Origin of the sequence: Actinokineospora pegani, from assembly GCF_009745975.1 — a bacterium.
In the GTDB taxonomy this organism is placed as follows: Bacteria; Actinomycetota; Actinomycetes; order Mycobacteriales; family Pseudonocardiaceae; genus Actinokineospora; species Actinokineospora pegani.
The window spans coordinates 1-44351 of sequence record NZ_WHOL01000063.1 but is presented as its reverse complement, the minus strand read 5'-3'; the positions used below and the strand labels follow the sequence as shown (position 1 = coordinate 44351).

Sequence of the window (44351 nt, the reverse complement as noted above, 5' to 3'; positions counted from 1 at the left end):
GTCCGCTCAGTGCGTCTTAGCCGTTGACAGTGACTGTGGACAGGTCGAGCTCGCGGTCGGAGCCCATTCGCACGTTACCCAGGCGCTCGGACCAGACGTACTGCGCGGTCTGGTTCCACAGCGGGATGACGGGCATGTCCACGGCCAGCATGCGCTCGGCCTCCTGGTACAGCTTGTCGGCCTCGTCGACCGACGGCGCCGCGTCGGCCCTGGCCAGCAGCGCGTCGAACGCGGGGTTCGAGTAGGTGCTGTCGTTGGACGAGGCGTTGGAGCGGTAGAGCGGGTTCAGGAAGTTCTCGATCGACGGGTAGTCAGCGATCCAACCCGCGCGGGAGATGGCGTTCATCTGCTGGTTGCTGATCTTCTGGCGGGTCTCGCCGAAGGTCGGGATCGGCTCGTAGGTGCACTCGATGCCGAGGGCGTTCTTGACGCTGTTGCAGACCGCGGTCATCCACTCCTTGTGGCCGCCGTCGGCGTTGGTCGACAGCGTGATCGCCCCGGTGAAGCCGGACTTGGCCAGGAACTCCTTGGCCCGCTCCGGGTTGTACTCGCACAGGTCGCCGCACTGGCCCTTGACGTAGCCGGGGACCGCCGGGTTGACCCAGCCGTCGGCGGGCAGGCGGGTGCCCTCGAAGATCTTCTCCGAGATCTCCTGGCGGTTGATGGCCAGCGAGATGGCCTTGCGCAGGTCGACGTTCTGGTACTGCGGCTGGTACAGCGGGAAGGCCAGCGTCTGGTTGCCCATGTACGGGGTGGACCCGTTGCGGTCGGGGAAGTCCGACTGGTAGGCCGCGCCCGCCAGCGACGACGGCGGCACGGTGTCCAGGAAGTCCAGCTCGTTGGAGTTCACCGCGGCGTAGCCCGCCTCGGCGCCCTCGAACATGCGGATCGTGAGGTCCTTGAACTTCGGCTTGTCCGGGCCCGTGTAGTCGTCGTTGCGGACCAGCACGATGTTGGTGTTGGGCTGGCGCGAGACGAACTTGAACGGGCCGTTGCCGATGGGGTTCTTCTCGAACGCCGCCTGGTCGGTGAAGAACGAGTCCGGCAGCGGGAAGAACGGGTTGTAGCCGAACTTCTCCTGGAAGACCGAGAACGGCTCGGCGAGGGTGACCTCGAAGTTGTAGTCGTCGATCACCTTCAGGCCGGACATGGTCTTCGCCGCCGGCTCCGGGGCCTGCTGCGGCCCGTCGGGGCCGTCCGGGTCGGCGGTGTTGACGTCCTGGTAGCCCTCCACCTGCTCGAAGAAGCTGGCGGCCTGCTGCCCGTTGGGGCTGTAGGCGGTGAAGTTCCAGGCGTCGACGTAGTTCTTCGCCTTGACCTCGGTGCCGTCGTGGAACTTCCAGCCCTGCTTGATCTTGATCTTGTAGACCTTGGAGTCGTCGGTGTCGATGGACTCGGCCATCGCGTTCTTCGACTCGCTGGTGACCGGGTCGTAGCTGGTCAGGCCGGTCCACATGGCCTTGATGACCTTGCTGCCGCCCGCCTCGGTGGTGGTGCCGGGGATCAGCGGGTTCTCCGGTTCGGTACCGAAGATCGACAGCGCGCCGTCCGCGTTGGCGGCCGCGCCACTGTCGTCGCTGCTACCCCCGCCACACCCCGCGATCGTGAGCGCGAGTGCGAGCGACATCGACGATGCCGCGATCCAGCGTGGTTTGCGCATGGAACCCCTTCCAAACTGGGCGCGCCAAGAACCCGCGCCAAAGTGACTGGAAGTTAACCGCTGCTGTGAATCAGGCGAGCACAACACACGTCACGAACGCGTCACAATCACCGATTACTCACCCGTTCGGAGGAAATATGCCTGCGCCAGAGCGGTCATAGAACCGGCATTATGCCGAGAACAATCTGGACTTGATGGCCCAATTGGGTGAACCCGTTCGGGGGGTCAACACCGACGCTCACGAGGCCAGTGACAGCGCGACACCGTCGAGGATGTCGTGCTCGCTGACGATCAGTGCGGGTACCGCCGAACCGGTGAAGACCTGCTGGGCCAGGGCGTCGACGACGACCGACCCACCGCCGATCACGTCGACCCGGCCGGGGTGCATCACCGGGATCGCGGCCCGGGTCGCGCGGTCGGCGGCGATGAGCCGCGCGGTGGTCTCCGCCAGCTCCGCCGGACGCAGTTCGGTGAGGTGGATCGCCGCCGGATCGTATTCGCCCAGGTCGAGCGCCACCGCGGCGATCGTGGTGACGGTGCCCGCCACCCCGACCCAGGTGCGCGCGCTCGCCACGGGCACGGCCTGGAAGGCCTCGGCGAGCACCTCGTCGGCGATCCGGCGGGCCTCGGCGACCTGCTCGGGGGTGGGCGGGTCGGCGGGCAGGGCGCGCTCGGTCAGCCGGACGCAGCCGATGTCGGTGGAGCGGGCGGCGAGCACGACGGCCGCGGTGCCGTCCCAGGTGCCCAGGACGACCTCGGTCGAGCCGCCGCCGATGTCGGTCACCAGGAAGGGCCCGTCGTCGGGGTCGAGGTCGCCGACGGCCCCGGTGAACGACAACCGCGCTTCCTCGTCGCCGGAGATCACTTCCGCGGGAAATCCGAGCAGCCGCTCGGTCATCGCGAAGAAGTCCTCTTTGTTCCGCGCGTCGCGCATCGCGGAAGTGGCCACCATTCGCGCCTTTTCCACGCCTTTGCGGCGCAGGACGGCCACGTAGTCGACCAGGGCGGCCTCGGTGCGCGCCAGGGCGGCCTCGCTGATCCGGCCGGTGGCGTCCACGCCCTCGCCGAGCCGGACGACGCGCATCTCCCGGTGGACGTCGCGGGCGATCCGGCCGTCGACGACGTCGGCGACCAGCAAGCGGATCGAGTTAGTCCCGCAGTCGATGGCGGCCACCCTGCTCATGGGGCCACCATAGGCCCAACGATCTTCGGCGCCGGCCACGGCACGGCGACGAACGGGGAAATTCTCCATCGTGCGCCTGTGACAGTCCCGATGAGACCGACAGCCCCCGCGGTCGTCGACCGCGGGGGCTGCCCAGTGGCTCACTCAAGCCGGTTCGCTCGTGGCTGGGGGCCCTGGCGCCCCCGGCCGGTCACTTGCCGGACAGGGTGATGTCCACGCTGTTGTTCTGGCTGAAGACGAACGGGCCGATGAAGTCGTTCAGCGGGCCGCAGCCGTCAGCCCGGGTGAGGCTGTACTTGCCGGTCACCTGGCCGCCTGCGACCGGGTCGAAGGCACCCGAGGAGGCGAGGTTGATGTCGGCGGGCTCCTGGGTCTTGCAGGTGTCGCCGAAGTAGATCGGCAGCCCGAAGACGCTGACGTTGGTGAGCTTGACGTACAGCTTGGTGTTGAAGGCCACCGCGCCGTCGGTGATCTTGCCGGTGATGTCGCCGACCGGCTCGAAGTCGATCTCGGCCGTGGCGGGCAGGGCGCCCACGATCAGGAAGTCGCCCTTGGTCTTCTCCAGGGTCATCGAGCCGGTGTAGGTCCCGTTGTCCAGGTTGGCCGTGGCGCTCACGCCGCCGACGAGCTGGACCGTGCCGCCGAGGCGGGGCAGGGTCGACGAGCCGGTGATGCCGAAGTCCACGTCCACCGTGCCACCGCCGGGGGGCAGGGTCGGGGCGGGCGGCTGCGTCGTGGTCGGCGGGGTGGTCGGGGCAGGCGGCTGCGTCGAGGTCGGCGGGGTGGTGGGCTCCGGGTGCGGGTGCCCGTCGTGCTGGCCGCTGACGCCCCCGGTGACCTCGAGGGTGTGCAGGGTGGTGTCCTGGCCCGGGTCGAGGACGCAGGCCGAGTCGAAGGTGCCCAGGCCGGTCTCGCCGCCCGACGCGTTGGTCGGGGTGAGGGTCAGGCCGAGGTCGCCCACGTCGATCGTGGCGGTGCCCGGCTGGGGGAAGGTGATCGACGGCGCCTGACCCGAGGCGTTGACGGTGAACGAGCCCGAGGCGGGGATGGCCGTCTTCTCGACGGTCACCGGCACGCTGACGTCCACGGCGGCACCGGGGGCGGCAACGGCCGCCTGGGCCTCGCCGGTGCCCTCGATGTTCTTCGCGCCCACCAGGTTCAGGCCCTGGGTGGCGGTCTCGGGGACGGTGGCGACGGCCTGGATGGCGATCGGGCCGGTCTCCTCGCCCACCGCCACGGACTCGGGCAGGTCGGCGTTGATGGTGGCGGCCACCTGCTGGTTGCCGATGAGCGGGAACGGGCAGGTGTAGGTGAGGCTCAGCGACACGGGCACGGCGCCACTGGTGCCCGAGCCGAGCACCAACCCAGCAGCCACCAAGCCCGCCGCGCCAGTCGCCGCGATGGCGGCCGACAGCTTCCGGGAAACCTTGCGAGGACTCACGGTCTTCCTTTCTCGGCATCGACACTGATACGAGACCGAATCGCGCGATGCGCTGGACTCGTGAATGCGGCTGCGGAAATGCTCCGGTTAACCGACCTGGCCAGAGTAAGCGCAAACAAGAAGCAGGCACAAGCGCACGGAACAACTTGTCAACCATTCACGAAGCTGACGGACGAAACTGTTTCGCTAGCGAAGATGCGCAGGTCAAGAGGCATATGACCCGCCCAGGCTTCACTAGAAACTGTTCGATACCCAGCGTGATGACACCAGGTACAGCCTCTTACCCCATCCGTGTCAGGTACGCGCGGGAACCCAACTCCTCGCGGTCGATCAGTCAATCAGGTGGAAGTTGAACCGGCCGGTCTATCAGCCGCGCGGTGTCACCGAGTCGACGAGGCCGCGCACGTCCAGCCCGCGCGGCAGCACCCCGAGCACGTGCGAGACCGCCCCGAGCCTGCTGGCCAGGAACACCTCGGCCACCTCGGGCAGGTGGCGCAGCAGCAGGCTGCCCTGCAGGCACAGCGCGATCAGCTCGGCCACCCGCCTGGCCCGCGCGGGCTCGGCATCGGCGACCTCCGCCCGGAGCTGGGCCACCGCGGCGTCCAGCCGGGGGTCGGCGCCCGCGGTCGTGGCCAGTTCGTCGACGAGGGCCTGGACGCTGTCGGGCTCCTTGGCCACCGCGCGCAGCACGTCCAGCGCGGTGACGTTGCCCGATCCCTCCCAGATCGACAGCAGCGGCGCCTCCCGGTAGAGCCGGGGCAGGCCCGACTCCTCGACGTAGCCGTTGCCGCCCAGGCACTCCAGGGCCTCGCCGACCAGGACCGGGGCCCGCTTGCAGACGAAGAACTTCGCCGCGGGCAGCGCGATCCGCAGCAGCGGCCCGGCGCCCGCGTCGACCTCGGCGGCCAGCCGCATCGCCAGCACCGACGCCGCGGCCGACTCCACCGCCAGGTCGGCCAGGACCGCGGTCATCGCGGGCTGGTCGACCAGCCGGGCGCCGAAGGCGTGGCGGTGCGCGGCGTGGTGCGCGGCCTCCGACAGCGCCGCGCGGATGCTCGCGGTCGACCCGAGCACGCAGTCGAGCCGGGTCATGGTGACCATCTCGATGATGGTGCGCACGCCGCGGCCCTCCTCGCCCAGGCGCCAGCCGATCGCGTCGTGGTACTCGATCTCCGCGGAGGCGTTGGACTTGTTGCCCAGCTTGTCCTTGAGCCGCTGCAGGCGGATCGGGTTGCGGGTCCCGTCCGGCAGGACCCTGGGCAGCGCGAAGCAGGTCAGGCCGCCGGGGGCCTGGGCGAGGGTGAGGAACAGGTCGTTCATCGGCGCGCTGGTGAACCACTTGTGGCCGACGAGGGCGTAGCTGCCGTCGGCCAGCGGGGTGGCGGTGGTGGTGTTGGCGCGCACGTCGGAGCCGCCCTGCTTCTCCGTCATCGACATGCCCGCGAGCAGCCCGGCCTTGGCCCGCGGGTCGCGCAGGCCGAAGTCGTAGACGCCGCTGAGCAGCCCCGGCTCGTACCAGGACGCGACCTCGGGGTTGTGCCGCAGCGCGGGGATCGCCGCGTAGGTCATCGAGATCGGGCAGCCGTGGCCCGCCTCGACCTGCGACCACAGGGTGAACGCCGCGGCCCGGCGCAGGTGCGCGTGCGAGTCGGCGCCGGGGGCCCAGGGGGCGGCGTGCAGGCCGTGGTCGACCGCGCGGCCCAGCAGCCAGTGCCAGGAGGGGTGGAAGTCGACCTCGTCGACCCGGTTGCCGTACCGGTCGTGCGTGCGCAGCACCGGCGGGTTCTCGTTGGCCAGCCGCCCGTGCTCGCGCGCGGTCTCCGAACCGGCCTCCACCGCCAGCGCCGACAGCGACCCCAGCACGCCATCGGAGCCGAACGCGCGGACCGCCGTCGCCAGTGCCGGGTCGCACGCCAGGGGGTCGAAGCCGGGCAGCGGCGGCACCTGGTTCGCCACCTCGTGGGTCCGACGGGAATCGGTCCGGCGCGCGGGTTCGGTCGCGGTCATCACGCGATGGTAACGCCCCGTGGCGTAGACAGGTCTTGGCAGAAATTGTCGGCTGGAGCCAAGTGTTCGGTGAGCGATTACCGGGCCGGTGATGAGTTCTGGAACTTTCTCCGCCAAGTGTGTTGCGGGTCTGTGACTATGTGCGATGAATGAGGCAGTGTGGTCGATCGAACAGGTCAACCAGACCGGGGCCGGACCGCGGTCGCGCCAAGAGAGAACGAGGGACGGAGTCTCGCTGTGAAGTCGGGCAAGGCACGGGTCGGCAAGCACAGGGTCAAGCGTCCGAAGGGCCGGGGTGTGATGGCCGCGGCGGGCGCGCTGCTGCTGATCCCCGCCGTCACCAACGGCGAACCCGTCGAACTCGGCGGCGAGCGCGTCCCCGACATCGCCGAGGCCGCGCTGGCCAGCGGCTCGACGCTGCCCAGCGACCCGAAGACGATCGGCGCGAACGGCACGGCCGCCGAGGACATCGAGCTCAGCGCCCAGGTGCTGGCCCTGGCCGCGAACCCGGACCTGCTCGCCTACGGCGCGGGTCCGGAGGTGGCGGTGCCGACCGGCGCGCTGGGCATCCCGGGCAACATGCTCCAGGCCTACCAGCAGGCGGCCGCCGCCTCGGCCGAGTCGTGCCACATGGAGTGGTCGCTGCTGGCCTCCATCGGCCGCATCGAGTCCAACCACGCGCGCGGTGGCCGCACCGACGCCGCGGGCAGGACGGCCAGCCCGATCCTGGGCCCGGTGCTCAACGGCGACGGCTTCGCCGCCATCCCGGACACCGACGGCGGCAAGTGGGACGGCGACGCGCGGTGGGACCGCGCGGTCGGTCCCATGCAGTTCATCCCCGGCACCTGGCGCGGCTACGCCGCCGACGGCAACGGCGACGGCCAGACCGACCCGAACAACATCTACGACGCCGCGCTCGGCTCGGCCAAGTACCTGTGCTCGGGCGGCATGGACATGGCCAAGCCCCAGGACCGCGCGGCGGCCGTGTTCCGCTACAACCACTCGGACAGCTACGTGCGCACCGTCCTGGTGTGGGCCGAGGCCTACGCCAAGGGCGTGACGCCGGTGGCGACGAGCCCGGTGGCCGCGGTGGACACCGTGCAGAGGCCGGGCCCCGTCGTGAACCCGGCGGTGCCGGGGCCGCCCGCCCCGCCGCCCACCACGACCCCGCCGCCCGGCACCACGCCGCCGCCGGGGACGACGCCGCCCACGACCACCCCGCCGCCGAGCACGACTCCCCCGCCGACGACCACCCCGCCGCCCACGACGACTCCGCCGCCGACCACGACCCCGCCGCCCACGTCGGAGCCGTGCACGCCGCCCACCAGCACGCCGACCACCACGCCGTCGGCGCCGCCGTCGACCCCGCCCGCTGAGGACCCGTGCGCACCGCCCGACTCCACGGCGCCCGAGTCGTCGGCGCCTGGCTCGTCCGCGCCCACCTCGTCGGCTCCGGCCTCGCTGCCGGCGAGCACGACCGCCCAGTAGGGCTCCACGCGGAAGAGGCCTCCACCCCGAGGGGTGGAGGCCTCTTCCGCGTCTGCTTCAGGCGGCGCAGGGGCCCGTCGGCCAGTGGCCATCCAGGAGGCGGATGGCCTCGTCGCCGAAGGGGTTCACGCCGGGGCCCTTGGCCAGGGAGTGGGCCACGTGGACGTGCAGGCACTTGACCCGGCCGGGCATCCCGCCCGCGGTCACCTGGGTGCCCAGGGGTTCGATGGCGTCGCGCTCGGCCAGGTAGGACTCGTGGGCGCGCAGGTAGGCCGCGGCCAGGTCCTCGTCCTCGGCCAGGCGGTCGGTCATCTCCCGCATCAGGCCGGAGGTCTCCAGGGTGGAGATGGCCGAGTTCAGCCTGGGGCAGGTCGAGTAGTACAGGGTGGGGAACGGGGTGCCGTCCTCCAGCCGGGGGCTGGTCTGGATGACCGAGGGGTGGCCGCTGGGGCAGCGGTGGGCGACCTCGCGGATGGCGCGCGGGGTCCGGCCGAGCTGCTCGGCGACGGTGTCGAAGTCGGTCTGGGCGATCACTGGCCGTTCACCGATCCCCACAGGTCCTGGTACCAGGGGCCGCTGGGGGCGGCGGGGGCCGCGGGCGCGCTCGGGGGCTGGCCGGGGCCCTGGTTGGGCAGCTCGACCATGTACGGGGTCTCTCCTGGCTTCACGTACCGCAGTCTCTTACGCGCCTCGACCTCGGTCCGCGCCGGGTCGGCCAGCGCGGCCTTGCGGCGTTCGAGGTCCTCGACCTGGCTGCGCAGCTCGGCCTGGCGCTGCTCCTGGGCGGCGACCTCGGAGCGCTGGGTCAGGTAGGTGCGCAGCGGAACCGCGACGCTCAGCGCCAGGGCGCACACGACCGTGGCCAGCACGGCGGCGCGGCGGGTGGTGGACAGGCCGAACAGCGCGCCGCGCGTCTTCTTCTGCGCCGCGGGCTGCGCGCTCTCCTGGGCGGCCGGGCGCGGGGCGCGCAGGCCGAGTTGGAAGCGCCGGACGCGGGTCGAGCCGCGGGCGGGGGCGCTGCGCCCGCGCCCGCGGTCGGCGCCGCGTCCGGCCACCGGTCAGGCCTCCGGGGTGTAGCGGGGGAAGGCGAGGTCGCCCGCGTAGCGCGCGGCGTCGCCGAGGGTCTCCTCGATGCGCAGGAGCTGGTTGTACTTGGCGGTGCGCTCGCCGCGGGCGGGGGCTCCGGTCTTGATCTGGCCGACGCCGGTGGCCACGGCCAGGTCGGCGATGGTGGTGTCCTCGGTCTCGCCGGAGCGGTGGCTCATCATGCTGCGGTAGCCGTACTGGGTGGCCAGGGTGACCGCGTCCAGCGTCTCCGACAGGGTGCCGATCTGGTTGACCTTGACCAGCAGCGCGTTCCCGGCGCGGCGGGCGATGCCCTCCTCGAGCCGGTCCGGGTTGGTGACGAACAGGTCGTCGCCGACGAGCTGCACGCGCTCACCCAGCTCGGCGGTCAGCCGCACCCAGCCGTCCCAGTCGTCCTCGGACAGCGGGTCCTCGATGGAGACCATCGGGTAGTTGTCGAGCAGCTCGCCGTAGTAGGCCGAGAGCTGCTCGGCCGACTTCTTCGCGCCCTCGAAGGTGTAGGCGCCGTCGGAGTAGAACTCGGTGGCGGCCACGTCCAGGGCCAGCGCGACGTCGCGGCCCGCGGTGTACCCGGCCTTGCCGATGGCCTCGACGATCAGGTCCAGCGCCTCGCGGTTGCTGCCCAGGGCGGGGGCGAAGCCGCCCTCGTCGCCCAGGCCGGTGCCCAGGCCCTTGGCCTTGAGCACGGACTTGAGCGCGTGGTAGACCTCGGTGCCCCAGCGCAGGCCCTCGCGGAAGCTCTCCGCGCCGATCGGCGCGATCATGAACTCCTGGATGTCGACCTCGGTGTCGGCGTGCGCGCCGCCGTTGAGGATGTTGAGCATCGGCACCGGCAGCACGTGCGCGTTGGGCCCGCCCAGGTACCGGAACAGCTCCAGCCCGGAGGACTCCGCCGCCGCCTTGGCCACCGCCAGCGACACGCCCAGGATGGCGTTGGCCCCGAACCGCGACTTGTCCGGCGTGCCGTCGAGGTCGACCAGCTTCTGGTCGACGATGCGCTGGTCGACCGCGTCGATCCCGATCAGCTCCGGCCCGATCTCGTCCAGCACGGCGTTGACGGCCTTCTCCACGCCCTTGCCGCCGTAGCGCTTGGGGTCGCCGTCGCGCAGCTCCACCGCCTCGTGCTCGCCGGTCGAGGCCCCGGAGGGAACCGCCGCCCTGGCCAAGGTGCCGTCGTCGAGGGCCACCTCCACCTCCACGGTGGGGTTGCCCCGCGAGTCCAAGATCTCGCGCGCGCCGACCTGCTCGATGACCGCCACGTGGTGCTCCTCACAACGTCGTCGTTCCGCCTGATCGAGCCTAGCGGGACGGGCCGCCCGGGTGTGCGAGGCGTGCCTCTCACCGTGGGTGACCACTCCCGCGGACGTCGAGGAAGCCCCCCTCCGCGCGTAGGATCGACCGGACGATGACTGAGCAACCGGCCAACCCCGTGGAGGCGTTCCGCCACGCCGAATCCCTCGTGGCGCAGCGCAGACCCCTCGACGCGCTGAGCGCCCTGGGGCCGCTGCTCGACGCCGACCCCGACGCACCCTCGGTGCAACTCCTGGCCGGACGGGCCTACCTGGGCTCCGCCCAGTTCCGACGCGCTGAGGCCGCGTTCCGGCGGGTGTTGGAGCTGGACCCGACTGACCACTACGCGCTCTTCGCGTTGGGCAAGGCCCTGCAACGGCAGAGCAGGCTGGTGGAGGCGCAGACGCAGTTGCGGATGGCGGTGGCGATGAGCCCGCTGCCGGAGTACCAGGAGGCGCTGGGCGAAGTGAACGCCCGGATCGCCGTGCACGGCCCCTGAACTCCACCGGTGGGCGGTGCGGCGTCAGCCGAGTCAGTTGCCCGTGCGGGTCAGTTCCACGGCCTTCTTGACGTAGGCGTCCGCCCCGGAGAACACGTCGCGGCCGTACTTCGTGCTGGCGTTGTAGGTCAGGACCGCCTTCCACCAGCCGGGCCCCGTGGAGAGGTCCCCGCCGCTGGCGCACAGGTAGCGGGCGGCGGTGAGGGCGGCGTCGTCGACGTTCTGCGGGTTGGCGGGTTGGCCGTCGCCGTTGGCGCGTTGGGCCCAGCGGGCCCAGGTGGTGGGGAGGAACTGCATGGAGCCGACCGCGCGGTCCCAGACCAGGTCGCCGTCTAGGCGGCCCTGGTCGGAGTCGGGGATGGCCTTGACGCCGGGGGAGCCGTCGAGGGGGACGCCGACGATGGGTTTGGACAGGTCGCCGGTGGGGGTGACCTTGGTGCCGTTGTAGAGGCCGTGGTGCGACTCGACCCGGCCGACGCCCGCGAGGGTGACCCAGGTGAGCTTGCAGGTGGGCGCGTCGACCTTGGCCCGGTCCTCCGCGCGCAGGTACGCCTCGACGGTGCGGGCGGGCATGTCGGTCTTGTCGGCCATGACGGCCACCCACGCGGCGCGGTCGGGGCCCGCGGCGGGTGGGGCGTCGGGCGCCGTGGCGCCGGGGTGCACGGCGACGTCGGGGACGACGAAGCGGTACGGGCGGGGCTTGGGCGGCTCGGGGTCGGCGGTCACCCGCACGAACACCGCCGCACCCGCGCCCATCGCGAGCACCGCGAGGGCGGCGGCTGCCCGGCGCATGGGTCGACCCCGCGTGGGCGGCAGCGGCTGCTCGCTCATCGCCGGGTCCGGGTACGTGGTCGGCGGGGGTGTTGGGGATGCGGCCACGAAACCCAGGCTACGTCCCTTTCCGAGTGACGTTGACCGCTACCGGCTCCCGGTTTGCGCAGATACCGCGAGTACGGTGCCCACACCCCCGCCGACCAGCGGAAACGGCGCAGGCGGGCGAGCGGACTTTCTTGGATTCCGTCAGTCCCTGGTCGCCCGGAGGGCGTAGATGAACGGGAGGCGGGGGGCGGCGTCGGGCAGCGCGAACCAGCCGCCGGGGGTCGGGGCCATGGTCGACCAGCGCGGCCAGGGCAGCCGCTCGGTCTCGCGCAGCAGGGTGATCCGCAGACCCGCCCCGACCAGCGCGGTGACGACCTCGCCGATGCCGTGCGCCCACTCGTAGTGCTCCACGGCCTCGGGCAGTGCGGGGCCGTCGGTGTAGGTGTGGGTGCCCTCGCGGGCGATCGCGCCGCGACCGCCGAGGTAGTCGTGGCGCAGCAGCAGCGACTCGTCGCCGTCCGGGGGCGGGACGGGGCTCAGCGCGTTGAGCAGCGGGTGGAACTCGACGAGGTAGAAGGTGCCGCCGGGGCGCAGCAGCCCGGCGACCTCGGTCGCCCAGGCGTCGAGGTCGGGCAGGTAGCAGACCGCGCCCTTGCCGGTGTAGACGACGTCGTAGGCCGACCCGCCCAGCGCCGACACCGACTCGTGCACGTCGGCCTTGACGTAGCGCACGTCCAGGCCCGCCTCGGCGGCGATGGCGCGCGCGGCCTCGACCGACGCCCCGGAGATGTCCAGGCCGGCGACCCTGGCCCCGCGGGCGGCGAAGGCCAGGGTCTCCGAGCCGATGTGGCACTGCAGGTGGGCGACGTCCTTGCCCGCCAGGTCGCCGAGGTCGTCCCACTCGAAGGGGGCGAACCAGTCGGCGGGGTCGCGGTGGGCGACGTCGTAGAACTGCGAGGCCACGTGCACCGGGGTGCGCACGTCCCAGTTGGCCTCGATCGCCGCGATCTGGGCGGAGGTGGTGGGGTCCATGCCGGTCATCCTGTCGGGTCGGGTCCGAATTTGGGAGCGGGTCGGGCGGGCGGGGTCGCGGCCGGGGTGACCGCCAGTCCGGCCAGCGCCAGCTCGATGGCCTTGGCCAGTTGCGGGTCGCGGCCCGCGGCCTTGTCGTCGGGGGTCGCGACGACCTCGACGTCGGGGTCGATGCCGTGGTTCTCCACGCCCCAGCCCACGCCCTCGATCCAGCTCGCGTAGCGGGGCTGGGTGACCGCGGTGCCGTCGACGAGGCTGTAGCGGCGGTCCATGCCGATCACCCCGCCCCAGGTGCGCACGCCGACGACCGGGGCGGCCTTCAGCCGCTGGATCGCCGCGCTGCCGATCTCGCCGTCGGAGCCGGTGAACTCGTCGACCAGGGCCACCACCGGGCCGCGGGCGGCGTCGAGCGGGTAGGCCTCGAGCACGTAGTCGTCGCGGGCCACGGTCCAGCCGATGACCCTGCGCGCGATCTTCTCCACCACAAGCTGCGACAGGTGCCCGCCGCGGTTCTCGCGCAGGTCGACCAGCACCGCCTCGCGCAGCATCTCCCCGCGCAGGTCCCGGTGGAGCTGCGACCACCCGGCGGCCATCATGTCCGGCACGTGCAGGTAGCCCACCCGCCCGCCGGTCGCCTCGTGCACGTGCGCGCGCCTGCCCGCCACCAGCGCCTGGTAGCGCAGCGGCATGTCGTCGAGCAGGGGGACGACGACCACGCGCCGGGCCGCCCCGCCCCCGCCGGGCAGCACGGTCAGCTCGACCGGGTGCCCGGCGGCGCCCACCAGCAGCGGGGCCGGGCCGGTGGCCGGGTCGACCGGGCGCCCGTCGACGCCCACGATCGCGTCGCCGACGCGGACCGCGACGCCGGGGGCGCGCAGCGGGGAGCGGGCGGCCGGGTCGGAGCTGTCGCCGGGGATGATCGCGGCGACCCGCCAGGCGCCGTCGCCGTCGCGGGCCAGGTCGGCGCCGAGCAGGCCGACGCGCCTGCGGTGGTCGCGCCCGGCGCCGGGCGCGGTGACGTAGCTGTGCGAGGTGCCCAGCTCGCCCTGCACCTCCCAGAGCAGGTCGACCAGGTCGTCGTGGGTGGCGACCGCGTCGACCAGCGGGCGGTAGCGGGCCAGCGCGCCCGCCCAGTCGACGCCGTCCATGTCCGCGCGCCAGAAGTGGTCGCGCATGATCCGGCCGTTCTCGTCGAAGGCCTGCCGCCACTGCGCGGCCGGGTCCGGCACCACCCGCACCCGGTCCAGGTCGACGACGACGTTGTCCTCGCCGCCCTCCTCGGGGTCGGCCTTGCGGTCGGCGGGCACCACGCGCAGCCGCGCGCCGTCGCGCACCACGAGGCGGGCGCCGTCGCCGCTGGGCCAGGCCCGGGTCAGGCCGTCGACGAGCACGTCGGTCTTGAGCTTGGCCAGGTCGAAGCGCTCGAGCACGGGCCGCGGCGCGGACTGGCCGATCTCGCGCAGGTCGTCGCCGAGGCGCCCGGTGACCGGCAGCCGCAGCCAGAGCACGCCGCCCTTGGCCGCGAACAGCCCGGTGTAGCGGGCGGCGGGGACGGGGAAGGCGATGACGCGCTCGCCGATGCCCTCCACGTCGACCGCGGTGCGCGGCGGGGCGTCCTTCTCGGCGGGGGTGTCGTCGGTGTCGTCCGCACCGCCGAACGGGCGGCCCTCGCGGACCGGGGCGAACGGCGACGGGGTGGTCGCCGCCAGCGGCACCAGGTACGGCCGCGCCCCGGAGTGGAAGGAGACGTCGAAGACGTGCGTGTCGTAGACCGGGTCGAAGCTGCGCTGGGACAGGAAGACCAGGTGCTTGCCGTCGAGGGTGAACGCCGGGTCGGTGTCGGTGAAGCGCAGGTCGGTGACGTCGACGGCGGTGCGGTCGGCGACGTTGAGCAGCCGGATGCGGCGCAGCGGGTCGGGGCCGGGGTGCGACCAGGCCAGCCAGCCCGAGTCCGGGGAGAACACCAGGTCCTCGGCGTCGCCGGAGTCGGTGGTGGCGACCTCGTCGAGGTCGCCGGAGTCCACGTCGACCAGCAGCAGCCGCCGGTCGTGGGTGACCACGGCGAGCTTGCGCCCGTCCGGGGACGCCGCCAGCTCCAGCACCCGCCCCAGCCCGCCGAACCCGATCCGGCGCGGCTGGACCCCGGGCTCGCGGCCCTCCACCGGCCCGACCTCCAGCGACTCCTCGCCGCCCGCGTCGGTCACCCACACCACCTGGCCGGTCGTGCCGAGCACCAGGGGCAGGCGGGCGCGCACGGCCGGGTCGTCGGACAGCGCCCGCGCCGGGCCGTCGCGGTGGGTCACCCAGTGCACGGTGCCGCGCACCTCGACGGCGCTGGCCCGCCCGGTCCGGTCGACCCCGACCGAGCCGAGGTTGCGCCCGGGGTCGACCGGGTGCGCGCCGCGGTCGGGCCGCGGGCCGCCGAGCCGCACGTCGACCCGGCGCGGCTCGGCGTCGAGGCCGTCGAGCAGCCACAGCCCGCCCGCCCGGTGGTAGACCACGCGCGCGCCGTCGCTGGCGGCGTTGCGGGCGTAGAAGTCCTCGTGGTGGCTGTGCTTGCGCACGTCGGAGCCGTCCGGCGCGCAGGAGTACAGGTTGCCGACGCCCTCGTGGTCGGACAGGAACGCCACCCGCCCGCCGACCCACATCGGCGACACGACGTGTCCGTCCACATCGGACAGAATGCGGGTGAACGGCTCGTCCTCGGCGGTCCGGACCCAGATCTTTCCCGCCGTGCCGCCGCGGTAGCGCTTCCAGTGCGCGGGCTCGCGGGAGACGACCGTGCCCAGCAGCACCGCGCCGTCGGCGGCGACGTCCACCGCCCCGACCGGCCCGAAGGGCAGCAGCTCCGGGGCGCCGGGCTCGACCGGCACGGCGTGGGAGAACGTGCCGCGGGTGGAGGGCCTGCCGGTGGAGGACCGGGCGAGCACCCGCCCGTCCGGCGTCCAGCCGAGCACCTGGGTCGTCACGTCCCCCCAGTGCGTCAACCGCCTGCTCGGCCCACCGTCGACGGGGGCGACGTGCACCTCGGGCTCGACGTCGCGCGAACTGGTCCAGGCGATCAGCGCGCCGTCCGGGGAGAACCGCGGGTTGTCCGGGGGGACCTGGTCCACACTGATCCGCCAGGCCCGGCCGCCCTCGAGCGGGGCCGACCAGACGTCGTCCTCGGCCACGAAGGTGATCAGGTCCGCGTGCAGGTGGGGAAAGCGGAGGTACGCGTCGGTCACCCGCCCACGGTAGCGATCAACAGCCCCCCAGCGGCAGGGTTTCCACAGCGCCGATTCCCGGGAAACGTGGCCTTCGGCCCCCCGGTTTCCACGCTATCAACGGGGTCTGACAGTTCCGGCGCCCCGAGGCCGAGTTGTCCACAGCCCCCAAGCCCCCCACCCACCCAAGTCCCCCGGCGCCCGGCCTACGGAAAGGCTGGATCGGGTGGTTCTGTGTGGTTGGGGGAGGCGATCATGTGCAAGCCTCGGAAGGCGGGGAGGGTGGCCTTCCCCTCACTTTTGACCCTCACGCACATGATCGTCGTAGGGGCCCCAACCACACGGAATCGCCCGATCCGGCACCCCCACCGGCTCTTGGAGTCCGCTCAGGCGGAGCCGGGCGACGGCCAGAACCGGCGCCAGTTCTCCGCGTCCAGGGCGACCCCAGCGGCCTTGGCCGCGACCTCGGCGGCGCGCACATCAGCGGTGAAGCGGCGGGCGACGGCGCGGGTGGCGTCCTCGGGGTCCTCGCCCGCGAGCTTGGCCGCGGCGGCGAGGGCGAACAGGCGCTCGCCGGTCGAGGCGCCCGCGGGCAGCAGGTCGGCGGGCAGGCCCGCGCGGGCGGTGCGCTGGACGAGCTTGGCCGCGAGGGCGAGCGCGGGCTGACCGGAGGCCACACCGTCCACTGAGGACTCGCGTTGCTTCTCGGTCTGCTTGAGCTCCTCCCAGCGGCGTTCCTGGGTGCCCGCGTCGCGGACCGCCGGGTCGCCGCCCGCGAAGACGTGCGGGTGCCTGCCGACGAGCTTGGTGACCAGGTCGGCGGCCACGTCGTCGACGGTGAAGGGGTCGTCGGGGTGCTCCTCGGCGACCCTGGCGTGGAAGAGGACCTGGAGCAGGACGTCGCCGAGTTCCTCGCGCAGCGCGACCCGGTCGTCGGTGTCGATGGCGTCGAGCAGCTCGTAGGTCTCCTCGACCAGGTACTGGCGCAGCGACTGGTGGGTCTGCTCGGCGTCCCACGGGCAGCCACCCGGCGAGCGCAGGGTGTCCATGACCGCCGCGGCGGCGGTCAGCCCGGTCCCCGGTGCGCGCAGGAGCCGGGCCCCCGCGGCGAGCAGCGCCTTGGCCTCGGGGGCGTCGAGGTCCTCGGTGAGCAGCACGACGTCGTCGCGCTCGGCGAGGTCGGCGGGCGGCGGGTCGCCCAGGGCCGGGTCGGTGGCGTAGACCGCGGCGGAGCGCAGGAACGCGATGGCCGCCGAGGGGATGACGCCCCCGGCGACCTGCACCACGGCCTGCCTGCTCACTGCTCGGGAGCGCCCTGGACCGGCAGCAGCACGCCCGCGGAGGTCTCCTCGCTGGCGGCCAGGCGCATCGCGACCTTGTCGTACACGCCGTAGCGGGGGCTGACGTTCACGCCCGCCTTGTCCACCCACTGCTGCAGCACGCGCTGGCCCATGCCGATGGTCGCCGCCAGCGGGGTCTGGCCCGCGTCGGCGGTGGGCGGGCCGACCTGGCGGTCGCGCACCAGCGCGATCACCCAGGCGGCGTTCTGCGGGGAGGCCTGGAAGGCCACGACGTTGCCGGGCAGCGTGCCGAACAGCGCCGAGCCCTGCAGCTCCTGGTTGATCTGCAGCGGCTCGAACGTGCCGGTGTCCCACTGCAGCTCACCGGAGGCGGTGTCGCGCTGCTGCACCCGCTTGGCCTCGTCGTAGCCCGCGGCCAGTTGCTCGGCCTTGGCCAGCGCCTTGTCCCGCAGCGAGCCGTTGCCGCCGTTCTGGGGCGACATGACCGCGTAGTCGATGGTGACCTTGAGCGAGGAGATCTCGCTGCCGCCGATCTGCGCCAGCGCCAGGTAGTCGCGGGCCAGGAACTCCGGCTCGAGCACCTTCGTGGTCGCGTTGGCGACGATCGCCTCCGGGCTGGCGCCGCCCTCGGGCAGCGGCTGCAGCGAGGAGCGGATCTGGTCGGCGAGCTGGGAGACCTGGGCCGGGTCGATCTGCACCGGGTTCTGCGCCATGTAGGCGTCGATCAGCTCGTGGGTGATCAACTGGCCGAGCACCTCGCGCGAGAGGTCGCCCAGCTTGCGCTGGTCGGCGAGGGTCTTCGCGGCGGGCTCGAGCTCCACGGCGCGCTCGACCAGGTGCTGGACCTGGCCCACGGAGATGACCTTGCCGTTGACGATGGCCGCGGCGTTGACCTGGCTCGGACCCGACCCGCACGCGGCGAGCACCAGTCCCAGCACGACGGACAGCGCGGCGACGACGACCCGGCGACGGCGGATGGCAGTGGTCACAGTGTCGTACCCTCTCACAACCCTCGTGGGCGACGCACCGGCACCCGTTTCAGCGAGTGTTCAGTTCGCGGCGCGGGTTCGGCCCAGGACCTCGCCGACGCGGGCGCGCAGCCCGGCCGCGTCCGCCGGGCTGACAGACACCCATCCCCTGCCCCGGTCGCCGGGGGTGCGCAGCAGCGCGTACCTGCCGTCGCCCGGCACGTCGAACCAGGAGACGACCGGACCGCGCCTGCGGTCGGCGCGCACGCCGAACTGGCCCGCGCGCAGCCGGGGCGCGCGCACGACCTCGGTGAACTCCCGGGCCTGCTCGGCGCGGTCGGCGGGCCACCCGCCGCCGGGGCGGCGACCGGGTGGGGCGGGCGGGATGCTGCGCACGACGGCGTCGACGAGCGCGGAGACGTTGATGTCGCGCAGGGTGATCTGGCCGCCGGTCAGCGCGTTCGGGCCAGGGGCCTGCAACGCGACCACGGCCCGGCGGCCGGTGCGCACGGCCAGCGCGCGGTAGGGCGAGTCGGGTCCGTTCGCGTCCAGCCACACCGAGTCGACCGCCAGCTCCGGCACGGCGAGCAGTCGCAGCGCCGACTCGAGGTCGGCTCCCGGGCGCCCGGCCCGGTCGAGCAGCCCGGCCGCGCGCAGACCCGCGCGCACCTTCTCCGCCGCCACCGCGGCCTCGAGGTCGGTGAGCCCGGTCCGCCGCACCTGCACCGGGTAGGGCAGCACGTCCAAGCCCATCCGGTCCCAGAGCAGGGCGAGCTGGTCGGTGGTGAGCGACCAGTCGCGGGTGGCGGGGGCCTGCGTCTCCCCGATCACCGCGCCCCCGCCCTCACTGCGTCTCCCCGATCACCGGTGTGACCGAGGACAGGCCGTGGCTGAACAGGTTGTTCTTGTCGTCGTCGACGGTGTAGCGGGAGCGGTGCTCGGCGTCGTCGTCGCCGCGGCCACTCGCGCCGCCGCCCATCGGCATGCCCGCCGGGCCCATGCCCGCGCCCCCGCTCGCCGCGGCGGGCCGCGGGGTCTCGGCCAGCGGCCGGGCGAAGGACTGGGTCAGGCCGGGCTGGGCCGGGCCCCGGGTGGAGCCGACCGCGGCCCCGCTGCCGAGCGCCTCGCGCGGGGAGGTCGGGGCGGCGCCCGCTCCCGCGTGCGCACCCCCGCCGGAGCCCGTCCCGGCGCCCGGGCCGAAGACGCTCGCCGCCGAGGTCTGGGTGGTGACCTCCTGGCTGAACGGGACCACCGGCGCGACCGGCGCCCGCGGCGCGACCGGGGCCAGGGCGGCGGGCGAGGTGGGCGCCGGACTGGCGGGCTGGTCGGTCCCGGCCCCCGCCGCCTGCGGCGCGGTCGACTGGTCGGGGAAGGGCACCGGCACGCCGAGCCCGGTCCACATCGGATAGCTGGTCCCCGGCGCCGGGGCGCCCGCGTAGGACCCCTCGGGTCCGTAGTGGACCGGGGCGCCGCCCTGGACCAGGCCGGGCGGCTCGGGGAAGGTGGGGACGGTGCCGTCGGCCTCGCGGTAGCCCGCGGTGAGGTAGGTGTCCATCACCCGGACCGCCTCGGCCTTGGCGTTCTCCTGCTCGGTGTGCTGGGCGAACAGGTCGGTCTCGGGGACCGGTGCCAGCAGCGCCCGCTTCCAGTCGAACCCCTGCGGCTCGGGCAGGTTGGCGCGCGCGTCGCGGGCGGCCAGGTCGGCGGAGAGCATCCGCAGCCCGGTCACGGCGGTGACCTGGCCGAGCGCCTGCCCCCATGCCGCGATCGGCGTCGTCGCGCCCGCCGCGGTCTCGGCGGCCGTGCCCTGCCAGCCCGCGCCGAGGGCGGCGGTCAGCTCCCGGTCGAAGGTGGTGAAGTCCTCGGCGATCCGCGCGCCGATGGTCGACCACTCCTGGCCGGGCGAGCCGCCGACGCCCGCGAGGACCTGGTCGAGCAGGACGACCATGTCCTGGTGGCGCCAGGCGTTCCAGTTGTCCGCGGCCTGGATGGTGGCCGGGTCGAAGCAGGCGCCCGCGACGTCGAACGAGTCGGCCACGCGGTGCAGCCGGTCGAGCAGCCCGGGATCGGGCGCGGTGTCGCTCATGCCAACCCCAGGTCGCCGGAGATGCGCAGGGCGCGCACCGCGTCTTCTTCGTTGTCCCGGTAGGCCATCGCCGTCGCCTCGAAGTGCCGGGCCGCCGCGTCCAGCCCGGTCCGCGCCTGCTCGAGCTGGGCGATCAGCCCGTCGGGCGCCACCCGCTTGCCCGCGAACTTCTCGTTGAGCCCCCGTCCGAGCGCGCACGCGCCGAACTGGGGGTCGACCAGCGCCCGCACGGCCCGCAGGTGCTCGTCCACCCTGGCGATCTGCGCCCGGCACGCCACCGCGGCCCGCTCCGCGGCGGCCGGGTCGACCGACAGGAAGCCGGAACCGGACACACCGAACCTCCCCTGCACTCGACGTAGACAAGTTCGCCAGCCGGCGACCGCTCGTTACGACGGCGCGGCCCGCGCGGCCGTTCCCGATAGTGAACGACTCCCCGGTGGGACGCGCGGTTGGTGAGCGCTACACGCTCGCCGTGGCGGGCTCCCCCGCGAGCGTGTCGAGGAACCGGGCGCACCAGTCCAGCAGGTCGCGGTCGCGCAGGACCGGGGCGCCGATGCGGCCGCCCGCGGCGCCCTCGGTGGGGCGGGGGACGGTGACGGTGTTGGTGACGGCCTTGTGCGCGGCCTTGGGGTAGAGGCGCTTGAGCCGCACCAACTGCGAGTCGCGCAGCGGCAGCGGGGCGAAGCGGATGTTGCTGCCCTGGCCGATCGCCTCGGTGACCCCGTGCCTGCGGCAGGTCTGCCGGAAGGCGGCGACCGCCAGCAGGTTGACCACCGGCTGCGGCAGCTCGCCGTAGCGGTCGGCCAGCTCCTCGCGGACCGCGTCGAGGGCGGCGGCGTCCGGGGCGGCGGCGAGCTTGCGGTAGGCCTCCAGGCGCAAGCGCTCGCCAGGCACGTAGTCGTGCGGGATGTGGGCGTCGATCGGCAGGTCCACCCGGACGTCGAGCAGGTCCTCCTCGTCCTCGGCCCCCGGTGCGCCCGCGTGCTTGCGGAAGGCCTCGACGGCCTCGCCGACCAGCCGGATGTAGAGGTCGAAGCCGACGCCCGCGATGTGCCCGGACTGCTCGGCGCCCAGGATGTTGCCCGCGCCGCGGATCTCCAGGTCCTTCATGGCCACGGCCATGCCCGCGCCCAGCTCGGTGTTCTGCGCGATGGTGGCGAGCCGGTCGTGCGCGGTCTCGGTGAGCGGGGACTCCGGCGGGTAGAGGAAGTAGGCGTACCCGCGGTCGCGGCCGCGCCCGACGCGCCCGCGGAGCTGGTGCAACTGGGCCAGGCCGAGCATGTCGCCGCGCTCGACGATGAGCGTGTTGGCGTTGGAGATGTCCAGGCCGGTCTCGACGATCGTGGTGCACACCAGCACGTCGTGCTCGCGCTCCCAGAAGCCCTGGATGATCTTCTCCAGCTTGTCCTCGTTCATCTGGCCGTGCGCGGTGACGATCCGGGCCTCGGGCACCAGCTCGCGGAGCTGGCGGGCCGCCTTCTCGATCGAGGACACGCGGTTGTGCACGTAGAAGACCTGGCCGTCGCGCAGCAGCTCGCGGCGGATGGCGGCGGCGACCTGCTTGGCGTCGTGCGCGCCGACGTAGGTCAGGATCGGGTGCCGGTCCTCCGGCGGGGTCAGGATGGTCGACATCTCGCGGATGCCCGCCAGCGACATCTCCAGGGTGCGCGGGATCGGCGTCGCCGACATGGTCAGCACGTCGACGTGCGTGCGCAGCGCCTTGATGTGCTCCTTGTGCTCGACGCCGAAGCGCTGCTCCTCGTCGACGATGACCAGGCCCAGGTCCTTGTAGCGCAGGCCGGTCTGCAACAGCCGGTGCGTGCCGATGACGATGTCGACGGTGCCGTCGGCCAGGCCCTCGACCGTGCGCTCGGACTCCTGCGCGTCGGTGAACCGGGACAGGCCCTTCACCGTGACGGGGAACTGCTGCATGCGGTTGGCGAAGGTCGACAGGTGCTGCTGGGCGAGCAGGGTCGTGGGCACGAGCACGGCGACCTGCTTGCCGTCCTGCACGGCCTTGAACGCCGCGCGCACCGCGATCTCGGTCTTGCCGTAGCCGACGTCGCCGCAGATGACCCGGTCCATCGGGACCCCGCGCATCATGTCGGTCTTGACCTCGTCGATGGCGGCGAGCTGGTCCATGGTCTCGGTGAACGGGAACGCGTCCTCCAGCTCGCGCTGCCACGGGGTGTCCGGGCCGAACGCGTGGCCGGGGGCGGCCTGCCGGGCGGCGTAGAGCTGCACCAGCTCCGCGGCGATCTGCTTGACCGCCTTCTTGGCCTTGGCCTTGGTGTTCTTCCAGTCCGAGCCGCCGAGCTTGTTCAGCGTGGGCAGCTCGCCGCCGACGTAGCGGGAGACCTCGTCGAGCTGGTCGGTCGGGACGAACAGCCGGTCGCCGGGCTGGCCGCGCTTGGAGCTGCCGTACTCCAGGACCAGGTACTCCCTGGTGACCTTGGCCCCGCCGGTGTCCTTGACCGCGCGCTGCACCATCTCGACGTAGCGGCCGATGCCGTGCTGCTCGTGCACCACGTAGTCGCCGGGCTTGAGCGCCAGCGGGTCGACGGCGTTGCGCCGCCGCGAGGGCATCTTGGTCGACATGTCGCGGGTGGAGGTGCCGTGCCTGCCGCCGGTCAGGGCATTCTCGGTGAGCACGACCAGCGCGCTGCCCGGGGCGGTGAACGCGTCCTCCAGCGCGGCGCGCACCACGGTGACCTTGCCCGGCGCGGGCGCGGCCGCCAGCCCGTCCTCGGCCAGCACGGCGGCGACGTCGGCCTCGGCGAGCTGGTCGACCGCGCGCTTGGCCGTGCCCGCGCCGGGTACGACGAGCACCGCGGCGCCGCCCGTCGCGGTGTGCGCGCGCAGGTCGGCGAACGCCCGCGCGACCTCGCCCCGGTAGGACTCCACCGGCCGGATGTCGAGCGCGAGCGAGGAGGTGTCGGTGAGCTGCGACAGCGTCCACCACGCGCACCCGGTGCCGCGGGCGTGCGCGGCGATGGCGCCGAGGTCGCGGTAGGCCGAGGCGCCCAGGTCGATCGGGCCCTTGCCGCCGCCCGCCGCGGCCATCCAGGACGCCTCGAGGAACTCCTGGCCGGTGCGGACCAGGTCGTGGGCGCGGGTGCGGATCTTCTCCGGGTCGTTGAGCAGCACGTGCGCGCCCTCGGGCAGCACGTCGGTGAGCAACTGCATCTCGCCGGGCAGCAGCGCCGGGATCAGCGCCTCCATGCCCTCGGACGGGATGCCCTCGGCCAGCTTCGCCAGCATCTCGTGCAGGTGCGCGTCGGACTGGTGCTGCGCGGCCAGCGCGGCGGCCCGCTCCCGCACCTCGGGGGTCAGCAGCAGCTCCCGGCACGGCGGTGCGACGACCTCGCGCAGCTCGCCGGGCAGCGACCGCTGGTCGGCCACGGCGAACGAGCGGATCTCGGAGACCTCGTCGCCCCAGAACTCCACCCGCAGCGGGTGCTCGGCCGTCGGCGGGAACAGGTCGACGATCCCGCCGCGCACCGCGAACTCGCCGCGCTTCTCCACCATGTCGACGCGCGCGTAGGCCAGGTCGGCCAGCCGGGCCAGGGTGGCCTCGAAGTCGGCCTCGACACCCACGGCCAGGCGCACCGGCGCCAACTCCCCCAGGCCGGGGGCCATCGGCTGGATCAGGCTGCGCACGGTGGACACGACCACCTTCAGCGGCCCAGCCGGGTGCTCCTCCGGGTGAGCGAGCCTGCGCAGCACCGCCAACCGCGCCCCCACCGTGTCCGCCCGCGGCGACAACCGCTCGTGCGGCAACGTCTCCCACGAGGGGAAGTCGGCAACCGCGTCCCGTCCGATGAGGTCGGACAGCACGGCGACGAGGTCATCGGCCTCGCGCCCGGTCGCCGTCACCGCCAACACCGCCTTGCCCGCCCCGACCAGCGCCGCGACCACCAGCGGCCGAGCCGCCACCGGCCCCTGCATGGCCAACGCCGGGTCGCCGACCGCCGCCGCCACCGCCGCGCACGCGGGATCGGCCAGCAGGGTGTCGAGCAGACCGTGCAGAGGTGCCTGGCTCACAGCGGTGCGGTCCTTCGCGGATCGAGAACGGACGCGGACAGACCCCTGCCCAGGGAACCAACACCCCCAGCAGCGGCTAGTCCAGAGTACGCACCACCGCAGCCGCACACGAAGCCACACAGCCCCCTCGTCGGCTGAATCGACGCAAGCGGAACCCCCCACCAAAATCTCCCAGCGTCCGGCCTACGGAACGGCTGGATCGGGTGGTTCTGTGTGGTTGGGGGAGGCGATCATGTGCAAGGCTCGGAAGGCGGTGAAGGTGCCCTTCCCCTCGCTTTTGACCCTCACGCACATGATCGTCGTAGGGGTCCCCGGCCACACAGGACCACCCGATCCAGCACCCCCCACAGGCCCCCACAGCACCACTAGCGTCAACCCAGTGCACACGCCACCAGCCTGGAACCGCCTCGGACTACCCCCCGAACTGCTAGGCCCCCTCCTAGCCCGCTGGGCCGAACCCCACCGCAGCTACCACGGCCCCCTGCACCTGGCCGCCGTCCTGGCCCACATCGAAACGCTGAAAGACCACGCCACCACCCCCGACCTGGTCGTGCTGGCCGCCTACTACCACGACGCCGTGCACCTGGGACGCCCCGACGACGAGGAAGCCAGCGCCCACCTGGCCGAGCAGGAACTCACCTGGCACCTGCCCACCGAGGCCGTCGACGAGGTCGTCCGGCTGGTGCTGGTGACCAAGGACCACCGCACCACCGGCGACGACCCCAACGGCGAGGTCCTGTGCGACGCGGACCTGGCGGTCCTCGGCAGCACCGAAACGGCCTACGACGCCTACACCGCCGCCGTGCGAGCGGAGTACAGCCACGTGAGCGACGCGGACTTCCGGGTGGGCCGGTCGCAGGTGCTGCGGGATCTGCTGGGCCTGCGATCACTGTTCCGAACGCCACGCGCCCGCGCCCTCTGGGAGGAGCGGGCGCGGGCGAACCTCAAGCGCGAACTGGCGCGACTGCGGGAGGCCGGGCTCAGGCCTGGGGGGTGATCCGCAGGAGCTTGTCGTCGTCGCCGTTGGAGGTGGTGACGTACAGGGCGCCGTCAGGCCCGGTGCGGGCGGCGCGGAGGCGCCCGAACCGGTCGTCGAACTCGGGCGGGATGGCCACCGAGGTCACGTTGGCGTCGCCGTCGAGGGACAGCAGGAGGAGCTTGGCGCCCTTGAGGGCGGTGAGGACGAGGGTGCCCTCGAGCGCGCCCCACTGGTCGCCCTCCAGGAAGGCCGCCGCGCAGATGGCCTCGGTGGTCTCGCCGGACTCCCACTTGGCCGGGACGGCGTCGGGGAAGCGCTCCAGGTCGGTCATCGGGACGTCCTCGTCGTAGCCGGGGACGGTGCCGCCCTGCGCCGGGTCCCAGCCGTAGTTCCCGCCTGCCCGCAGGAGGTTGACCTCGTCGTTCTTGTCCGGGCCGTGCTCGGCGGTGAGGACCTGGCCGGTGCCGGGGCGGACCGCGACGCCCTGCACGTTGCGGTGGCCGTAGGTGTAGACCGGTGACCGGGGGTCCGGGTTGTCGGCGAGCGGGGCGCCGGTCTCGAGGTCGACCCGCAGCACCTTGCCGCCGAGGTTGGCCTTGTCCTGGGCGGCGGAGCCGTCGGCGACGTCGCCGGTGCCGACCAGCAGCGCGCCGTCGGCGGCGATCGTGGGGCGGCAGCCGGAGTGGCGGCCGCTGGCGTTGAGCGGCAGGCCGGTGAGCAGGTCCTTGACCTTGGTCGCGGACTTCTCGTCGTCGGACAGCTTCCAGGTGACCACGCGGACGTCGACCGGCGAGCCGTTCTCCTCGTGCGTCTGGCACGAGGAGAACTCGCGGCTGGTGGCGAAGTCGGGGTGCACGACCATGCCCATCAGCCCGCCCTCGCCGCCCACCTGGATGTCGGCGGTGTCGGCCCGCACCTGGGTCACGGTGGCGCCGGGTTTGGTCGAGGACAGCAGCGCGAACTGCCCGGGGCGCTGGCTGACCAGCACCTTGCCGCCGGGCAGGAACCCGATGTCCCAGCCGTGGGTCAACCCGCCCGCCACCGTCTCGACGGCCAACGCGGGCGCCGAGGCCGAGCTGGGGGTGGCCGCCGCCCGGGTCCCGCTCGCGGGAACCTGGCCGACGGGGGCGGACGAGCAGCCCGCCGCGGTGATGGCGGCGACAGCGGCGGAGGCGGCGAGCGCACGGGACCTGGGCATGTGTCCAGAGTGCCCTCGCGTGGGCGGATTCGCCGCACAAGGGGGAGTCCGGCCAGGGCGCCGCGGTGAGTGATCGGTGTCTCGGCGGTTCAAGCGGCTCGCACCGTTACCGTCTAGTCCGTGAGCGAACACCTGCGCCTGACCGTCGACGGCCCCGTGGCGACCCTGACCATCGACCGCCCGGCCAAGCGCAACGCGCTCAGCTACGACATGTGGACGGCCATCCCCGGCCACGCCGCCGCCGTCGCCGCCGACGACTCGGTGCGGGTCCTGGTCATCCGCGGCACCGACACGTTCTCGGCCGGGGCGGACATCAGCGAGTTCACCACGCTGCGCAAGGACGGTGCGGGGGCGGTCAAGTACGGCGAGGCCGTGGCGGCGGCCACCACCGCGCTGACCACCCTGGCCAAGCCCACCATCGCCGCCATCACCGGCTTCTGCATCGGCGGCGGCTGCGAGGTGGCCCTTGCCTGCGACCTGCGCATCGCCACCGACGACGCCAAGTTCGGCATCACGCCGTCGAAGCTGGGCATCGTGTTCAACCTGCCCAGCACCAAGCAGCTCGTGGACGCCGTCGGCCCCGCCTGGGCCAAGCAGATCCTCTACACCGGCGACATCCTCGACGCCGCCACCGCCCTGCGGATCGGCCTGGTCAACGAGCTGCACCCGGCCGAGGACCTGCCCAAGCGCGCCGAGGAGCTGGCCACCCTCATGGCCACCCGCTCCCAGGTCACCATCCGCGGCGCGAAGGACATCGTCACCCGCATCACCAACGGCGCGACGCGCACCGACGCCGAGGTGGACCAGTTGATCGTCGACGCGGTGTCGAGCGAGGACTACGCCGAGGGTGTGGCCGCCTTCCTGGAGAAGCGCTCCCCCCGGTTCTGAGGGCCAACTTCTGCGGGCTCAGCGGCGCTTGCGCAGGGCGGGCTTGTCCTCCAGGTGGGACAGCCCGTTCCACGCCAGGTTGACCAGGTGCGCCGCGACCTCGGCCTTCTTCGGCTTGCGGGCGTCGAGCCACCACTGGGCGGTCAGCGCCACCATGCCGACCAGGGACTGGCTGTAGAGGGCCGCCAGCTTCGAGTCGTAGCCGCGCTTGGCGAACTGGATGCCGAGGATGTGCTCCACCTGGGTGGCGATGTCGTTGAGCAGGCTGGAGAAGGTCCCGGACGCGGTGGCCACGGGCGAGTCCCGGACCAGGATCCGGAACCCGTCCGTCGAGCCATCGATGTAGTCCAGCAGGGCGCAGGCGGCGCGTTCGAGCAGCACCCGGGGGTGCGCGTCGTCCTCGGCCAGGGCCTGGGTGACACCCGCGAGCATGGCGGACATCTCCCGGTCCACGACGACGGCGTAGATGCCCTCCTTGCCGCCGAAGTGCTCGTAGACGACGGGCTTGCTGACACCCGCGCGGTGGGCGATCTCCTCGACCGAGGCGCTGTCATACCCCTTCTCGGCGAACAGGGCGCGGGCCACGTCCAGCAGTTGCTGCCGGCGTTCTTTGCCCGTCATGCGCACGCGCTGCTCCAAGGGGGGGTGTCGAAGAGATCGCCCAACCCTAGAGACTCACTCCGCGGCGAGCTTGGCCAGGCGCTGCGGGGTGGGCCAGCGGACGTTGGTGGCCCAGCCGAGCTTCTCGAAGACCCAGATGAGCCGGGCCGAGGTGTCGATCTGGCCGCGCTTGACGCCGTGGCGGGCGCAGGTGGGGTCGGCGTGGTGCAGGTTGTGCCAGCTCTCGCCGAAGCTGAGGATGGCCAGCGGCCAGAAGTTGGCCGCCTTGTCCCGGCTGGTGAACGGGCGGGAGCCGATCATGTGGCAGATCGAGTTGGTCGACCAGGTGACGTGGTGCAGCACCGCGACGCGGACCAGGCCCGCCCAGAAGAACGCGGTGATCCCGCCCCAGACCGACCAGGTGATCAGGCCGCCGAGGACGCCGGGCAGCGCCAGGGTCAGCGTGGTCCACAGCCAGAACAGGTCGTTGATGCGCTTGATGTCCGGGTCGGCCTCCAGGTCGGGGGCGAACCGCTGCCGGTTGGTCAGCTCGTGCTCGAAGATCCAGCCCATGTGCGCGTGCCAGAAGCCCTTGGCCAGGCCGAGCGGGGTGGTGCCGTGCAGCCACGGGGAGTGCGGGTCGCCCTCCTTGTCGGAGAACGCGTGGTGGCGGCGGTGGTCGGCGACCCAGACGATGGGCGGGCCCTGCAGGGCCATCGAGCCCATGATCGCCAGGGTGATCTTGAGCGCGCGGTTGGCGCGGAACGAGCCGTGGGTGAACAGCCGGTGGTAGCCGACGGTGATGCCCAGGCCGGTGAAGTAGAAGAAGAAAACCGCCAGCGCGACATCCACCCAGCCCAGCCCCCAGCCCCACAGCAGGGGCACGGCGGCGACCAGCGCGGCGAACGGCACCAGGATGAACAGGTACACGCCGAACCGCGTCAACGGGGGCCGGGTCCCGACGAGGATCGGCTTGGGGCCCCGGTTCGAGTCGCCCGACGCCTCGGCGTCGAGAGTGCTCGTCATGGTCGTACCTCATTTCTGAGCCGAGTTAGGTCAGGCTCACTTACGGTGCCGTAACTTACGTAAGCGTAGGGACTGACCCGAGCGGCACGCCAGTGCAGACGGGCGGTATTCCCCGCGACGCCACACAGCGGACGCCCCACTGTCGCGATGGCAGGAAACATTCAGTCCCGATGCGCGTGCCGTGAGTGACCAGCATGATCAATCAGTGATTCAGGTAACACCCGATCGGACGCGCGCGCGGGGCAATCCCCCGGGTGCCGGTGCCCTGGCACCACCGGTCGTGCCACGATGTCACCGCGGTCGGCCAGCGCGGCCGACCGGTCCGCCGTGGTGTAAAGGCAGCACCTTGGATTTTGGTTCCAATGGTTCAGGTTCGAATCCTGGCGGCGGAGCGGGCTCGACAACCGAACACACCCGACAGCGAAGGGGTGCGCGGGCGCACGTGGACGACGAGCAGCGGGACGAGGGCGAACTGCCCGCGTTGGAGGAGCGCTCCGACGCCTGGCTGGTCGGCCGCGCCCGCGAGCTGCTCGCGGTGATCCAGACCAGCCCGGTCGGCGAGCGCGCCAGGCACACCGACGAGGTCGACCGGCTGCTCAGCGAGGCGCAGAGCCGCGGCGAGCCGCGGATGGTCGCCCAGCTCCTGCGCTCGGCGGTCGCGGTCCGGGTGGTCAACGACGAGCTGGCCGACTCCGCGGAGTCGCTGCTCGACGAGATGCTCGCGCACACCCGCCGCCACGGCCTGGTCGTGCTCCAGGCCGACGCGCACGCGCTGCGCGGGCGCAGGCTGCTGCTGGCCGGGGCCGAGGACGCGGCGCTGACCGAGGCCGCGATCGCGCTGGCCATGCTCGACGAGGACATCACCCCCGACGTCATGCTCGGCGGCCGCACCTGGGACATGATCATGGCGGCCACGCTGATGGACATCGGCACCGTGCTGACCCAGCTCGGCGTCTACGAGGTCGCCGACCAGGTGATGACCCGCGCGCACAAGTGCATCCGGGCCAGCGCGGGCCCGCACCTGATCGCCGTGCACCTGATCAACCGGGCCCGGCTGCTGGTCGGCTGGGGCCTGCGGCTCGAGCGCATCGGCGAGGACGAGCGCGCCGCCGAGCGGTTCGCCACCGCGGCGGCCATCGCGATCGCGGTGGAGGCCCCGTTCCGCGAGTCGCTGTTCCCCCGCGACCCCGACACCGCGGCCGCGGACCAGAACCCGATCATCGGCGCCGCGCTGGCGCTGGCCCAGCCCGGCGAGGCGCACATCGCCCGGCTGCGCGCGCTGCAGTCCTCCAGCCGCTACCCGCGCGAGCTGGTCATCGTCGCCACCGCGCTGGCCCGCTGCCTGGAGCACGAGGGCCGCGAGGACGAGGCGGTCGAGGTGCTCGGCGCGGCCCGGGCGCGGATGTACGACGTCGCCGCCGAGCCGACGCTGCGGCTGTGCCTGATCCGCGAGTTCGCCCGGCTGTCGGGCCCGGAGGGCGGCGAGCGCACGACCTCGGCGCTGGAGCACTACGCCTCCGAGCTCGAGGCGCAGCTCTGGGACATGCGCGAGTCGCGCATCGCCACGCTCAACACCCGCCGCGAGCACGAGCGCCTCTCCCGGATGCACTCCTCGATCGCCCGCCAGGCGCTGCAGGACCCGCTGACCGGCCTGCCCAACCGGCGCGCGCTCGACGAGCGGCTCGACGCGCTGGCCTCCTCGCCCGCCAACCACCCGCTGGCGATCGCGCTGGTGGACCTCGACGGGTTCAAGAGCGTCAACGACCGCATGTCCCACGCCGAGGGCGACTCCGTGCTGCGCGTCGTGGCCGCCACCCTGCGCGACGCGCTGCGCGGCGGGGACATGGTGGCCCGCTACGGCGGCGACGAGTTCATCGTGCTGCTGCCCGGCGCGCCGCTGCCCGCCGCGGAGGCCGCGCTGCACCGCGCGGTGACCGCCGTGGCGAACCTCCCGCGTGACCTGTCGCACGGGGTGACGCTGTCGGTCGGCGTGGTGTCCCTGCGCCCGCAGGAGTCCGCCGCCCGCGCGCTCGCCCGCGCCGACGCGGCGATGTACCAGGCCAAGCGCGGCGGCGGGAACCGCATCACGGCGGTGTCCGCGGTGGACTCGACCGCGCCGCGCGGATCGGGCCAGGAGCAGGCCGACGGCGCGGTCCCGGCCGCGGCCGCCGACCGCGCGTGGGTGCTGCCGGAGACAACGTAGGATCGGCTCCCGGCCGCGTCCCGCCGGATCGCGGCCGCCCAGGTCGTGTTTCGCCGAGTCCGTTCGATGAGAGTCGTGATCGGGGTGGTTCCCGGCGGTGCGGGGTGGAGGTGCCGGTACCGGTGCCTTCGCCCCGCACCGCCAGGGGCCGCTCCGGCGCGGCTATCGCGAACAGCGGCTTTCGAAACACGACCTATGTCCGTCCAGCGACAGGGAGTGCGATGCCCGCCAACCACACCGACCGCGGCGAGCCAGGGCGGGTGAGCGCGGTCGTGCTGGCCGCGGGCGAGGGCACCAGGATGCGCTCGACCACCCCCAAGGTGCTGCACCCGGTGGCCGGTCGGCCGCTGGTCGAGCACGCCGTGCGGGCGGCGGCCGGATTGGACCCCGAGCACCTCGTGGTGGTGCTGGGCCACGGCCGAGAGGCGGTCGGCGCGCACCTGGCGGAGGTGGCGCGGCGGCTGGACCGCACCGTGGCCACCGCGGTGCAGGAGGAGCAGAACGGCACCGGCGACGCGGTGGCGTGCGGGCTGGCCCCGCTGCCCACCGGTCTCACCGGGACGGTCCTGGTGACCTACGGCGACGTGCCGCTGCTGGACACCGCGACGCTGCGCGAACTGCTCGCCGAGCACGCCGGGCGCGGCAACGCCGCGACGGTGCTGACCGCGGTGCTGGCCGACCCCACCGGCTACGGCCGGATCGTGCGCGCGGCCGACGGGACCGTCGCCGAGATCGTGGAGCACAAGGACGCCAGCGCCGACCAGCGGGCGATCACCGAGGTGAACTCCGGCGTCTACGCGTTCGACGCCCGGGTGCTCCTCGACGGTTTGTCCCGTTTGTCCACTGACAACGCCCAGGGCGAGCTGTACCTGACCGACGTGCTCGGCATCGCCGCGGGCGACGGCCGCCGCGTCGGCGCGCTGGTCTGCGCCGACCCGTGGCTCACCGAGGGCGTCAACGACCGGGTGCAGCTCTCCCGCCTCGGCGCCGAGCTCAACCGGCGCACCGTCGAGCGCTGGATGCGCGCGGGCGTCACCGTGGTCGACCCGGCGAGCACCTGGGTCGACCTCGAGGTGGAGCTCGCCCGCGACGTCGTTATCGAGCCGGGCGTGCAGCTACGCGGGCGCACCACCGTCGGTGAGGGCGCGGTGGTCGGTCCGGACACCACGCTGACCGACGTCGAGGTCGGCGCGGGCGCCCGCGTCGTGCGCGCGCACGGGTCCGGGGCGGTCATCGGCGACGGCGCGACCGTCGGCCCGTTCGCCTACCTGCGCCCCGGCACCCGGCTGGGCGCCGAGGGCAAGATCGGCACCTTCGTCGAGACCAAGAACGCCGACATCGGCGCGGGCTCGAAGGTCCCGCACCTGTCCTACGTGGGCGACGCCACCATCGGCGAGCACTCGAACATCGGCGCGGCCAGCGTCTTCGTCAACTACGACGGCGTCGACAAGCACCGCAGCACCGTGGGATCGCACGTGCGGACCGGGTCGGACAACATGTTCGTGGCCCCGGTGACCGTCGGCGACGGGGCTTACAGCGGCGCGGGCACGGTGATCCGCGAGGACGTGCCCCCCGGCGCGCTCGCGGTCTCGGCGGGCGCCCAGCGCACCATCGAGGACTGGGTCCTGCGGCGCAGGCCGGACACCGCGTCGGCGGCCGCCGCGCGCAGGGCCAAGGGGATCACCGCGGGGACACGGACCGACTCACCGGACACCGAGGACGAGGAACGCGCATGAGCACCAAGACCGGCGGCATTCCGAAGAAGAGCCTGATGCTGTTCTCCGGCCGCGCCCACCCCGAGTTGGCGGAAGAGGTGGCCAAGCACCTCAACGTCGAGATCACCCCGCAGGCCGCCTACGACTTCGCCAACGGCGAGACGTTCGTGCGGTTCGAGGAGTCGGTGCGCGGCTGCGACGCGTTCGTCATCCAGAGCCACGCCGCGCCCATCAACCAGTGGGTGATGGAGCAGCTCATCATGGTGGACGCGCTCAAGCGGGCGAGCGCGAAGCGGATCACCGTGATCATGCCGTTCTACCCGTACGCGCGGCAGGACAAGAAGCACAAGGGCCGCGAGCCGATCTCCGCGCGGCTGATCGCCGACCTGTTCAAGACCGCGGGCGCCGACCGGATCATGTCCGTCGACCTGCACACGGCGCAGATCATGGGCTTCTTCGACGGCCCGGTCGACCACCTGTTCGCCCAGACGCTGCTGTCGGGCTACGTCAAGGAGCACTACTCCAGCGGCAACATCACGGTCGTCTCCCCCGACGCGGGCCGCACCAAGCTGGCCGAGAAGTGGGCCAACGACCTCGGCGGCGTGCCGATCGCCTTCATCCACAAGACCCGCGACCCGCTGCGGCCGAACGAGGTCGTCGCCAACCGGGTGGTCGGCGAGGTCAAGGACCGGCTCTGCGTCGTCATCGACGACATGGTCGACACCGGCGGCACCATCGCCAAGGCGGTCAGCCAGCTCCTCGACGAGGGCGCGGCGGACGTGGTCATGGCCGCCACCCACGGCGTGCTGTCCGGCCCGGCCCGCGACCGGCTCTCGGGCTGCGGGGCGAAGGAGATCGTGTTCACCAACACGCTGCCGATCCCGGACGAGAAGCGCTTCCCCGGCATGACCGTGCTGTCGATCGCCCCGCTGCTGGCGCGGGCCATCCGCGAGGTCTTCGAGGACGGCTCCGTCACCTCCCTGTTCGACGGCGACGCGTAAGCACCACCGCTGTCGCTGCCCGCCCCCGCCCCCGGGGGCGGGCAGCGCCGTCTCGGCCGGGAAAGCCCCGGTTGGACCCCGGGTTGGGCCCCCGCTGGGGCGGCGCGTAATATCTTCCGAGTTGCCTCGGCGAGGCGGGCATCGCGCCTGGCGTGATCGACGTGGCGGTTCTCGGGATCGCTGTCGTGGTCCCCGGGCCTCCTCGTGCCCCTCACCGGACAACCGCCGCGAGACTTTGTGCAGTCGCGCCCCCGCCGCCGTTGTAGATCGCAAGGAGTGTTCCGCCGTGTCCGAGGTAAAGCTGGCCGCCGAGCAGCGCACCGAGTTTGGCAAGGGCGCGGCCCGTCGCACCCGACGTGCGGGCAAGATCCCCGCGGTGCTGTACGGACACGGTTCCGACCCGCAGCACCTGGCCCTGCCCGCCCTGGAGTTCGCCCGCGTCGTGCGTGAGCACGGTCTGAACGCGGTGCTGACCCTCGCCATCGGCGGTGCGGCCGAGCTGGCGCTGACCAAGACGGTCACCACCCACCCGCTGAAGAACTACATCGAGCACGTCGACCTGCTGCTGGTCAAGCGCGGCGAGAAGGTCACCGTCGAGATCCCCGTGATCATCGTCGGCGACCCGGTGCCCGGCGCCCTGATCACCCAGGACCTGTCGAACGTCCAGGTCGAGGTCGACGCGATGAACATCCCCGACCAGGTCGAGGTCTCCATCGCGGGCGTCGCCGTCGGCAGCCAGATCAACGCCTCCGACGTGACGCTGCCCGCGGGCTCGGTCCTGGTGACCGACCCCGACGCCCTGGTCGTCGCGGTCAACGCCTCCCCGACCGCGGAGCAGATGGAGTCCGAGATCGACGCCGAGGGTGCGGGCGTCGTCGAAGAGGCCCCCGACTCCGCCAACGAGTCCTGAGCATAACGGCGCCGTAACGGCGGGTTTGGCACAATCCCGATGCCCCGGTCCCCTCGGACCGGGGCATCGGGGCGTAGGGCCGAGGGCGGAACGAGGACAGCGATGGCCGACAGCGAGTCGCCGCAGGTCGTGGTGGGCTTGGGCAACCCGGGACCGCAGTACGCGGGCAACCGGCACAACATCGGCTTCCTGGTCGCCGACGAGCTCGCCGCGCGGGTGGGCGGCAGGTTCAAGGCGCACAAGTCCGGCGCCGAGGTGCTCGAGGCCAGGCTCGGCGGCGAGCGCGTCGTGCTGGTCAAGCCGCGCTCGTTCATGAACGTCTCGGGCGGCCCGGTCGCGGGCGCGGTCCGGTTCTTCAAGGCGCCGCTGGACCGCCTCGCCGTCATCCACGACGAGCTCGACCTGCCCTTCGGGACGGTCCGGCTCAAGCTCGGCGGCGGCGAGAACGGCCACAACGGGCTACGGTCCATCACGAAATCGCTCGGCAGCAAGGACTACCACCGGGTCCGGTTCGGCATCGGCAGGCCGCCGGGTCGGCAGGACCCGGCCGACTTCGTGCTGCGCGACTTCTCCAGCACCGAGCGCAAGGAGCTCGCGCTGGAGATCGACCGGTGCGCCGACGCGGTGGAGGCCCTCGTCGGTCAGGGTCTGGTCGCCGCCCAGAACAGTTTCCACGCGACCTGAGTCGCCGCTACCGTCTGAGGAGTGCAGCCGAACATGCCGCTGACCCCGGAGGCCGTGCAGGCGGTCACCTTCGACAAGGCCCCCTTCGGCAGGCGCGGCTACCACGAGGACCAGGTCGACAGCTTCCTGGACCGGGTGGAGAACGCGCTGAGCGGCGGCGAGCCGATGACCGCCGCCGACGTGCTCGACGCCGAGTTCGACGCGGCCCCCCTGGTGCGCCGCGGCTACCACGAGGGCCAGGTCGACGAGTTCCTCGACCAGGTCGCCGACCACTTCGAGCGGGCCGAGCGCGGCGAGTTCGCCGACGACGAGCTCGACCGCGACGACTACGACGACGACCTGGGCGACGAGGACCTGCACGACGACGCCCCGCGCCAGGTCGGCCAGACCAGCAGCCCCCGGGTGTCGCTGCCGCCGACCCAGCCGGGCCGGACCCCGCTGGAGCTGCCGCCGGGGATGGACGCCGACCCGACCCCGCCGCCGCGCCGCCGGGTCATCGCCAAGGGCGAGCAGCGGCCGGAAACCCGGTCGGAGCCCAGGCCCGCGGCCCGCGCCGAACCGCGGCCGGAGCCCCAGCGCCCCGCGCCGCCGGTCACCGGCCCCGCCGTGACCGGCACATCGGTCCCCGCGGCCACCGCCGCGTCGGCGCCCGCCGACTTCGAGCCGTTCATCCTGTCCGACGACCTGCCCGGCGACAAGCGCCCCACCCGCGCCCGTGCGGCGGAGCCCCAGCGGGCGCCCGAGCCGCAGCGCCCACCGGAGTCCGCGCAGCAGCGCCAGCAGGCCCCGCAGCACCCCCAGCACCAGCAGCACGCCCAGCACCAGCAGCAGGCCCGCAGGCAGCCGCAGGTCAACGACCAGCGGCGGGTGTTCCTGCCGCCGGGCGCGACCGCGGCCAACGGCCAGCCACCGCAGGCGGCGCAGCAGGGCAGGCCCGGCGGGCCGCAGTCCGAGGACCGGGGAGCCCCCGAGTGGTTCACCGAGCCCCAGGGGTTCCCACCAGTGCCCACGGACGACCAGGCGCCCGCGCCGCAGCAGTACGCGCCGCAGGCCGCTCCCCCGCCCGCCCCGCCGCAGACGCAGCACCAGCAGGCCCAGCACCAGCAGCAGGCGCACCACCAGCAGCAGCCCGTCCAGCACCAGCCCGCCCACCAGGCCCCGCACCAGCCGCCGCAGGCGCAGCCGCAGCAGCCGGTGGTCCACCCGCCCGCCCAGCACCGCCCGCCGACCCGGCACGCGGTCCCCGAACGGCTGCCGACCGAGTCCGACGTGCCGTTCCTCCCGCTGCCCCCGGCCCCCGCTGGCCAACGCGGCTACCGCACCGGCGACGTCGAGCGGCTGGTGGAGATCCTCACCAGGGCCGCGACCGCGCTCGACGACGTGCCCTCGGCCGCCGAGCTGGAGCAGGCCCGCCCCGGCCTGACCTTCTTCGTCGGCCAGGGCTACCACCAGGAGGCCGTCGACGCCCTCGTCGTCGCCTGGCTGGACGCCCTGCGCGGCCGGGAGCTCTGACCGGGTGACCCCCGAAGAGGTGCGCGCCGTCCACTTCGGCAAGCCCGCCATCGGCCGCCGCGGCTACAGCGAGGACGAAGTGAACGCCTTCCTGGACCGCGTCATAGCCCACCTGGAGGGCCGCACCCCGATGGCTCCCTCCGAAGTGGAGGAGATCGCCTTCGGCAAGCCCGCCATCGGCCGCCGCGGCTACAGCGAGGACGAGGTGGACGCCTTCCTGGACCGCGTCATAGCCCACCTGGGCGCCAGCGCCCCCACGAACACCGCCGACTCCCCCCTCACCGCCCAGCACATCCGCACCGTCCGCTTCCCCTCAACGCCCTTCGGCCGCCGCGGCTACGACGCCACCGAGGTGGACGCCTTCCTCCTCAAAGTCGAACAAGCCCTCAACAACGCCCACCCCCTGACCGCCCAGGAGGTCCGGGACACCAAGTTCGGCGCCTCCCCCCGCCTGGGCCCCGGCTACCGGGAGTCAGAAGTCGACGCCTTCCTCGACGCCATCGCCGCCGAACTGACCCGCCGCAGGCGCTAGGCGTTCTCGCGGATGCGGGCGGCCAGTTGCTCGCCCGCCGCCGCCCGGCGGAGCTTGCCCGATGGGGTCTTGGGCAGGGTGCCCGGGGGCAGCACCACGACCGACGACGGGCGGGCGTTGACGGCCTCGAAGACGCGGGCGGCCACGTCCTTGCGGATGCGCTTGTCCTGGTCGTCCTCGCCCGCGTGCTTGGACTCCACCACGACGGCGAAGCGCTCGCGGCGGGTGCCCGCCGCCAGGCGGACGGCGACGGCGTTGCCCGCGCGGACGCCGGGGACGGTGGCGGCGGCTCGTTCGATGTCGGTGGGGTAGATGTTGCGGCCCGCGAGGATGATGACGTCCTTGGCCCGGCCGCAGATGACGAGTTCGCCGTCGACGGTGTAGCCGATGTCGCCGGTGGCGAGCCAGCCCTCGGGGTCGAGGGTGGAGACCGGGCCGTCGACGGTGAGGTAGCCGGGGGTGACGGCCTCGCCGCGGAGTTGGATCTCGCCGACCTCGCGCTCGCCGCGGGTGGAACCGTCCGACTGGGACACGATCCTGGCCTCGATGCCCGCCAGCGGCTTGCCCAGCAGGGCGAACGACCGGCCCTCGGCGGCGGGGACGGCGCGCTGGCCGGATTCGAGCTCGTCGGCGTCCACGACGTCCAGGCGCAGGCCGGACAGCAGCGGGGGGAACGACACCGCGAGTGTCGTCTCCGCCATGCCGTAGGCCGGGAAGACGCACTCCGGGCGCATCCCGAACCGGGCGCCCGCGGTCTGGAACGCCTCGACCGCCTTCTCATCGATGGGCTCGGCGCCGTTGAGTGCCAGCCGCAGCGAGGACAGGTCGTACTTGCCCGCGTCGTCCTCTTGGGACAGACGGCGGCCGAGCAGGGCGTAGGCGAAGTTCGGCGCCGCGGTGATCGTGCCGCGGTGGCGGGAGATCAGCTCGGCCCACACCAGCGGGCCTCTGAGGAACTCGACCGGGGTGACCTTGACCAGCTCCATGCCAACGGCCATCGGCACGGTCAGGAAGCCGACCATCCCCATGTCGTGGAACAGCGGCAGCCACGACACCATGATGTCGTTCTCGGTGTCCAGTGCGGACGCGGCGGCCATCGAGGTCAGGTTGGCGTAGAGGTTGCCGTGCTGGATGCGCACGGCCTTGGGTTCGGCGGTGGAGCCGCTGGTGAGCTGCAGCAGCGCGGGCTGGTCCTCGCCGACCTCGACGACCTCGGCCAGCGGTTCGCCGTCGGCCAGGTCGGTCAGCGCCAGGTGCCGGATGCCGCGCTCGTCGAGCACCGGGGCGAGCTGGTCGAACGGGGCGCCGAGCAGCACCAGCTCGGAGCCGATCATCGCCAGCACCTTGACCGTGTCCTCGGCCCACTCGCCCAGGTCCGTGCGCGGAGTCGGCTGGTGCAGCATGGTGACGCTGCCGCCCGCGAGCCACACCGCCTGCACGGCGGGGGCGATGGTGATGGGCTCGGCGGCCAGCACCGCGACCGCCGACCCGCGCCGCAGACCCGCGGCGACCAACGCGCCAGCCATCCTCAGCGCCCGCTCGTGCACCTGCCCCCAGGTGGTCCGCACCGGCTGCGCGGGCTCGCCCGTGGTGATCCCGCGGTGCCCGCCCCTGGTGCGGGCGGTCTCCAACATCAGGTCGACGAACCGGCTCATGCGGCTAGCCTAGGACGTGGATCACACGCCTACTCGGCGGCGTCGGCGACCTCGAGCCAGCGGCCCTCCAGGTCTTCCTTCTCCGCGACGACCTTGCGCAGTTCCGCGTCCAGCTCCAGCAGCTTGCCGCTGTCGGTCGAGGCCTCGGCGAGGGCGGTGTGCAGCTTGGCCTCCTTGGCGTCGAGCGCGGCGATCTGGCGCTCGAGCCGGGACAGCTCCTTCTGCGCGAGCCTGCGCTCGGCGGCGCTGACCTTGCTCGTCTCGACCGCGGCGGGCCTGGCCCCCTTGGCCGAGGGGGAGGAGCCCGCGGCGGCGCGGACGGTGAGGTACTCCTCGATGCCGCCGACGAGGTCGGCGATCTTGCCATCGCCGTACAGCGCCACGACCCGGTCGCACACGCGCTCGATGAGGTACCGGTCGTGGGAGACCACGACGATGGTGCCCGGCCAGGAGTCGAGGAGGTCTTCGAGCTGCTGGAGGGTGTCGATGTCCAGGTCGTTGGTGGGCTCGTCGAGCAGCAGGACGTTGGGCTCGGCCATCAGCAGCCGGGCGAGCTGCAACCGCCTGCGCTCACCGCCGGACAGATCGCCGATCGGGGTCCACTGCTTGGCCGCGGGGAAGCCGAAGCGCTCGGCGAGCTGCCCGGCCGACAGTTCGTACTTGCCCCACTGCACGCGCCCGGCGACCTCCTCGACCGCTTCCAGCACCCGCTTGGTCGGCGGCAGCTCGACCAACTCCTGGCTCAGGTGCGCGAGCCGCACGGTCTGGCCCTGCACGCGCTTGCCCGCGCTGGGCTCGGTCTCCCCGGCCAGCAGCCGCAGCACGGTCGTCTTGCCCGACCCGTTGACCCCGACCAGGCCGACCCGGTCGCCGGGGCCGATCCGCCAGGTCTCGGTGTCCAGGATCGGCTTGTCGCCCGCGGCGACCGACACGTCCTCCAGCTCCAGCACCGTGCGGCCCAGGCGGCGCTTGGCGAAGGCCAGCAGCTCCACCGAGTCGCGCGGGGAGGGCACGTCGGAGATCAGCGCCTCGGCGGCCTCGATCCGGTAGCGGGGCTTGGAGGTGCGGGCCGGGGCGCCGCGGCGCAGCCAGGCCAGCTCCTTGCGGGCCAGGTTGCGCCGCTTCTCCTCCAGCGTGTCGGCCAGCCGGGCGCGCTCGGCCCTGGCGAAGATCCAGTCCGCGTAGCCGCCCTCGTACTGCTCGACCCGGCCGCCGACGACCTCCCAGGTCGTGGTGCACACCGTGTCGAGGAACCAGCGGTCGTGGGTGACGACCACCAGCGCCGACCCGCGCGAGGTCAGGTGGTCGGCCAGCCAGCGCACGCCCTCGATGTCGAGGTGGTTGGTCGGCTCGTCGAGCACCACCAGGTCCAGCTCCTGGACCAGGGCGGCGGCCAGCGCGACCCGCCGCCGCTCGCCGCCGGACATGGTGTCGACGGTGCTGTCCAGGCCGAGGTTGATGATCTCCAGGCCGACCAGGATGGAGCGGGCGCGCGCGTCGGCGGCCCACTGGTGGTCCTCGGTGATGCCCAGCGGGTCGAGCACGGCGTTGCGCACGGTGGTGCCCCTGGGCAGCTCGGTGCGCTGGGTGACCACGGCCATCCGCAGGTCGCGGTTGCGGCTGACCCGGCCCTCGTTCGGCGGTTCCAGCCCGGCGAGGACCTCCAGCAGCGTGGTCTTGCCACCGCCGTTGAGGCCGACGACGCCGATCCGGTCGCCCTGGCTCACGCCCAGGGACACCGAGTCGAGCAGCGGCTTGACGCCGAAGCTCTTGCTGACGTTCTCGAGGTTGACGAGGTTGACCATGTTCTCCGGTCTTCTTGGCTCAGTCGGGCGGGGTGGTCGGGCGCGGGGCGGTGTCGTCGCTGACCACCTTGGCCCCGGGGACCGGGCCGTGCGCGACCCGCACGGTGCGGCACACGCCCGCGCCGGACAGCTCCGCGGCCACCCGCAGCGCGGCGTCGGCGTCCTCGCACAGGAACGCGGTGGTGGGCCCGGAGCCGGACACGATCCCGGCCAGCGCCCCGGCCTCCACGCCCGCGCGCAGGGTGCGGCGCAGCGCGGGTCGCAGCGACACCGAGGCCGCCTGCAGGTCGTTGCCCAGCAACCCGCCCAACCGCCGGGGGTCGCCGGAGGCCAGCGCCTCCAGCAGCGGCTCGACCGCGCCGAGCCGGGGCGGGTCGCCCTCGGCGCGCAGCCGGTCGAGCTCGCCGTAGACGGCGGGGGTGGACAGCCCGCCGCGGTCGAAGGCCAGCACCCAGTGGAAGGTGTGCCTGGTCAGCACGGGCACCAGCCGCTCGCCGCGCCCGGTGCCCAGCGCGGTGCCACCGTGCAGCACGAACGGGACGTCGCTGCCGATGGTGGCCGCGACGGCGGTCAACTCCTCGCGGCCGATGTCGAGCCGCCACAGCGCGGCGGCGGCGACCAGGGCGGCGGCGGCGTCGGCGCTGCCGCCCGCCATGCCGCCCGCGACCGGGATGCCCTTGTTGATCACCACGCGGACCTTGAGGTCGTCGGCGTCGAGGCCCGCGTGCTCGGCCAGCGCCCGCACCGCGCGCCAGGCCAGGTTGTCCTGGGTGGCGGGCACCGAGTCGGCGCCCTCGCCGTGCACCTCGACCCCGGGGTCCTCAGCGACCGCGACGGTGACGTCGTCGGTCAGCGAGAGCGCCTGGAAGACGGTGGACAGGTCGTGGTAGCCGTCGTCCCTCAAGTCCCCGACGCCCAGGTGCAGGTTCACCTTGGAGGGAACGCGGACGGTTATCGGCGGCGGGACGACTGCGAGCACGCTCCCAGCCTACGGCCCCGCCTGACGCGCCCCGCCCGGCCTGTCCGCCCGGCCCCGGTATGGGCCTCCCGGCACGCGCCGAGGGCCCGTCCCGGACCGGGACGGGCCCTCGGCGGCGGGGGTCAGGCGCAGGCGGCGAGCGGCTGGCGACCCACGCGCACGACGCTGCCGCCGCGCTCGGCGATCCAGCCGAGGGCGGCCTCGGAGCGGGCGCCGGAGACACCGAGCAGGAACCGGGCGACCGGGGTCTCGCCGATGCGGGTCAGCCCGCCGCCGACGACGGAGATGCTGGCCCCGGTGCGCGCGGTGGCCTCGGGCAGCAGCGCGCCGACGGCGGCGAAGCCGACCAGGACGACCTCGGCGAGCCGGTCGTGCCTGGCCTTGGCCGCGGCCGGGGCGTCGATGGCGGGCAGCAGCGCCCGGGCCACGGCGCTGGTCGGGTCCTGGGCCAGCGACAGCAGGTGGCCCGCCTCGGCGAGCGCGCCGTCCTCGAGCAGGGCGACGTCGTCGGCGACCCGGCGCACGACGCTCGCGTCGTCGGTGGCCAGCAGGACGGTCGCGCCCAGCTCGGCGCGGGCCCGGTCGAGCACGGTCAGCACACCCGCGGCGGCGTCGGCGTCGAGGCCGCGGGTGGGCTCGTCGGCCAGCAGCAGGCCGGGGTCGCCGACCAGGGCGCGGGCGATGCCGACCCGGGCGCGCTGGCCGGGGGTCAGGGCGTCGGGGTAGTGCGCGGCCTTGTCGGTCAGGCCGATGAGGTCGAGCAGCCTGCCGACCTTCTGCCGCCGCTGCGGGCCGTCGACGCCAGCCTGCTCGAGCGGCAGGGCGATGTTGCCCGCGGCGGTGCGACCGTCGAGGAGCTCGTCGTGCTTGACCACGCCGATGCGGCGGCGGGCGGCGCGCAGCCTGCGCGGGTCCAGGGTGGAGGCGTTGAAGCCGTCGACCCGCACGACCCCGGAGTCGGGGCGCTCCTGCAGGGCGACGAGGCGGGCCAGGGTGGACTTGCCGGACCCGGTCGGGCCGATGACGCCGGTGATGGCGCCGGTCGGCACGTCGAGGGTGACGTCCCGCAGCGCGTGCACGGGGCCGCCGTCGGCCTGGAAGGACTTGGACAGGTTCTCTACGGTGATCACGTTCGGTATCTCCAACGGGCGCGACGGCGACCCGCCACACCGGTTCGGATGTCTACTGAGGACACACCGGTGGCAGGAGCGGGCCGGGGGATTGTGCGAAGGCGTACTGAATGGGGACGGTTCAGCGAGTTGCGTTCGCGCGTCGACACCCGGTGGAGGTACGTCGACACTGGTCGATGACCCGGCGCGTGGTGAGGATCTGCATCCTGTTTTCCTCCATCGCTCCTGGCGGTAGCACCTGCCCACGAGGGGTGGTTGCTGCGACTTCAGCGAGCCAGGTCTCTCAGTCGCTCGGGATGGAATGCTCTTGCAGTACACCTGATGCGGTGATCGGAAGCAAGCCTGCCGGGACAAGAACCGACCGCCCGTCCCGCACATCACACCAGCGGAGCAACGCCGGTGTAGCTCAGGTCACAGCGCGGCCTGGGCGATCCGCACGAAGTCCCCCACGGCGAGCTGCTCCCCCCGGGCCCCGGGGTCGACCCCGGCCGCGGTGAGCACCTCCGCCGCCCGCGTCGGCGACCCGGCCCACCCCGCCAGCGCCGCCCGCAGCGTCTTGCGCCGCTGCGCGAACGCCGCGTCCACGACGGCGAACACGTCCTCGCGCGTCGCCTCGGGCTGCGGCCGCCGGGTCATCAGCACCAGGGCCGAGTCCACGTTGGGCACTGGCCAGAACACCGACCTCGGCACCATCGCCACCCGCTTGGCCTCGGCGTACCAGGCCACCTTCACGCTGGGCACCCCGTACACCCGCGACCCCGGCCCGGCCGCCATCCGGTCGGCCACCTCGGCCTGCACCATCACCATGACCGTGCGCAGCGAGGGCAGGCCCGCCAGCAGGTGCAGCACCACCGGCACAGCGACGTTGTAGGGCAGGTTCGCCACCAGCGCCGTCGGCTCGCCCAGCTCGGTCGCGGCCACTCTGAGGGCGTCGCGCTGGAGCACGGTGAGCTTGCCCGCGAGGTCCGGGGCCTGCTCGGCGACCGTGGTCGGGAGGCGGGCGGCCAGGACCGGGTCGATCTCGACCGCGGTGACCCTCGCGCAGGCGGGGAGAAGGGCGAGGGTGAGCGATCCCAGCCCGGGGCCGACCTCCAGGACGTGGTCGGTGTCGACGAGGTTCGCGGCGCCGACGATGCGCAGGACGATGTTGGGGTCGTGGACGAAGTTCTGGCCGAGCTTCTTCGTCGGGCGCACGTCCAGGTCGTTCGCCAGGCGGCGCACGTCTGCCGGGCCTAGTAGGGCGACTCCGTCCACGATCACGCTGGGGAGCCTACGGTTTGGGTGGTTCCGCGGCCCGGAGGGTGCTGGATCGGGTGGTTGTGCGGCCCGGGGGGGTGCCGGATCGGGCGGTTCTGCGGCCCGGGGGGTGCCGGATCGGGCGGTTCTGCGGCCCGGGGGGTGCCGGATCGGGCGGTTCTGCGGCC

General features: G+C 73.1%; 35 protein-coding genes, 1 tRNA gene and 1 riboswitch. Of the genes, 12 read left to right on the top strand and 24 right to left on the bottom strand.

What is annotated here, in order from left to right; genetic code table 11:
• Nucleotides 1-16 precede the first annotated feature (16 nt).
• The 4 genes from GCL84_RS08035 to GCL84_RS08015 form a co-directional block, all read right to left on the bottom strand.
• Nucleotides 17-1627 carry a peptide ABC transporter substrate-binding protein gene (locus GCL84_RS08035; protein ID WP_235926071.1) on the bottom strand — a complete coding sequence of 537 codons (1611 nt, stop codon included), beginning with the start codon at nucleotides 1625-1627 and terminating at the stop codon, nucleotides 17-19.
• 271 nt (nucleotides 1628-1898) lie between these two features.
• Nucleotides 1899-2843 carry a Ppx/GppA phosphatase family protein gene (locus tag GCL84_RS08025; protein ID WP_156754745.1) on the bottom strand — a complete coding sequence of 315 codons (945 nt, stop codon included), beginning with the start codon at nucleotides 2841-2843 and terminating at the stop codon, nucleotides 1899-1901.
• 190 nt (nucleotides 2844-3033) lie between these two features.
• On the bottom strand, nucleotides 3034-4284 hold the full coding sequence (locus GCL84_RS29170; protein ID WP_197523091.1) for a DUF6801 domain-containing protein: 1251 nt from the start codon (nucleotides 4282-4284) through the stop codon (nucleotides 3034-3036).
• Between the two features lie 366 nt (nucleotides 4285-4650).
• Nucleotides 4651-6291, bottom strand: coding sequence for an acyl-CoA dehydrogenase family protein (locus GCL84_RS08015; RefSeq protein WP_156754744.1), 1641 nt, complete (start codon nucleotides 6289-6291; stop codon nucleotides 4651-4653).
• A gap of 237 nt (nucleotides 6292-6528) precedes the next feature.
• On the opposite strand from GCL84_RS08015, the gene GCL84_RS08010 reads away from it, so the two are divergent.
• Nucleotides 6529-7779 carry a lytic transglycosylase domain-containing protein gene (locus GCL84_RS08010; RefSeq protein WP_235926070.1) on the top strand — a complete coding sequence of 417 codons (1251 nt, stop codon included), beginning with the start codon at nucleotides 6529-6531 and terminating at the stop codon, nucleotides 7777-7779.
• Between the two features lie 57 nt (nucleotides 7780-7836).
• Here GCL84_RS08010 and GCL84_RS08005 read toward each other — a convergent pair whose 3' ends face one another.
• Genes GCL84_RS08005 through eno form a run of 3 tightly spaced genes read right to left on the bottom strand, consistent with a single transcriptional unit; the run spans nucleotide 7837 to nucleotide 10124 of the window.
• Complete coding sequence (locus tag GCL84_RS08005) at nucleotides 7837-8313, bottom strand: DUF501 domain-containing protein (protein WP_235926069.1); 477 nt, start codon at nucleotides 8311-8313, stop codon at nucleotides 7837-7839.
• Nucleotides 8310-8834 carry an FtsB family cell division protein gene (locus GCL84_RS08000; protein ID WP_235926068.1) on the bottom strand — a complete coding sequence of 175 codons (525 nt, stop codon included), beginning with the start codon at nucleotides 8832-8834 and terminating at the stop codon, nucleotides 8310-8312. The genes GCL84_RS08005 and GCL84_RS08000 overlap by 4 nt, the downstream gene beginning before the upstream one ends.
• Nucleotides 8835-8837: 3 nt before the next feature.
• Nucleotides 8838-10124, bottom strand: coding sequence for a phosphopyruvate hydratase (eno, locus tag GCL84_RS07995; protein ID WP_156754742.1), 1287 nt, complete (start codon nucleotides 10122-10124; stop codon nucleotides 8838-8840).
• A 146-nt stretch (nucleotides 10125-10270) separates the two neighbouring features.
• Here eno and GCL84_RS07990 point away from each other — a divergent pair, with 146 nt between their 5' ends.
• Nucleotides 10271-10654, top strand: coding sequence for a tetratricopeptide repeat protein (locus GCL84_RS07990; RefSeq protein WP_156754741.1), 384 nt, complete (start codon nucleotides 10271-10273; stop codon nucleotides 10652-10654).
• Nucleotides 10655-10687: 33 nt separating this feature from the next.
• Here GCL84_RS07990 and GCL84_RS07985 read toward each other — a convergent pair whose 3' ends face one another.
• The 9 genes from GCL84_RS07985 to mfd form a co-directional block, all read right to left on the bottom strand.
• A complete protein-coding gene (locus GCL84_RS07985) occupies nucleotides 10688-11533 on the bottom strand; it encodes a lytic transglycosylase domain-containing protein (RefSeq protein WP_235926067.1) in 846 nt (281 codons plus the stop codon).
• Between the two features lie 141 nt (nucleotides 11534-11674).
• Nucleotides 11675-12505 (bottom strand): class I SAM-dependent methyltransferase, encoded by an 831-nt coding sequence (locus GCL84_RS07980; protein WP_197523090.1) that lies wholly within the window; start codon nucleotides 12503-12505, stop codon nucleotides 11675-11677.
• Between the two features lie 5 nt (nucleotides 12506-12510).
• Nucleotides 12511-15732 (bottom strand): S41 family peptidase, encoded by a 3222-nt coding sequence (locus GCL84_RS07975; RefSeq protein ID WP_156754739.1) that lies wholly within the window; start codon nucleotides 15730-15732, stop codon nucleotides 12511-12513.
• Nucleotides 15733-16097: 365 nt separating this feature from the next.
• A complete protein-coding gene (locus GCL84_RS07970) occupies nucleotides 16098-17012 on the bottom strand; it encodes a MazG family protein (protein ID WP_156754738.1) in 915 nt (304 codons plus the stop codon).
• Nucleotides 17009-18001: a SurA N-terminal domain-containing protein gene (locus GCL84_RS07965; RefSeq protein ID WP_156754737.1), complete on the bottom strand. Its 993-nt coding sequence runs from the start codon at nucleotides 17999-18001 to the stop codon at nucleotides 17009-17011. Before GCL84_RS07965 ends, GCL84_RS07970 begins: the two co-directional genes overlap by 4 nt.
• A gap of 60 nt (nucleotides 18002-18061) precedes the next feature.
• Nucleotides 18062-18811 carry an ESX secretion-associated protein EspG gene (locus GCL84_RS07960; RefSeq protein WP_156754736.1) on the bottom strand — a complete coding sequence of 250 codons (750 nt, stop codon included), beginning with the start codon at nucleotides 18809-18811 and terminating at the stop codon, nucleotides 18062-18064.
• A 13-nt stretch (nucleotides 18812-18824) separates the two neighbouring features.
• On the bottom strand, nucleotides 18825-20066 hold the full coding sequence (locus tag GCL84_RS07955; protein WP_156754735.1) for a PPE domain-containing protein: 1242 nt from the start codon (nucleotides 20064-20066) through the stop codon (nucleotides 18825-18827).
• Entirely contained in the window at nucleotides 20063-20398 is a 336-nt protein-coding gene (locus GCL84_RS07950; protein WP_156754734.1) for a hypothetical protein, read from the bottom strand. Before GCL84_RS07950 ends, GCL84_RS07955 begins: the two co-directional genes overlap by 4 nt.
• Before the next feature lie 127 nt (nucleotides 20399-20525).
• Complete coding sequence (mfd, locus tag GCL84_RS07945; RefSeq protein WP_197523089.1) at nucleotides 20526-24110, bottom strand: transcription-repair coupling factor; 3585 nt, start codon at nucleotides 24108-24110, stop codon at nucleotides 20526-20528.
• Nucleotides 24111-24489: 379 nt separating this feature from the next.
• Between mfd and GCL84_RS07940 the strand changes: the two genes are divergently transcribed.
• Nucleotides 24490-25107 (top strand): HD domain-containing protein, encoded by a 618-nt coding sequence (locus tag GCL84_RS07940; RefSeq protein ID WP_156754733.1) that lies wholly within the window; start codon nucleotides 24490-24492, stop codon nucleotides 25105-25107.
• Here the strand turns inward: GCL84_RS07940 and GCL84_RS07935 are convergent.
• Entirely contained in the window at nucleotides 25091-26287 is a 1197-nt protein-coding gene (locus GCL84_RS07935; RefSeq protein ID WP_156754732.1) for a PQQ-dependent sugar dehydrogenase, read from the bottom strand. The genes GCL84_RS07940 and GCL84_RS07935 overlap by 17 nt on opposite strands.
• Nucleotides 26288-26407: 120 nt before the next feature.
• On the opposite strand from GCL84_RS07935, the gene GCL84_RS07930 reads away from it, so the two are divergent.
• Nucleotides 26408-27175 carry an enoyl-CoA hydratase/isomerase family protein gene (locus GCL84_RS07930; protein ID WP_156754731.1) on the top strand — a complete coding sequence of 256 codons (768 nt, stop codon included), beginning with the start codon at nucleotides 26408-26410 and terminating at the stop codon, nucleotides 27173-27175.
• An 18-nt stretch (nucleotides 27176-27193) separates the two neighbouring features.
• Here the strand turns inward: GCL84_RS07930 and GCL84_RS07925 are convergent, their stop codons facing one another.
• Nucleotides 27194-27796, bottom strand: a complete 603-nt coding sequence (locus tag GCL84_RS07925; RefSeq protein WP_197523088.1) for a TetR/AcrR family transcriptional regulator — start codon at nucleotides 27794-27796, stop codon at nucleotides 27194-27196.
• Between the two features lie 54 nt (nucleotides 27797-27850).
• Entirely contained in the window at nucleotides 27851-28801 is a 951-nt protein-coding gene (locus GCL84_RS07920) for an acyl-CoA desaturase (protein ID WP_156754729.1), read from the bottom strand.
• Nucleotides 28802-29122: 321 nt separating this feature from the next.
• Here GCL84_RS07920 and GCL84_RS07915 point away from each other — a divergent pair.
• The 8 genes from GCL84_RS07915 (at nucleotide 29123) to GCL84_RS30795 (ending at nucleotide 37358) form a co-directional block, all read left to right on the top strand.
• Nucleotides 29123-29193, top strand: a tRNA-Gln gene (locus GCL84_RS07915).
• A 50-nt stretch (nucleotides 29194-29243) separates the two neighbouring features.
• Nucleotides 29244-31004, top strand: a complete 1761-nt coding sequence (locus GCL84_RS07910; protein WP_156754728.1) for a GGDEF domain-containing protein — start codon at nucleotides 29244-29246, stop codon at nucleotides 31002-31004.
• 221 nt (nucleotides 31005-31225) lie between these two features.
• Entirely contained in the window at nucleotides 31226-32740 is a 1515-nt protein-coding gene (gene glmU, locus GCL84_RS07905) for a bifunctional UDP-N-acetylglucosamine diphosphorylase/glucosamine-1-phosphate N-acetyltransferase GlmU (RefSeq protein ID WP_156754727.1), read from the top strand.
• The gene (locus GCL84_RS07900; protein WP_156754726.1) at nucleotides 32737-33720 is read left to right on the top strand and encodes a ribose-phosphate diphosphokinase; all 984 of its coding nucleotides are present in this window, start codon (nucleotides 32737-32739) and stop codon (nucleotides 33718-33720) included. The genes glmU and GCL84_RS07900 overlap by 4 nt, the downstream gene beginning before the upstream one ends.
• Nucleotides 33721-34006: 286 nt before the next feature.
• Nucleotides 34007-34630 (top strand): 50S ribosomal protein L25/general stress protein Ctc, encoded by a 624-nt coding sequence (locus GCL84_RS07895; RefSeq protein ID WP_156754725.1) that lies wholly within the window; start codon nucleotides 34007-34009, stop codon nucleotides 34628-34630.
• 102 nt (nucleotides 34631-34732) lie between these two features.
• Nucleotides 34733-35314 (top strand): aminoacyl-tRNA hydrolase, encoded by a 582-nt coding sequence (gene pth, locus GCL84_RS07890; protein WP_156754724.1) that lies wholly within the window; start codon nucleotides 34733-34735, stop codon nucleotides 35312-35314.
• Between the two features lie 21 nt (nucleotides 35315-35335).
• A complete protein-coding gene (locus GCL84_RS29165; protein ID WP_197523087.1) occupies nucleotides 35336-36826 on the top strand; it encodes a DivIVA domain-containing protein in 1491 nt (496 codons plus the stop codon).
• A 4-nt stretch (nucleotides 36827-36830) separates the two neighbouring features.
• A complete protein-coding gene (locus tag GCL84_RS30795) occupies nucleotides 36831-37358 on the top strand; it encodes a DivIVA domain-containing protein (RefSeq protein WP_156754723.1) in 528 nt (175 codons plus the stop codon).
• On the opposite strand, the gene GCL84_RS07875 is transcribed toward GCL84_RS30795, so the two are convergent.
• From GCL84_RS07875 to rsmA, 5 genes are all read right to left on the bottom strand, one after another.
• On the bottom strand, nucleotides 37355-39013 hold the full coding sequence (locus GCL84_RS07875; RefSeq protein WP_156754722.1) for a fatty acyl-AMP ligase: 1659 nt from the start codon (nucleotides 39011-39013) through the stop codon (nucleotides 37355-37357). The genes GCL84_RS30795 and GCL84_RS07875 overlap by 4 nt on opposite strands.
• Before the next feature lie 29 nt (nucleotides 39014-39042).
• A complete protein-coding gene (locus GCL84_RS07870; RefSeq protein ID WP_156754721.1) occupies nucleotides 39043-40818 on the bottom strand; it encodes an ABC-F family ATP-binding cassette domain-containing protein in 1776 nt (591 codons plus the stop codon).
• 19 nt (nucleotides 40819-40837) lie between these two features.
• Complete coding sequence (locus GCL84_RS07865) at nucleotides 40838-41797, bottom strand: 4-(cytidine 5'-diphospho)-2-C-methyl-D-erythritol kinase (protein WP_156754720.1); 960 nt, start codon at nucleotides 41795-41797, stop codon at nucleotides 40838-40840.
• A gap of 122 nt (nucleotides 41798-41919) precedes the next feature.
• Nucleotides 41920-42927, bottom strand: a complete 1008-nt coding sequence (locus GCL84_RS07860) for a methionine ABC transporter ATP-binding protein (RefSeq protein ID WP_156754719.1) — start codon at nucleotides 42925-42927, stop codon at nucleotides 41920-41922.
• 213 nt (nucleotides 42928-43140) lie between these two features.
• Nucleotides 43141-43230, bottom strand: a riboswitch (SAM riboswitch).
• A gap of 108 nt (nucleotides 43231-43338) precedes the next feature.
• A complete protein-coding gene (rsmA, locus tag GCL84_RS07855; protein WP_235926086.1) occupies nucleotides 43339-44184 on the bottom strand; it encodes a 16S rRNA (adenine(1518)-N(6)/adenine(1519)-N(6))-dimethyltransferase RsmA in 846 nt (281 codons plus the stop codon).
• Nucleotides 44185-44351 lie beyond the last annotated feature (167 nt).

Bases quoted from the DNA above. Each gene is read 5' to 3' on its own strand.
- GCL84_RS08035 (WP_235926071.1), bottom strand. From the start codon at position 1,627: ATGTCGCTCGCACTCGCGCTCACGATCGCGGGGTGTGGCGGGGGTAGC.
- GCL84_RS08025 (WP_156754745.1), bottom strand. From the start codon at position 2,843: ATGAGCAGGGTGGCCGCCATCGACTGCGGGACTAACTCGATCCGCTTG.
- GCL84_RS08015 (WP_156754744.1), bottom strand. From the start codon at position 6,291: ATGACCGCGACCGAACCCGCGCGCCGGACCGATTCCCGTCGGACCCAC.
- GCL84_RS07990 (WP_156754741.1), top strand. From the start codon at position 10,271: ATGACTGAGCAACCGGCCAACCCCGTGGAGGCGTTCCGCCACGCCGAA.
- GCL84_RS07980 (WP_197523090.1), bottom strand. From the start codon at position 12,505: ATGGACCCCACCACCTCCGCCCAGATCGCGGCGATCGAGGCCAACTGG.
- GCL84_RS07955 (WP_156754735.1), bottom strand. From the start codon at position 20,066: ATGAGCGACACCGCGCCCGATCCCGGGCTGCTCGACCGGCTGCACCGC.
- GCL84_RS07935 (WP_156754732.1), bottom strand. From the start codon at position 26,287: ATGCCCAGGTCCCGTGCGCTCGCCGCCTCCGCCGCTGTCGCCGCCATC.
- GCL84_RS07925 (WP_197523088.1), bottom strand. From the start codon at position 27,796: ATGACGGGCAAAGAACGCCGGCAGCAACTGCTGGACGTGGCCCGCGCC.
- GCL84_RS07920 (WP_156754729.1), bottom strand. From the start codon at position 28,801: ATGACGAGCACTCTCGACGCCGAGGCGTCGGGCGACTCGAACCGGGGC.
- glmU (WP_156754727.1), top strand. From the start codon at position 31,226: ATGCCCGCCAACCACACCGACCGCGGCGAGCCAGGGCGGGTGAGCGCG.
- GCL84_RS07900 (WP_156754726.1), top strand. From the start codon at position 32,737: ATGAGCACCAAGACCGGCGGCATTCCGAAGAAGAGCCTGATGCTGTTC.
- pth (WP_156754724.1), top strand. From the start codon at position 34,733: ATGGCCGACAGCGAGTCGCCGCAGGTCGTGGTGGGCTTGGGCAACCCG.
- GCL84_RS07875 (WP_156754722.1), bottom strand. From the start codon at position 39,013: ATGAGCCGGTTCGTCGACCTGATGTTGGAGACCGCCCGCACCAGGGGC.
- GCL84_RS07870 (WP_156754721.1), bottom strand. From the start codon at position 40,818: ATGGTCAACCTCGTCAACCTCGAGAACGTCAGCAAGAGCTTCGGCGTC.